Source organism: Thiobacillus denitrificans ATCC 25259 (assembly GCF_000012745.1).
GTDB classification, from domain to species: Bacteria; Pseudomonadota; Gammaproteobacteria; order Burkholderiales; family Thiobacillaceae; genus Thiobacillus; species Thiobacillus denitrificans_B.
Map to the genome: position 1 here is coordinate 2,757,194 of NC_007404.1, position 56,543 is coordinate 2,813,736.

Here is a 56,543-nt window from a genome sequence, read left to right on the forward strand (position 1 = left end):
CGACTTGCCCAAGAGCTTCGGTCTGACCGAAGGCGAACTCCAGCGGCAGGACAAACCGGTGATTCCCCTGCGCGTCATCCGCGAAGCCCTGGTCAATGCCCTTATGCACCGCAGCTACCGCAGCCACAGCCCGGTGCAGATCATCCGCTACGCCAACCGGCTGGAAATCCGCAACCCCGGCTTCTCCCTCAAATCGCCCGAGCATCTGGGCGAGCCGGGCTCCCAGCCGCGCAATCCCAAGATTGCCGCCGTGCTGCACGAGACCCGCTTCGCCGAAACCAAGGGCAGCGGCATCCGGGTGATGCGCGAGAGCATGGAACAAGCGGGCCTTACTCCGCCGCTGTTCGAGTCCGACCGGGGGGCTGACCAGTTTGTCGCCCGTTACTTCTTCCATCACTTCCTCGGCGAGGATGACATCGCCTGGCTCGCCCAATTCCGCGACCTGCATCTCTCCGACGAGGAGGCCAAGGCGCTGATCGTCGTCCGCGAGGCGGGTGCCATCGACAACGCCACCTACCGGGAACTGAACAAGGTGGATGCCCTTGCGGCCAGCGGGGCCTTGCGCAGGCTGCGCGACGCCGGCCTGCTGGCCCAAAAGGGTCGAGGTTCCGCCACTTATTACGTGCCGACCGACCGCCTTGGGGCCGACGGAGATGGCTTACCGACCAAGTCGGATGCGTTGTCTACCAACCCCGAGGGCTTACCTACCAACCCGGAAGCACTATCTGACAACCCCGAGGACTTGCCGACCAACCCCACCCCCGAGGAGGAAACCGCACGCCGGGCGCTCTTGGCCGAGTTGCCGGGCGACTTGGCGGCGCGCGTCGGCGCCCTGGGGCGCCGCAGCACCCCCGAGGAAGCTCAGGTCGTAGTCGTCGAGGTCAGCCGCCTGCGAGCGTGGCGGGCGGAAGAACTGGCCTTGCTACTGCATCGGAATTCTCGTCATGTGCGCAATACCTATCTGCGGCCCTTGATGCGGGACGGGCGATTGGTGATGACCAATCCGGATGAGCCCAACGATCCGCAGCAGGCATATCGGGCAGCGGAGGTTCCCAGTGAATAGTCAATCGCTGAGTGCTCCCATAAGCTGGCGCCGGATGAAGCTGAAGTACCTGGTTGCATTGAAAAGTGGAGAGGCCATTCCGGGAGAGTCAATCAAAGAGACTGGCGACTACCCAGTCTATGGAGGCAACGGTTTCCGTGGCTACACCAACAGTTTTACGCACGAAGGCGAGCGCATCCTGATCGGTCGGCAAGGCGCTCTCTGTGGCAACATCAATTATGCGGAGGGAAAATTTTGGGCTACGGAGCACGCCATTGTTGCTACTCCGAAAACTAACTTCGAGACGGCCTGGCTCGGTGAAACCCTGCGGGTCATGAACCTCAATCAGTACTCGCAGTCGGCTGCGCAACCGGGTATAGCTGTAGAAGTCGTTGAGAACCTTGTGATTGCTGTTCCCCCAGAGGGGGAACAGCGCCGCATAGCAGATTCCTTGCACCAACTTTCAGCGCCGATTGACAAGCTGATCTTAGAAAAACAGAAACTGCTTACCCTACTTACTGAAAAACGCCGTACCGTCATCGCCGACTTTCTGATCAAGGGACTCAACAAGGACACACCACGCCGTGACTCTGACATTCCATGGCTCGGCGAGATTCCGGCCCATTGGAAAGTCGAACGTGCCAAGTGGCTTTTCACCGAGCGTGATGACCGCTCCGATTCTGGCGACGAGGAGTTGCTGACGGTGTCACACCTGACCGGCGTCACCAGTCGCGCCGAGAAGGACGTGAACATGTTCATGGCCGAGAGCCTGGAAGGCTACAAGCGTTGCGAGGCGGGCGACTTGGTCATCAATACCTTGTGGGCATGGATGGGTGCGATGGGCATTGCACGCCAACCCGGCATCGTCAGCCCGGCCTACAACGTCTATCAGCCTGTGGCACAACTTGACCCGGAATACATTGATCTGCTGGTGCGCACTCCACGCTTTGTGGAGGAAATCACTCGCTATTCCAAAGGTGTTTGGTCATCGCGTCTGCGTCTATACCCTGAGGGACTCTACGAGGCATGGTTGCCTGTGCCTCCCCTTGATGAGCAGCGGGATATCGTAGCCCGTGTGCAAGCCGAGACCAGGAAATTGGATGCCCTTGCGGAAGCCACCGAACGAACGGTTACCGTGCTCCAAGAACGACGTTCGGCATTGATCTCGGCCGCAGTGACCGGGCAACTTGATCTAGGGGACGCCCATGCAAATTAACCGCCTTACGCTGACCAATTTTCGCGGGTTGACGAATTCCGTCTTGGACTTTGCGCCCGGGTTCAATCTGGTCGTCGGTGTAAACGGCGTCGGCAAGACGGCTGTCCTTGAGGCCCTGCGAATTCTCTTAGCGAAAGCCCTGCCGTCATTTGCGGAGGTCAGAGGATTTCCGGGAATTGGCCTTACAAAAGATGACATCACCATTGATCGGAAGCAGGCTGCGATCGAAGTCAGCTTCACCCATCAAGCGCATACATTCTCACTGCTATTGAGCGACCAGCTTGAAGTAGTACGTGATGCCGTGGATGAGCAAAAGGGACTGAAGGACATACGAGATATCGACGAGCTAGCAAGCCTCCGCCATGGTCAGCGCCCAGAGCGAGGTGATCCCAGGTTGGAGGGAACGCTACGGGGCCAAACGAGCGAACGCCCCCGAGCATCTGGCCAACTCAGCCCAACACCTGACAGGGCGCTTAAGAAATCGAAGCCTCAACCAATCGTGCTGTACTTTTCCGTGCGGCGCGCTGTTCCTAGTCCTGGTACTCCAAAGACAAAGGCCGGGACACCCTACCAAGGCATATTTGAGATCGAACGTGGCCTTGAACTGGGGAAAATCATCGAGTGGTGGAATAGCAAGGCAACGGTGGCTCGCGAAGCGCCTGACTCCCGCTCAGCCAAGCAATTAACGACGACATGCAACGCTCTGGAGCGGCTGCTCCCGCATTTGAGCGATTGGAAAGTCGAAGATGGGAATTTCACGGTTTGTAAAGTGGCAGACGTAGGAGTGTTGAACGACGAAAGCGGAGAGTTTGAAGTCAAACAGGAGACCCGACGCTTACCCGTTCAGTTCTTGTCTGATGGCGAACGTAGCCTAATCGCTATCGGAATTGACATCGCCTACCGGCTTGCATCATTGAATGAAGATTCAGAGACCCCTCTGGACGATGGTGAAGGCATAGTGTTGATTGATGAACTCGACCTGCATTTACATCCGCAATGGCAAAGAACGGTTGTCGAGTTACTACGCACCGCATTTCCCAAGCTTCAATTTATCTGCACCACTCATTCGTTATTCCTGATCCAATCTCAGCGCATGGGCAATTTGATTCAGCTGGATCGCATCGGAGACGAAGAAGAATCCGCCGAGCAATACCACAATCAAAGTATCGAAGACATCGCGGAAGAAGTTCAAGGAATAGATTTGCCACAACGAAGCAAACGACACGTTGAGTTGATGCTTGCGGCATCTGAATACTACAGAGCTTTGAAAAAAGCTGAAGACGACCCGAACATTCCTATTGAGGAGCTAAAGGAAAAGTATGAAGCTTTAAGTCTTCGATATTCCGCCGATCCGTTGGTCGCTGCAGCATTGGATTTTCGATGGGAAACCTTCGTGTTTAAAAGAAACCATGCGACCCGTCGATAAGGGTAAGGATCTGGGGAGTTTCAAGCCTTACAACAAGGCCTGCGCTCCTTTGCAGGACAGGTTAGGAGAGTATTGTTCATATTGTGAGCGCTGGATTGCGGCCGCAATTGAAGTCGAGCACATACTCCCTAAGAAAGCCAATCCGTCTCAGAAGTATAGATGGAGCAATTTTTTGCTCGCCTGCAAGAATTGCAATACAGGCAAGGGATCTGATCAAATCATAGTGACCGACTACCTTTGGCCGGATTTAGACAACACCTTCTTGGCCTTCTGTTATGACGATGAAGGTCGCGCATACCCAAACCCTAGATTGCCGCCGGCGATCCTAGAAAAAGCAAAAGCAACCTGGACGCTGACGAACCTAAACTGGCACCCAGACACTACATTCACCGGAATGGTAGCGCCGTCAGAGAAGGATCATCGGCATTCGCACCGAAAGCAGGCATGGATATACGCAAGCGACAAGCGCAATCAGTTGCTTCAGTACGACACGCCGGACAGAAGAGTATCGGTAGCGAAAGATGCTCTTCAGCGAGGCATGTTTTCCGTATGGATGACGGTCTTTAACACCACATCTGAGTTGGATCGTGAAATACGAAGACTGCTAATAGAGAATTTTGTAGGAACAGCCACTAATTGTTTTGACCGGCTTGGCAATGCACATAGAAGCTCAACGGGTCAAATATGAATCCCAATGTCCAAGAATGCAGTTTCGAGGAAACAATCGAGGCACATCTATTCGCCAACGGCTACGCATCGCTTCCAGCATCGGACTACGATGCAGCGCTGGCCTTGTTTCCCACTTCTGTACTCACCTTCGTCCGCGCCACTCAACTCAAGGAATGGGCCAAGCTAGAAGCCCTGCACGGCGCCAACACCGAAGCCACCGTCCTCAAAGATCTGACCCACTGGCTCGACACGCACGGCACGCTTGCCGTGCTGCGCAATGGATTCAAGTGTTATGGCCGCACCCTGCGTGTTGCCTATTTCAAGCCGGCCCACGGCATGAATCCCGAGTTGGCGGCCCAGTACGCGGCCAACCGCGTTGGCGTCATCCGGCAGTTGCGCTACAGCCAGCGCAATACCAATGAGCTGGACCTGGTGCTGTCTATCAACGGAATTCCGGTGTTCACGGCCGAGCTGAAAAACCCGATGACCGGGCAGACGGTAACGAACGCTATTGCCCAGTATCAGCACGACCGCGACCACCGCGAGCCGCTGTTCGAATTCAAGCGCCGGGCGCTGGTTCACTTCGCCGTCGATACCGAGCAGGTGTTCATGACGACCCGACTGGCCGGCAGTGCCACGCATTTCCTGCCCTTCAATAAGGGGCTGGATGGCGGTGCCGGCAATCCGCCTGATCCGGCGGGCCGCGCTTATCGCACCGCTTATCTCTGGGAAGAGGTGTGGCAACGCGACAGCCTGCTGGACATTTTTGCGCGCTTCATACACTTGCAGGTGGAGGAGAAACGCACCGACGATGGGCGGAAGATCAAGAAGGAGACCATGATCTTTCCGCGCTACCACCAGTTGCGGGCGGTGCGCGAGCTAGAAGACGCGGCAAGGACGGAGGGCCCCGGCCATAACTATCTGGTGGAGCATTCGGCGGGCAGCGGCAAGAGCAACACTATCGGCTGGCTGGCGCACCGCTTGGCCTCGCTGCACAATGAGTCCGACCACAAGGTATTCGATTCGGTAATCGTCATCACCGACCGCCGCGTGCTGGATCGCCAGTTGCAGGACACGATCTACCAATTCGAGCACCGACAGGGCGTTGTGCAGAAGATCGACGAGGACTCGCGGCAACTCGCCGAGGCGCTGACCAACAGCGTGCCGATCATCATCTCCACTTTGCAGAAATTCCCTTTCGTTGCCCGGCAACTGGCCCGGATGGCCGAGGAGCGTAGGGAGGGGGCTGACGGAATACTGCCCACCCGTCGTTGCGCGGTGATCATCGATGAGGCCCACAGTTCGCAATCCGGCGAGACGGCTACGGACCTCAAGGAAGTGTTGGGTGGCCACGTATTGCGAGAAGAAGCGGCGCGCTATGCCGTCGATGAAGGTGTCGACAACCTGGACGAGCTTTACCGCAGCATGGCCAAGCGCGGGCGCCAGACGAATCTCAGCTTCTTCGCCTTTACGGCCACCCCCAAGCACAAGACCCTGGCCGTGTTCGGGCGGGATGAGGCAGGCAAGGCCGGCCAACCTTTCCACCGTTACACCATGAGTCAAGCCATTGAAGAGGGCTTCATCATGGACGTGCTGAAGAACTACACGACCTACGCCACCTACTACAAGCTGGTCAAAGCCAGCGAGGACGACCCCAACGTCGAGCGCAAGCAGGCCGCCAAGGCACTGGCTCGCTTCATGCGATTGCACCCCTACAACATTGCACAGAAGACTGAGGTGATGGTCGAGCATTTCAACGCGGTCACCCGTCACAAAGTTGGTGGCAAGGCAAAAGCAATGGTGGTGACCGGGTCCCGACTGGAAGCGGTTCGCTACAAGCTAGCCTTCGATGCGTATATCCGTGAGAAGGGTTATAGCTGGATCAAGACACTGGTCGCATTTTCCGGCGAGGTAGTGGATGACGAGCTGCCGGGCAAGACCTGGACCGAGGTCGGTATGAACGGAGGGATCAAAGAAGGGGTGCTGCCGGAGAAATTCGACTCGTCCGAGTACCAAGTGTTGCTAGTCGCCGAGAAGTACCAGACGGGCTACGACCAGCCGCTGCTGCACACAATGTACGTCGACAAACGTCTCGCCGGCATTCAGGCGGTGCAAACCCTGTCGCGCCTGAATCGCATGCACCCGCTCAAGGAAGACACTTTCGTTCTGGATTTCGTGAACGACCGACAGGAGATCAAGGAAGCCTTCAAGCAATACCACGAAGGCGCCGAGATGGGTGAGGAAGCCGATCCGAACCAGATGTACGCCATCAAGGCGGAACTGGATGCGTCGGGTATCTACCTGCTGGAAGAGATGCAGCGCTTCATCGGCATCTATTTCAAGCCGAAGCAGCGACAAAGCCCTGCCGATCATCAGGCAATGAACGCCGCGCTTGATCCGGCCGTGGATCGCTTCCGGGCAGTGCAGGAGGAAGATGAGGAACAGGCCGAGTTATGGCGCGGGAAGCTCAGTGCCTTCCGCAACCTCTACGCCTTCCTGTCGCAGGTCGCCCCCTACCAGGATTCCGATCTCGAGCGCCTGTATACCTTCCTGCGCTTTCTGTCGCCCAAATTACCCAAGCGCACCACAGGCCAACGCTACAGCTTCGATGACGAGGTGCGACTGGAGTATTACCGCCTGCAGAAGATCAGTGAGGGATCGATCAGTCTGCGTGATGGCAAGGCAGAACTGCTGGACGGTCCCGGCGAAGTCGGTTCCGGAGCGCGCCACGACGAAGATGTGCCGCTCTCAAGTCTGATCGATGTGATCAACGAACGGTTTGGCACGGACTTCACCGATGCCGACCAATTGTTCTTTGACCAGATTATCGAGGCGGCCATGGAGGACGGTTCGCTGCTCGAGGCCGCTGCCGTCAACCCAGAGGAGAAGTTTGCCCTGCTATTTGCTGGCCTATTGGAAACGCTGTTCATCGAGCGCATGGAGCAGAACGAGGATATCTTTGCGCGCTTCATGAACGAGCGGGACTTTCAGAGCCTTGTCTCAAAATGGATTTCTGGGAAAGTCTATGCCCGACTCCGATCCTAAACCGATGGACTCTATTGGCGAGCCGTACTTTAGCCCCGCGGGTGACTACTTCCACTGCCCCGCCGGCGCACCGTGCTGAAGGGAGCGCTAGAGAAAAGGTAACGCAGACCAGAGGCTGGCCCGACCTACTTATCCAGCGGCACAGTCAGCAGGGGACAGACACCGCCCAATTCCCACCCAATATCCCACCCAAAACGACCACACGCTCGATTTTCCCGAAAACGCCCCCCTTCCGAAGCCCTGTTTTCGCTAGATCGATTACATCCTCTGCAAACCATATGCGCTACTCAGCCAGTAACGCATGGTTTCAACAACTCCTTGGTCAAGTCGAAGGGGTTACGCAGGAGGGGGTTTCCGCGTGGACTCTACGGCGGCGGCTCGGCGCGCGAGGGCCTCGGTTCACGAAGGCCGCGCGCTCGCCGTCAAGGAAGCAAGTGCGGCGCGGCCGCCAGGCGGCGGCTCACGACCGCTTGATCAGCGTGCCGACGCCTTCGGGCGTCAACACCTCGAGCAGCAGCGCGTGCTCGACGCGGCCGTCGATGATGTGGGCGGTCTTGACGCCGCTGTTGACCGCGTCGACCGCGTAGCCGACCTTGGGAATCATGCCGCCGCTGATCGTGTCGTCGGCGATCAGATCGCTGATCTCGCGCGGCGTGAGCCCGGTCAGCAGCTTCTTGTCTTTGTCGAGAACGCCCGGGGTGTTGGTCATGAAGATGACCTTCTCGGCCTGCAATACGCCGGCGATCTTGCCGGCCGCGACGTCGGCGTTGATGTTGTAGGCGTTGCCCTCGGCATCGGTGCCGAGCGGCGCCACCACCGGGATGAAGTCGCGCGCGTCGAGCACCTGGATGATCTCCGGATCGATGCCGGTGATCTCGCCGACCTGGCCGATGTCGAGCATCTCGTCGGCCTTCTCCTTGCTCTTCACGAGCATCTTCTTGGCGTGGATGAAGTTGCCGTCCTTGCCGGTGAGGCCCACGGCGCGGCCGCCGTGCTTGTTGATCAAGGTGACGATGTCCTGGTTGACCAGCCCGCCGAGCACCATCTCGACCACGTCGAGCGTCTCCTCGTCGGTCACCCGCATGCCCTGAATGAATTCGCTCTGCTTGCCGATGCGCTGCAGCAACCCCGCGATCTGCGGGCCACCGCCGTGCACGACGACCGGGTTCATGCCGACGAGTTTGAGCAGCACCACGTCCTTGGCGAACGCTTCCATCAAGTGACGTTCGGTCATGGCGTTGCCGCCGTACTTGATGACGATGGTCTTGTCGTAGAAGCGCTGGATGTAGGGGAGCGCCTCGGACAGGATGTAGGCCTTCTCGGCGGCGGTGTGGACGGTCATGACGGCTCCGGGTTCAGACTGGAGCGGATTTTACGCCAAGCGCAAAGGCGGCGCGAAGGGCCGATCGCGCGTCGTCGCGCCCCGCGGACGCCTGCGATGCCGGCCGCCGAAGCGGCCCCCGGGGCCGCCGGAACACCGGGCAGCCGGCGCCCCCAAGGCTCGACGCGACAGCGAGGCGTTCGGTCTACCGTGGATACGCGCGTCTGGTCGATTCAGTGGCCGTGCATCGTCCCCTTGCCGGGAGCGCGCGCCTCGGCCTTGACCTCGACCGTCTGTTGCACGCCCCCGGATTCGATCACGAGCGTGAGCGGGATCACGTCCCCGGCGGCGATCGGCTTGGGCAGGTTCATCAGCATGATGTGCAAACCGCCGGGCTCGAGCGAAACGGTCTTGCCGGCAGGCAGGTCGACCGCCTGGAGCTGGCGCATCCGCATGACACCAGCGTCCATCTTCATCTCGTGCACCTCGACGCGCGGCACCACGGGACTCGTCGCACTGAGCAGGCGCGCCGGCGCGTCGGTGCGGATCTGCATATACGCCGCGCTGACCTTCTGGCCGGGCATGGTTGCACGCGCCCAGGCGTCGGTGACGCTGACGTTGGCGGCCCAGGCGGGCAGGCTGGCGGCACTGGCCAGGAATGCGGTGGCAACAAGAGCTTTCATCGGTTTCTCCTCAAGGTAGAGCCATCAAAATTGATAATTCAGCGCAGTGTAGACCGAGCGGCCCATGCCGGGAACGGGGGTTCCCCACTGCGGCACCGTCTGGACAGCATTCGCGGTCATTGTCGTACCCTGCCCCAGATAGGCGCCGCCGAGGGGATGGTAGTAGAGCCGGTCGAACACGTTCTCCACGCCGAAATCGAGGCGCACCTGCTTCCACGAATGGCTGCCGCGCAGATTCAGGAGCGCGTAGCCGGGCGTTTCAATCTCATTGCGCATCGCGGACACGTCCTCCTTCCGGCTCACCATCACCACTTCGACGGTGTTGTCCCAGCCGCGCAGCTTCTGCGTCAGGGCGAGCTTGCCGTTGAGCGGCATGATGTTGTACAGATTGTCGCCGGTGTCGCGGTTCTCACCCCGGGTGTAGTTGACCAGCCCCTTGAGGCCGAACTCGCCCCAGCCGGTCTTCGCCAGCGGCATCCTTCCCGACAGGTCGATGCCGTAGAGCTGCGCTGACTGGTTGACGAACTTGAGCACCGTGTACTGGTCGGTCACGAGCGTCGTGCTCGGTGCGTTCGCCGTCGCGTTCCACTGGACCGCGTCGATGTAGTCGGTGACGTAGGTGTAGTAGGGGGTCGCCTTGAACTCCCAGTTGCGATCGGCCGCGTGCCAGTCGAAGGTGGCGGACACCGTGTTGGCCTGCTCGGGTTCGAGGTCGAGGTTGCCGATGTAGCCGTTGCCGTCGCCGAACCAGTTGACCATCAGCGCCGCCATCTGCCACGTCGACCAGGTGTAGCGCTCGTGCAGATTGGGCGAGCGCGTCTTGTGCGCAAAGCCGAACTCGATGTCACGCGTGGCGCTGGGTGTGTAGCGCGCAAGCAGGGTCATGTCCCAGTTGTTGTCGGTCTTGCCGTGGTCGGCATTGTTGAAGTTGGCGGCGTCGCGGGTCTGGTTGCCGCCGCTTGCTGCGGCGACGGTCGGGTAGATGTCCGTGTTGTAGCCGTGCACGTCGCCGGTGTCCATGCTCACCCGCTCGAAGCGCACGCCGGCGAGCGTCATCCACTGTGAATCGAACTGCTTTTCCCATTCGGCGAAGACAGCCGCGCGATCGCGCTCGCCCTCGTTGACGTTCCAGAAGGTGTAGGGCGCCATGCTCGCGCCGGAGGCCGGCCACCAGTCGTCGAGGCGGTAGCGCTGGAACTCGGTGCCGACACGCAGCAGATCCTGCTGCGTCAGGGCAATGTCGGCCTTGACGACAGCACCGGTATTCGTACTCGCCGTGTACATCGGCATGCCTGCGGCACACGCAGAGACGGGCAACGTCACTGTGCAAGGCGTGCCGTCGTAGGTCGCGCCGGGCGGGTTTTGATACCAATACTTCTTGTCGGCGCCGAAGTCCATGAAGTGATCGACGTCCTCGTGGTAGACCCGCGCCTCCAGCTTGCCCCAGGCGAGGTCACCGAGGTAGCGCAGGTTCACGCGCTTCTGGTCGTTGCCGAGCATGTCCATGCGCTGGTTCGGCCAAAGCTGTTCGGGCAAGTCCTGCAGGCCGAATTTAGCCTCGAACAGATGCGCGCCACCACGGAACGCCAGCCCCAGCGTGTGGTTACGCGTGTCGTAGGCGGTCGAGCCTACCTCGTCAGCCGGCAGGGTGTGGCCCGGGTAGCCGGTGAAGCCCGGAGGCGTTCCCGCGACGAAGAGTCTGTCCTTGAAGTCGCCGCCGGCGACGTAGTTGTCCGACTGCGCGATGGCGCCGGTGTAGGAGATGTTGAAGCTCTCGGTCGCGTACGTCGCCGCGGCGTTTGCACCGCGGGCGTTGCCGTTGCTGCGGTAGAACGCGCCGACCTCGCCCTTGACAAGGCTGCCCTCGTCCGGCTTGGCGAACTGGGGATCGGTCGTCTTGGCGACGATCGAGCCGCCGATACTGTCGCCGCCCACGCTTACCGGGGCGATCCCGGCGTAAACCTCGAGCGACTCGACCTGCGAAGGATCGAGGTACGAGAGCGCGGGGTTCATGTGGTTGGGGCAGGCCGAGATCAGGTCCATGCCGTCGACCTTGATGCGCAATCGGTCGTCCGCCAGTCCCTGGATCGCGGGCAGGCTTGAGACCCCGCCGCCACCGTACAAGTTGACGCCCGGCACGTCCTTGAGCAGGCTCGCCGTATCGCTGGTCGTCGCCCGCAGCGTGGACAGGTTCTCGACCCGGGTGGCGAGCGGCGCAGCATCTTCCTTGCCGACGACCTCGATGGCGGGCAGCTCCGTTTCGTTCGCGCTGACGGCCAGCGGTGAAAAGCCCGTCATGATCAGCAAGGGCAGGAGGCGCGGGGCGAATACGGGGGAATGCATGGCTCGATATCGTTGTCGTTAAAGAGGACCTGATTGTCCCTTTCGACACCGCGCCGGGGAATGCGGCAAATCGTCGCAGCCGTGCGCCGCTCGATCCGCAAAGCCATGGCAAAAAAAATCCCGCCCAAGGGCGGGAGAGATCGGTCGATGTGCAGTCAGAACTGCCCGATCACTCTAGGGCAGGCGCGGACGCCGCGCAATTGGACAAATTGTCGCAGCGGAGCACGCCGTCGAAGACGCATACAATTCGGCCATGACGTCTGCGGACGATTCGACCCTGCTCTCCACGCTGCCGGCGCGTGCCCTGCTCGGGCGCCTGCTCGTCATGCGGGTCGCGCTGCTCGCGGGCGCCGGGGCAGGAATCGGCTGGCTGCACTGGGGCCTCGGCATCCGCATGCCGCTTGCACCCATGGCCGCGGTGCTCGTGCTGATGGCGCTGTTCGCGCTGACCACAGCGTGGCGGCTGCGCCAGGACGTGCCCGCCACGCAGATCGAATTTCTTGCGCATCTGCTCGTCGACCTGACCGCGTTCGCCGTGCTCGTGTACTTCAGCGGCGGCGCGACCAACCCCTTCGTATCGCTGATGCTGGTTCCGGTCGTGATCGCTGCGATCAGCCTGCGCGCGCCCTGGGTGTGGCTGCTTGCAGCGGTTGCAGGCGGCTATTACGCGCTGCTGCTGTTCGCTTACCAGCCGCTCGCCGTGTCCGACCCGGTGGCCGCGTACGGCATGCACCTCGGCGGCATGTGGTTCAACTTCCTCATCAGCGCGGGGCTGATAGCGAGCTTCGTCACGCGCATGCACGGCGCCTTGCGCAGGCGCGACCAGGAACTCGCATCGCTGCGCGAGAAGCAACTGCGCGACGAACGCATCGTCGCACTCGGCACGCAGGCGGCACTCGCCGCGCACGAACTCGCCACCCCGCTCGCGACGATCCAGACGACAGCGCACGAGCTCGCTTCGGAGTTCGCGAACGATCCCGAGATCGGCGCCGACTGCCGATTGCTCGAACGCCAGGCGCGCGCGTGCAAGGACATTCTGACCCGGCTCGCGGCGCGCGCGAATGACGGCACTACGCCCCCGGCGCAGCCGCTGGCCGAATGGCTGGCCGGGCTCGTCGAACGTTGGCAGATGCTGCGCCCCGACGCCGAGGTGGCGACGACTTTGCCCACGTCCGCGGCGGCTTTCGTGCCGCCCGACGGACTCGAGCAGGCCGTCATGAACGTGCTGAACAACGCCGCGGACGCCGCGCCGGCAGCGGTCGAGTTCCGCGCTTCCGTCGACGCCGACGCGCTCGTCATCGAAGTCGGCGACCGCGGTCCCGGCTTCACGCCCGAACAGAAGGCCCAAGCCGGCCGCGTGCTGTTCAGCGGCAAGGCGGGACGCGGCTGGGGCGTCGGCCTCGCACTGACCCATGCCACGCTCGAACGGCTCGGCGGCAGCCTCACGCTGACCGAACGCAAGGGCGGCGGCTCGCGCGTGAGTATCCGTCTACCCTGGAGACCGCTCCCATGAACTCTGTGATGCGCTTGTTGATCGTCGAGGACGATGTCGATTTCGCGACGGCCCTCGCACGGGCGATGAAGAAACGCGGCTTCGAGGTCGCGCTCGCCCACGACGCCGTCGAGGCCGCCCGCATCGCCGCGCAATTCGTGCCGAGCCACGCCGTGGTCGACCTCAAGTTGCCGGGCAAGTCGGGACTCGATGTCGTCGCTACGCTGGCCGCGCGCGTGCCGGCGCCGGCGATCGTCGTGCTGACAGGCTACGCGAGCATCGCGACCGCGGTCGCCGCCGTGCGCCTCGGCGCGCGTCACTACCTCGCCAAGCCTGCTGACGCCGACGAGATCGTCGCCGCGCTGCTGCGCGACGAGCCCGACACGACGGTCGATGTCAGCCCGCAGCCGCTGTCCGTCGCACGGCTCGAATGGGAACATATCCAGAAGGTGCTGAACGAGCACGACGGCAACATCTCGGCGACCGCGCGCGCGCTGAAAATGCACCGCCGGACGCTGCAGCGAAAGCTCGAAAAGAACCCGCCCCGAACGGGCTGAGGACCCGGCGCACGTCGCGTCATCCTGCTGACAGATTCCGGGAATACGGTGGCAGCGTCGGCCCCGCCGACCCCTTCCCGCCCATCTTCACAGGAGCCCGCATGTTCACCCCTCTCGCTTCCCGCCAAACCACGGCTGCCGTCGCCTTGCTGGTCGCCATCTCGCCGGTCTGGGCCGACGACCGGCATGACCACGACGATCGCCGCGGCGCCGTTGGCAACGCGCACAGCGTCCAGCTCGGCCCGCGTCCCTTCTTCCTCGTCGACGACATGCAGGGCGGTGCGCTCAAGCGCACGCTGCAGAAATGCGGCGACGGCCCCTTCCGCAAAAGCGACTTCTCGATCGGGCACCGCGGCGCGCCTCTGCAGTTTCCCGAGCACACGCGGGAATCCTACGAAGCCGCCGCGCGCATGGGCGCCGGCATCGTCGAATGCGACGTGACCTTCACTCGCGACAAGCAGCTGGTATGCCGCCACGCACAGAACGATCTGCACACCACCACCGACATCCTCGCGACGCCCTTGGCCGCCAAGTGCACCAAGCCCTTCACGCCGGCCGTCTTCGACGCCGACGGCGCACTGTTGACGCCGGCATCGGCCGAGTGCCGCACCAGCGACATCACGCTGACCGAATTCAAGACGCTCCGCGGCAAGATGGACGCGGCGAACCCGCGCGCGACCACCGTTGCCGAGTATCTGAACGGCACCGCCGCGTTCCGCACCGACCTCTACGCCGGCCCGACGAGCGGTACGCTCATGACCCACGCCGAAAGCATCGCGCTGTTCAAGAAACTGGGCGTGAAAATGACCCCCGAGCTGAAGAGCGCGAGCGTGCCCATGCCCTACGACAGCGACGGCGACGGCGTCGGCGACTACACGCAGGAGACCTATGCGCAGCAGATGATCGACGAGTACAAGGCCGCCGGCGTGCGCCCGCAGCACGTTTGGGCACAGTCCTTCGACATCCGCGACATCCGCTACTGGATCGCGCACGAGCCCGAATTCGGCAAGCAGGCGGTCTATCTGGACGACGCAGAGACCGTCGCCGAGTTGCCGGGCGCGGCCGAACTGCACGGCTACAAGGACGAAGGCATCAACATCGTCGCGCCGCCGCTGTTCGCGCTGCTTGACGTCGACGGCGGCGGCAGGATCGTCCCCTCGGCTTACGCGCAGAACGCCCGCGCCGCCGGGCTCGATATAATCACCTGGACGCTCGAGCGCTCGGGCATCCTGGCCGACGGCGACAACGGCTTCTACTACCAAACCATCGACCCGGCGATCGCACGCGAAGGCGACGTGATGACCGTGCTCGACGTACTCGCGAAGGAGGTGGGCGTCCTCGGCGTCTTCAGCGACTGGCCGGCCACGACGACCTACTACGCCAGCTGCATGAACCTCGAATAGCCGCGACGCCCATCCACAAAAAACCGGCCGCGATTGGCCGGTTTTTTGTCTGTGCCTGTCAGGATCAGTGCGTCACGCCCCAGTCTACGAGTCCGCTGTAGGCGGTCGCGAGCACGACGCCGCCGAACACGATGCGGTACCAGGCGAACACCGTGTAGTCGTGGCGGCTCACGAACTTGATCAGCGTGCGCACGGCGAACAGCGCGCTGGCGAACGACGCGACGCCGCCGATCGCGAACAGCGGAATGTCGCCGGCGTCGAAGAGCTGCCAGTTCTTGTAGAGGTCGTAGGCCGTCGCCGCGAACATCGTCGGGATCGCGAGCAGGAAGGAGAACTCGGCGGCGGCCTTGCGCGAGAGGCCGAGAAAAAGTCCGCCGATGATGGTCGCGCCCGAGCGCGAGGTGCCGGGAACCATCGCGAGCGCCTGCGCAAAACCGACCGCGAGCGCGCGCCGCCAACCCAGATCGTCGACCGTCGGCGTGCTGACCACATGCTTGCGGCGCTCCGCCCACAGGATCAGCACGCCACCGATCACGAGCGCCGACGCCACGACGATCGGATTGAACAGATAGCCCTTGATCTCCTTGTAGAAGAGAAACCCCAGCACTGCTGCCGGCAGGAAACCCGCCATCAGGTTGACGACGAGCCGGCGCGACGCCGGCTCGGTGTGCACGGTGCTCACAACGTGACGCAGCCGCACGCGATACTCCCAGACGACCGCGAGGATCGCCGCCAGCTGAATGGCGATCATGAAGACCTTGGCCTTCTCGCCGTTGAAGCCGAGCAGTTGCCCGGCGAGGATCAGGTGCCCGGTGCTCGAGATCGGCAGGAATTCGGTGAAACCCTCGACGAAACCGAGGATGAGCGCGTGCAGGATCTGGGTCAGGTCGGCCATGGCGAGGAGGTGGACACGAAAAAAGGCGCGCCGAAGCGGCGCGCGCCTCGATTATACGCGGCGGTCGATCCGCGTTCGGCCGCGGCCGATCACGCCGCGGCGACGCGTGTCTGGCCGCCGCTCGTAACCCGGTTGCGCCCCTGCTGCTTGGAAGCGAACAGGCACGCGTCCGCGGCCGCGATCAGCGAATCGAGCGTCGCATGGTCCGCGCGCTCGGCCACGCCGATGCTCGCGGTGACGGCCATCGTGCCGACACGGCCCGTCACGCTCAGCGCGGCGATCGACACGCGCAGCCGTTCCGCCAGCAGGGCCGCGTCGCGCAGGCCCGTTTCGGGCAAGAACACGATGAACTCCTCGCCGCCCCAGCGCGCGAGCACGTCGCCCTGGCGGACGGACTGTTTCAACGCGCCGGCGACCGTCTTCAGCACCGCGTCGCCCTCAGCGTGACCGTAGCGGTCGTTGATCTGCTTGAAGTGATCGATGTCGAGCAAGAGGACGGAGGTGGCATGCGCGTGGCGCAGCGCATTGCTCCACGCCGCCGCGGTCATGCCGTAGAAGGCACGACGGTTGTTAAGCCCCGTCAGCGGATCGAGCTGCGCGAGCTGTTCGGCACGCAGCTGCTGCTCCTGCCCGACACGGAACTGGTAGGCGAGCGCAAGGGCCAGCAGCGTGGCATCGAACAGCATGCCGACCTCCACGGCGCGGAAGGTCCACGCGTTGTGCGGGACGAAGCCCCAGGTCGACAGCGTGGTCAGTGCCGCACCTACCATCGCCGCGAGCGCGGCGATCAGGAAATAACGCGCGGGTTTTTGCCCGGCGCGCACGGCAATCAAGCCAAGCGCGAGCATGAGGCCGGTGAACAGGAAGACGAAGCTGAACGACACCCACAGCGCGGCGACCTGGCGGCCCGCCGCGACCGCCGCGACGAGCGCCGTGCCGAAAGCGGCGCTGTACACGAACACGGCGCGGCGAACCCGCGGAAAGAACACGCCGAGATCCAGAAAGCGAACGGCGAACAGCAGACCGGCGGCGCCGTAGAGATACATCAGCACCGGGTTGGACCACTGCTGCCAGACGGTCGACTCGGGCCAGAGCCAGGCGTAGCCGTGGCCGGTATAGGCGATATTCATCAGCATGAACATCGCCAGGTAGAACGCGTACGAAATGTAGCGGGCGCCACCCAGGCTGGCGTAGAGGATGGCGTTGTAGACCAGCAGCGCGAACAGGAAGCCGTATACCGCACCGTAGCTGAGTTCCTGCCGCGTCTGCCGCGCCGCGGCGGCTTCGCTGCTTTGCAGATACAGCGGAATCACCATCGGGTCCGGTGTCTCGATGCGGATCAGCACGTCGCTCGCGCCGGGTGCGAAGACCGTATCGAACACGAAGTAGCGGCCGACGACTTCACGCGCGGCGTAAGGCAGACGGTCGCCGGCGAGGCGGTGCGCGACGAGCCGGCCCTGCTGCACGACGAAGACCTCGATACGATCGAGCCAGGCGGTCTCGATCGAGAGCCGGCGCTGGGCGACGGCCTTGGAAGGATTATCGACCGTGAAATGGATCCATGCCGGCGCCGCGCCGATACCGAAATTCAGCACCGGGCTGCTGCCCGGCGCGAAGCGCCCGGCGCGCGCCGCCGCCAGTGCGGCGCGCCACTCGAGCCGCCCCTGCTGCTCCTGCAGAAACGTGGTGGCGCGGCCGACCGCGGCGGGATGTTCGACCGCGGTCGACAGCGGCGCGCCCGCCGCGTGCGCGGCCCACACGCAGGCCAGCGCACCGAGGACGCGAAGCACCAGGTTCAGCAAGGCGCCAGCCCGTGGGTCGAGGGCGCTGAATCAGACCTTGCGGTAGACCTCGGCGCCCTGCTTCACGAACTCGACTGCCTTGACCTCCATTCCCCTGGCGAGCGCGTCGGCTTCGTTCAGGCCTTCCTTCGCCGCGAATTCGCGCACGTCCTGGGTGATCTTCATCGAGCAGAAGTGCGGGCCGCACATCGAGCAGAAGTGCGCGACCTTGGCCGACTCCTTGGGCAGCGTCTCGTCGTGGAAGGACTTCGCCTTGTCGGGGTCGAGGCCGAGATTGAACTGGTCGTCCCACCTGAATTCGAAGCGCGCCTTGGACAGCGCGTTGTCGCGGATCTGCGCGCCGGGGTGGCCCTTGGCGAGATCCGCCGCGTGCGCGGCGAGCTTGTAGGTGATGATGCCTTCCTTGACGTCGTCCTTGTCGGGCAGGCCCAGATGCTCCTTCGGCGTGACGTAGCACAGCATCGCGGTGCCGTACCAGCCGATCATCGCGGCGCCGATGCCGGAGGTGATGTGATCGTAGCCGGGGGCGATGTCGGTGGTCAGTGGCCCCAGCGTATAGAACGGCGCCTCGGAACACGACTCGAGCTGGATGTCCATGTTCTCCTTGATGAGCTGCATCGGCACGTGGCCGGGGCCCTCGATCATGACCTGCACGTCGTGCTTCCACGCGACCTGGGTCAGCTCGCCGAGCGTGCGCAGTTCGGAGAGTTGCGCTTCGTCGTTGGCGTCGTAGATCGAACCGGGGCGCAGGCCATCGCCGAGGCTGAAGGCGACGTCGTAGGCCTTCATGATTTCGCAGATTTCCTCGAAGTGGGTGTAGAGGAAGCTTTCCTTGTGGTGCGCCAGGCACCACTTCGCCATGATCGAGCCGCCGCGGGAAACAATCCCGGTCATGCGGTTGGCGGTCATCGGCACATAGCGCAGCAGGACGCCGGCGTGGATCGTGAAGTAATCGACGCCCTGCTCGGCCTGCTCGACGAGCGTGTCGCGGAACATCTCCCAGGTCAGCTCTTCGGCCTTGCCGTCGACCTTCTCGAGCGCCTGGTAGATCGGAACTGTTCCAATGGGTACGGGCGAATTGCGGATGATCCATTCGCGCGTCTCGTGGATGTTCTTGCCGGTGGAAAGATCCATCACGGTGTCGCCGCCCCAGCGGATCGCCCAGGTCATTTTCTCGACCTCTTCCTGGATGCTGGAGCCGAGCGCGGAGTTGCCGATGTTGGCGTTGATCTTCACCAGGAAGTTGCGGCCGATGATCATCGGCTCGGATTCCGGATGGTTGATGTTGTTGGGGATGATCGCGCGGCCGCGCGCGACTTCGTCGCGCACGAATTCGGGCGTGATCTCGCCCTGCAGATTGGCGCCGAAATTCTGGCCCGGATGCTGCCGGCTCATCAGCGCGGCGAGCTTCGCGCCCTGCGGGCCTGAGGCACGCAACGATTCGAGATAGGCGGCGCGGTTGTTGTTCTCGCGGATCGCGATGAACTCCATTTCAGGCGTGATGATGCCTTGGCGCGCGTAGTGCATCTGCGTCACGTTCATGCCCGCCTTGGCGCGGCGCGGATGGCGATGCAGGCCGGGGAAGCGCATCGTCGCGAGCTCGGGATTGGCGGCCTGCTGGCGGCCGTATTCGGAACTGAGATCGCGCAGCACCTCGGTGTCGCCGCGGGCTTCGATCCATTTCGTGCGCAGGGCCGGCAAGCCCTCTCGGATATCGATCTTCGCCGCAGGGTCGGTATAGGGCCCCGAGCAGTCGTAGACGAAGATCGGCGGGTTCGGCTCCGAGCGCTCGGCGCCCGTGCCGGCCTCGCCGCTGAACATGAGCGGCGTGTCGGCCTGGCGGATTTCGCGCATCGGCACGCGGATGTCGGGCGTACTGCCCTCGACATAGATCTTGCGCGAGTTGGGCAGCGGCTGCACCGCCGCTTCGTCGACGTGGGCGGTGGCGGCGAGAAACTTGGCAGCTTGATTGGGTATGGCGGCGTTCATGTGCGCTCCGAAAACCAGGAGGCGCGGGACAGCCTCGCTGGAAGAATTCATGGAGGCCGGTGGGGCCTCGCTGGAAAAAACGTAGCGAGGCGCATCCACCTCCCTACGGCGGTCTCAACCGCATCAGGTTCGAAGGGTATGTCTCACTCCCGCGGAAACCGGCGGGAGACCCCTGGCGAGCGGGTCAAGGTAGCGGAAATGTGGAATAATTGCAAGGCAAGTCCCCGTCTAACTTATTGATATTCAAGGCCACGCATGGACATCGAGCAAGCGCGCTACAACATGGTGGAACAACAGATCCGTCCCTGGGACGTGCTCAATCAGGACGTGCTCGACCTCCTGCTCAAGGTGCGCCGCGAAGATTTCGTGCCCGAGGCACACCGCCTGCTCGCCTTCATCGATATGGAAATCCCGCTCGGCCATGGTCAGACCATGTGGACCCCGAAGCTCGAGGCGCGCGTCCTGCAGGAAGTCGCGATCCAGCCGACCGACCGCGTGCTCGAGATCGGCACCGGCAGCGGCTACCTGACGGCGCTGCTCGCGAGCCTGGCCGAAGAAGTCGTGTCGGTCGACATCCTTGCCGAGTTCACCGCGCAGGCGACGCAGAAACTGCACGCCCACGGCTTCGCCAACGTCGTTCTGCACACGGCGGACGCCGCCCGCGACTGGGATGACGGCGCGGGTTTCGACGTGATCGTGCTGACCGGCTCGACGCCGTTGCTCTCCGACGCGTGGCGCCGCCGCCTCAGGCCGGGCGGGCGGCTCTTCGCCATCGTCGGTGAGCCGCCGGTGATGCAGGCCCGGCTCATCACCAGCACCGGGCCCGGTGCGACGCGCAGCGTCACGCTGTTCGAGACCTGCGTCGCACCGCTGCTCAACGCGCCGCAACCGGCGGCATTCGTGTTTTGAATTCGCGCCATGCGCCAGCTTCGCCCGAGTGAACTCGCCGCCTATCTTGAAGCCGGACACGCGCCGACCCTGCTCGACGTGCGCGAGCGCTGGGAATGGAATCTGTGCCGCCTGCCCGACGCGATCCTGATTCCGATGGGTGAACTCGCCGCCCGCGTCGCCGAACTCGACCGGGACGCCGAGACCGTCGTGATCTGTCATCATGGCGTACGCAGCTTTCACGCCGCCCGCTTTCTCGAAGCGGCCGGCTTCAGCAACGTCGTCAACCTGTCCGGTGGCGTCGCAGCCTGGGCGGACGAGGTCGACCCGGCCATGGCGCGTTACTGAGTCTTCCCCGGAACCGAGTCCACATGCCACTCAAGCCCCTGTTTCTTGCCCTGAGCCTCACGCTGGCGACCAGCGCCGGCGCCGCGAACCTGACCGAGGTCTACCGCAGCGCACAGGCCTACGACGCGACCTTCGCGTCGGCGCGGGCCGCCTATCGGGCCGGGCAGGAGGCGGTCGCGCAGGGCCGCGCGGGACTGCTTCCCAACGTCGCGCTCGACGGCAACCTGCGCTACAACAGCCTTGATTCGAGCCTGCCCGGCGGCGACGCCGACTACGACTCCAATGGTGCCTCGGTCAACGCCGCCCAGCCGCTTTTCCGCAAGCAGAATTGGGTGCAGTACGCGCAGGCGAAAGAGCAGGTGAAGATCGCCGCGAGGCAGTTCGAGGTCGCCGAGCAGGATCTGATCCTGCGTGTCGCGCAGGCCTACTTCGACGTGCTGCTGTCGCAGGACACGATCGCGTTCATCAACGCGCAGAAGGCCGCGATCACCGAACAGCTCGCGGCGGCCAAGCGCAACTTCGAGGTCGGCACCGCGACCATCACCGACACCCACGAAGCGCAGGCGCGCTACGACCTTGCACTCGCCCAGGAGATCGCCGAACAGAACACGCTCGATATCCGCCTGCGCGCGCTCGAAAAAATCATCGGCGCCCCGCCCGGCGCACTCGACCGCCTGGCCGAACCGGTGCGCCTTGCTCCGCTCGCGGGCACTATCGAGGAATGGGCCGATCGCGCCGCCGAAGGCAACCTGCAGGCGGAGATCCAGCGCATCGCGAAGACCATCGCCGACCAGGAAGTCGAGCGCAATCGCGCCGCGCGCTATCCCACGGTCGACGCGGTCGCCGGCTACAGCGTCAACAACAACCAGGCTTTCGGCAACCTGCAGGTCGATACGCGCGCCGCGAGCGTCGGACTCGAACTCAACATGCCGATCTACCAGGGCGGGCTGATCAGTTCGCGCGTGCGCGAGGCGGTCGCCAATCAGGAAAAGGCACGTCACGATCTCGAGGCCGCGATTCGTGACGCGAGCCTGCAGGCGCGCGAGGCCTATCTCAACGTCAGCAGCGGCGTCGCCCGTGTGCGCGCGCTCGAGCAAGCCTTGACCTCGACGCAGGCCCAGCTCGACTCGACCAAACTCGGCCTCGATGTCGGCGTGCGCACGAACCTCGACGTGCTCAACGCCGAACAGCAGGTGCTCTCGGCGCGGCGCGACCTCGCCGCCGCGCGCTACGAATACCTGCTTTCGGGTCTCGCACTGAAGGCCGCGGTCGGCACGCTCGGCCCCGCCGAACTCCTAGAGATCGATCAGCACCTCCATCCGGTCGCCGCGCGCTGAGGCGCCTTCAGACCGGCACCAGGCCGGTGACGCGCGCGGCGGCGCCGCGATGCTGCGCGGCGAACGCCCGCCCCGCCTCGCCCATGCGTTCGCGCGTCGCGCCGTCGCGCAGCAGGCGCAGCGATTCGCGCATCCACTCAGCCGCGTCGCCGACGCGAAGCGCCGCGCCGGCGGCGATCGCGAGCCGGGCCGCCTCGTCGAAGTTGAACGTGTACGGACCGACCAGGATCGGACGCCCGACGCTCGCCGCCTCGATCAGGTTCTGCCCGCCGAGCGGGACGAGGCTGCCGCCGACGAAGGCGACGTCGCACGCTGCGTAATACGCGAACAGTTCGCCGAGGCTGTCACCGAGCACGACGCGGGTCGCCGCGGCGAGCGGGTCGCGATCGAGTTCGCTGCGTCGCTGGTAGCGCAAGCCCGCCGCCGCGATCAGACCGGCGACTTCCTCGAAGCGTTGCGGGTGGCGCGGCACGAGCACAAGCAGGACGTCCGCATCGGCCGCCGCGAAGGCGTGCAGCAGCGCTGCCTCCTCGCCCTCGCGCGTGCTCGCGGCGAGCAGCACCGGCCGCCCGTGCCACGCCGCCTTCCACGCGGCACCGCGTTCGAGCAGCGCGGGCGGTGGCGCGATGTCGAACTTGAGATTGCCGGTGACGCGCGCGGCGCTCGCGCCGAGTCTGAGCAGGCGCGCGGCGTCGGCCTCGGTCTGCGCGGCGACGATCGCCAGGCGTTGCAGGCTCGCGCGGGTCAGCGCCGGCAACTTCGCGTAGCCCTTGGCCGAGCGCTCGGACAAGCGCCCGTTCGCGAGCATCAGCGGCACGTTTGCGGCCGCGGCCGCGCGCACGAGATTCGGCCACAGTTCCGTTTCCATCAGAATGCCGACGCGCGGCCGTGCCCGGCGCAGGAAGCGCCGCACCGGCCACGCGTAGTCGTAAGGCAGATAAGCGATGTGTGCGAACTCCCCGTACAAGGCCTCGGCGGTCGCCCGCCCGGTCGGCGTCATGCAGGTCAGCAGCACAGGCCAGTCGGGATGGGCTTCACGCAGCGCGGCGATCAGCGGCTGCGCCGCACGCATCTCGCCGACCGATACCGCGTGGACCCAGAGGGATTGTGCCGCCGGCACAGGGCCGCCGCCCAAGCGTTCGCGCCAGTTCCGCCAGTAGCCGCGCTCACGGCGTCCGCGCCAGAGCAGACGCAAGGGAATCAGCGGGGCGGCGACCAGCAGCGCGAGTCGGTAGAGCGTCCAGTCGAGAATAAGGCGCGGCTTGAGCATCGCGGGGATTGTAATGGGCGGGCGCCGCGCCGCCCAAGCCACGTCCTGACGGGGTGCTAGAATCGACGCCGCTTCGGGAGGCGGGACCGGCTCGCACCGGCCGAGCCATCATGACGCTTCCCCTGCGCCCTCTGGAAAGACGGAGACGTCAATGAAAGTTCTTGTCGCAGGTTCCGGCGGCTTCAGTACCGGCCGCTCACTTCGCTCACTCAGCTTGCGCAAAGCGCAGGTCAGCCTTCTCTGAAACCGGCGGACTCAACATGAAAATATTGGTTACTGGAGCCGCCGGTTTTATCGGCATGCACGTCGCGCAAATCCTCTTGCAGCGCGGCGACGAAGTCGTCGGCATCGACAGCCTCAACGACTACTACGACCCCGCCTTGAAGCTCGCGCGGCTCGAACAGTTGAAGCCGCACCCGAACTTCCGCTTCGTCAGGGACGACATCTCCGACCGCATGGTGATGGAGGACCTGTTCGAGAAAGGCCACTTCGACGCCGTCATCAACCTCGCCGCGCAGGCCGGCGTGCGCTACTCGCTGAAGAATCCGCACGCCTACGTGCAATCGAACCTGGTGGGCTTCGCCAACCTGCTCGAAGGCTGCCGCCACCATGGCGTCAAGCACTTCGTCTACGCGAGTTCATCGAGCGTCTACGGCGCCAATACAAAAATTCCGTTCTCGACCCACGACCCGGTCAACCATCCGGTCAGCCTCTACGCTGCGAGCAAGAAAGCCAACGAGCTGATGGCGCACACCTACTCGCATCTCTACGGCCTGCCGACCACGGGGCTGCGCTACTTCACGGTCTACGGCCCCTGGGGCCGGCCCGACATGTCACCGTGGCTCTTCACCTCGGCGATTCTCGAAGGCCGCAGCATCGACGTCTTCAACCACGGCGACATGATGCGCGACTTCACCTACATCGACGACATCGCCGACGGCACGGTCAAGGTCCTCGACCGCATCCCGCAGCCCGACCCGAACTTCGATCACGCCAACCCCGACCCCGCGTCGAGCCACGCGCCCTACCGCGTCTACAACATCGGCAACCACACTCCGGTGCAGTTGATGGATTTCATCGGCACGATCGAGAAGGCGCTCGGGCAGGAAGCGCGGAAGAATTTCCTGCCGATGCAGGACGGTGACGTGAAGATGACCTACGCCGACGTCGACGATCTGATTCGCGATACCGGATTCAAGCCGGCGACGACGCTGGAGTACGGGATCGGCAAGTGGGTCGAGTGGTACCGGGGGTATAAGAACAGGTCGTGAGGAGACTCTGGCGAGCTGCCGGGTACCGACCTGTCGGAATTTTTTCGGCGCAACGCCGCGAAGAAGCGGGCTCGACAGGAAACGCTTCGCTCACGCTCCGCGCTCGCGACTGAGCTCGAGAGGGCCGCACGCCGGAGCCGGCTGCAGCACTTTTGTACGATTTTCGACCCATGTCGCAATCGAGCGACTTGCCAATTTCTTCTTATCCTATTGTTTCGTAGGACAATTCCTCCAGCGGCGTTTCTCGCCTGTCGCACATGCGGGACAAGTCATCCCGACTTCTATGCGCCCTTCCCGCCCGCCATCGGTCCAGGCATTTGTTTTATCGGCGTTCTTTTTCTCTGGCTCAGCTCTTGCTAAGTGAGGCGTTTGCGCCGCATGGCGCGCTGTTGCCGTAGCAGGCGTTTCTGTTAGCAGCTCACGGAGGAGAAGACCCGATGCTCAAAAACTTCATGCAACCAGGGACCGGGACCGGTTCGAATTCATCCGGTTCGAATTCATCCTCGAACTCGTCCGGCGTTGACGCCACGCGGATGGTTCACTCGGGCTACCCGTCCAAACCCACCGACTCGATCCGCACGTCCGACGCGCCGAAGCAGGACACGACCAACACGCGGAAGGCAGGATCGAACGACGAAGGCAGCAAGCTGATCGTGGGGCCCAACATCACGCTCAAGGGCTCCGAAATCACCGATTGCGACATTCTCTTGGTCGAAGGACGGGTGGAGGCTTCCATGAACAGCCGTGACATTCGCATCGCGGAAAGCGGGGTTTTCTCGGGCAAGGCGGAAATCGACGTCGCCGAGGTTCGCGGCCAGTTCGAGGGGGAGCTGACGGCGCGCAAGCGCCTCGTCGTCTACGCCACGGGGCGCGTCAGCGGCGTGATCCGCTACGGCGCGATGATGGTCGAGGAAGGCGGCGTCATTTCCGGCAACGTCGCGATGCTCGAAGACCCGAGCGACCTGGCCCCGGCCGCCGAGGCGACGGAAGCGGTCGCGGAAGCAGCACCGGAGCCCGCTCCGGAAGCGGCCGCCGAGAAGAAAACCGATCTCGAGGAAATCCTGTTCCACTCCACGGTGGCGCGCGCCGGACTGGGCAAGCGACGCGCCTGACTACGTCCCGCGCGAGGCTCCGCGGCGTCCTCTACGGTCGCTGGGACCCCGTGTCACCTTGGCAGTGCCACCCTCCCCGTTGCCCGTGGCGACTGCGGCGCCGCCGCGTCAGAGCTTGGCGCTGCGCCCGCCATCGACGGCCAGAATCTGGCCAGTGACGTAGTGCGTGTCCATCGCGAAGAAGCGCACCGCGAGCGCGATGTCGTGCGGGTCGCCGGCGCGCTTGAGCATGGTGTGCGAGACGATGCGCTGGCGCGAGACCTCGTCGAAGTTCGAATCGCCTTCGGGCCACATGATCGGTCCCGGCGCGATGCCGTTGACGCGCACTTCGGGCGCGAGTTCGCGCGCGAGTGACTTGGTCAGCCCGACGAGCCCCGCCTTGGCGACCGAATAGACGACGTAGTTTTTCATCGGCCGCTCGGCGTGGATGTCGGTGATGTTGATGATGCAGCCGCGCCGTTTGCGCAGTTCGGGTGCCGCCGCCTGTGAGAGGAACATCGGCGCCTTGAGGTTGCTGCCCATGAGATCCACCCAGTCGTCCTCGACGATGCTGCCGACCGGCGTCGGATAGAAGCTCGACGCGTTGTTGAGCAGCACGTCGAGGCCGCCGAAGGTCGCGACGGTCTGCTTGACCAGTGCGGGCAGCCCGTGCGTGTCGTGCAGGTCGGCCTGGATCAGCGCGACCGAATCGGCCCGCCGGGCGTTGAGCTCGTCCTGCAGGGCGCGGGCGTCATGCGCGGAACTACGGTAGTGGATCATGAGGTTCGCGCCGGCCTCATGCAGGAGTCGCGCCGACGCCGCGCCGACACGCCTGGCCCCACCGGTGATCAATACCACTTTGCCTTGCATCGGGATTCGCCCTTATAGTCCCTCGATTCCGCATTATCCATGAACTCGATGCTGCCCGTCCCCAGTCCCGACGCGCTTGCGCACAGCCGGCGCGTCGTCACCCATGTGCACGCGTTGCTCGACGCGGCCGGCGGCTGGATACCGTTTTCACGCTTCATGCAAGCCGTCCTGTACGCGCCCGGCCTCGGCTACTACGCGGCCGGCGCGGCGAAGTTCGGCGCCGCCGGCGATTTCGTCACCGCGCCGGAGATGACCCCGCTTTTCGGGCGCACGCTCGCGCACGCGATCGCACCCGTGCTGCGCGAAACCGGCGGCGACGTACTCGAACTCGGCGGCGGCAGCGGCCGGCTGGCGGCCGACCTGCTCGCCGAACTCGATACGCTCGGCGCCCTGCCCCCGCGTTACCGCATCCTCGAAGTGAGCGCCGACTTGCGCGCGCGCCAGCAGCAAACGGTCGCGACCGACCTGCCGCGGCTCGCCAGCCGCGTCGAATGGCTCGACGCCGTGCCCGAGCGCTTCAGCGGCGTGATCCTCGGCAACGAGGTGCTCGACGCGCTGCCGGCCGAGCTCGTGCACTGGACGGCAGACGGACCACGCCTGCGCGGCGTTGTGCGCAAAGGCGACGGCTTCGCCTGGGAGGACGGGCCGATCGCCGACGACGCGCTGCGCGAACGCGCGACAGCCCTGGCGCTCGCGCCGGGCTACGTCTCCGAAATCAATCCTGCCGCCGAAGCGCTCGTCGCCTCACTCGCGCAGTGCCTCGTGCGCGGGCTGATCCTGATGATCGATTACGGTTTCGGCGCGCGCGAGTACTACCACCCGCAACGCAGCATGGGCACGCTGCGCGTCCATTACCGCCACCACGCTTTGGACGACCCGTTCTATCTCCCCGGCCTGTGCGACCTGACCGCGCACGTCGACTTCAGCGCGATCGCGCGCGCGGGCGTGGCGGCGGGACTGGAACTCGCCGGCTACACGAGCCAGGCGAGCTTCCTGCTGAGCGGCGGGCTCGCCGAACTGTTGATGCAGACGCCGCCCGAGGATGCGGCGACCTATCTGCCGCAGGCCAACGCCGTGCAGCGTCTGGTATCGCCGGCCGAGATGGGCGAACTCTTCAAGGTGATCGGGTTTACGCGCGGCGCGGTCGGAGAACTGGCCGGCTTCGCGCAAGGCGATCGCCGGCACACGCTCTAAACGCCGGGCCGCGCGACGCTGACTGGCGGCGGACTACACCAGCGGCAGTTGCACTTCCTCTTCCTCGGGCGACAGGCGCGTGACGCGAACCGCGTGCAGGCGGCGGCTGTCGGCGCGCAGGATGCTGAACTGGAAGCCGTCGAACCTGACCGTCTCGCCGCGCTTGGGCAGATGGCCGAAGCGCGAGACGACGAGCCCACCGACCGTGTCGAACTCCTCGTCGGAGAAATGGGCGCCGAGGATCTCGTTGAAGTCCTCGATTTCGGTGCCGGCCTTGACGCGGAACACCCCCTCGTTCTCGCGGATGATGTTGTCCTCGGTCTCGTCGAAGTCGTATTCGTCCTCGATGTCGCCGACGATCTGTTCGAGTACGTCCTCGATCGTCACGAGGCCCGCGACGCCGCCGTATTCGTCGACGACGATGGCGATGTGGTTGCGGTTGGAGCGGAATTCCTTCAGAAGCACGTTGAGCCGCTTCGACTCGGGGATGAATACGGCCGGACGCAACATGCCGCGGATGTCGCTATCGGACTCGGCGTAGTGGCGCAGGAGGTCTTTCGCCAGCAGGATGCCGATGACGTCGTCGCGGTCCTTGTCGATGACCGGGAAACGCGAGTGTGCGGTTTCGATGACGTGCGGGATGAAGGTCTCGGGCGCATCGTTGATGTCGACGATGTCCATCTGCGCGCGCGGGATCATGATCTCGCCGACGCGCATCTCGGATACCTGCAGCACGCCCTCGATCATCGCCAGGGCGTCGGCATCCATCAGGTTGTTTTCGTAGGCGCCGTGGAGCAGTTCGATCAACTGTTCACGGTCTTCGGGTTCGCGCATCAGCCAGTGCGAGAGGCGCTCGAGCAAGCTCGGTCTATGGCTACTTTCAGGCTCCATCGGGGTCAGGAATGATAGGGATGGGGTATGTGGAAGCGTTTCAGTATAGCGGCTTCGCGTGTTTCCATTCGTTCGGCGTCGGCCGCGTCGACGTGGTCGTAGCCCTGCAGGTGGAGCACGCCGTGCACCGTCATGTGCGCGTAATGATGCCCGAGCGGCTTGCCCTGCTCGCGTGCCTCGCGCTCGACGACCGGCGCGCAGATCACGACGTCGCCGCCGAGCAGGGCGGGCGCGATCTCGCCGTATTCGAAGGTCAGCACGTTCGGCACATAGTCCTTGTCGCGGTAGGCGCGGTTGAGCGCCTGCGCCTCGTCGGCGTCGACGATACGCACGGTGATCTCGGCGTCGTGCTCGAGCGCCGCGGCGACCCAGCGCCGGATCTGGGCCCGGCTCGGCAGATCGTCGGCCCCACTCGCGAACTGCACCGCAAGGCGCAGCTCAGGCGCCACGGCCGTCCACTTCTGCGCGGCGCGCAGCGTAGGCGTCGACGATGCGGCCGACCAGCGGATGGCGCACCACGTCCTCGGACTGGAAATGCGTGAAGGCGATACCGCGCACGTCGGCCAGCACGTCGTTCGCGTCCATGAGGCCGGATTTGACGTGCTTCGGCAGATCGATCTGGGTCGGATCGCCGGTCACGACCGCGCGCGCGCCAAAGCCGATCCGCGTCAGGAACATCTGCATCTGCTCCGGCGTCGTGTTCTGCGCTTCGTCGAGAATGATGAAGGCGTGATTGAGCGTTCGCCCGCGCATGAAGGCGAGCGGCGCGACCTCGATCGCATGGCGCTCGATCAGGCGCGTCACCTTGTCGAAGCCCATAAGGTCGTAGAGCGCGTCGTAGAGCGGGCGCAGGTAGGGATCGACCTTCTGCGTCAGGTCGCCGGGCAGAAAGCCGAGCCGCTCCCCGGCTTCGACCGCGGGACGCGTCAGCACCAGGCGCTTGACCTGTTCGCGCTCGAGCGCATCCACCGCACAGGCGACCGCGAGATAGGTCTTGCCCGTGCCGGCGGGGCCGATGCCGAAGGTGATGTCGTGGCTGCGGATGTTTTCGATGTAGCCGCCCTGGCGCGGCGTGCGCGCGCGCAGGTCGGCGCGCCGCGTGCGCAGCGCAGGGCCCTCGTCGTCGGGGCGACCGCGGGTGAGCTCGACGAGACCGAGCTGGATGTCGTCAAGCGAGAGTTCGTCGTGTGCGCGGTTGTAAAAATGCTCGATCGCCTGCGCACCCTTCTCGGCCTGGGCGGCGTCGCCGCTGACCCGGAAGCTGGAGCCGCGACGGCCGATCGTGACATCGAACGCGGCTTCGATCTGGCGCAGATTCTCGTCCAGCGGGCCGCACAGGTTCGCCAGTCGCCGGTTGTCTTCCGGCGCCAGGCGCAGTTCAACGATGTCGGTTTTCAAGTATGGAGGGTCTCCAGCGTGACGGCTTCGCCGCGCAGGCTATGCGGCAATGCCTGGGTGATCGTGACGTCGACGAACTGGCCGAGCAGGCGCGACGGCCCCGCGAAATTGACGATGCGATTGTTGCCGGTGCGGCCGGCGAGCTCGTTCGCATTCTTGCGGGCTTGGCCCTCGACCAGGACGCGCTGCACGCTGCCTACCATCGACCGGTTCACACCCTGCGCTTGGGCCTCGATCCGAGCCTGCAGTCGCATCAGGCGCTGCGTTTTCAATTCCGCGCTCACATCGTCAGCATAGTCCGCCGCCGGCGTACCGGGGCGCTTGCTGTAAATGAACGAAAAGCTGGCGTCGAAGTTCAATTCCTCGACGAGTTTCATCGTCGCCTCGAAGTCGGCCCCGGTCTCGCCCGGAAAGCCGACGATGAAGTCGGACGACAGGCAGAGGTCGGAGCGCTGTTCGCGCAATTTCCTGACGATGGACTTGAACTCGAGCACGGTGTGGCCGCGCTTCATCGCCGCGAGAATGCGGTCGGAGCCCGATTGCACCGGCAGGTGGAGATGCGAGACGAGCTTGGGCAGCTTGCCGTAGCATTCGATCAGGCGCTGCGTCATCTCGCGCGGGTGGCTGGTCGTGTAGCGGATTCTTTCCACGCCGGGGATCTCGTGGACCATTTCGAGCAGGAAGGCGAAGTCGGCCGTCCCGCCTTCGTCGAGCGCGCCCTGGTAGGCGTTGACGTTCTGCCCCAGGAGCGTGATCTCCTTGACGCCGCGCGCCGCGAGATTCGCGACCTCGGCGATCACGTCGTCGAAGGGGCGCGACACCTCTTCACCGCGGGTATACGGCACGACACAGAAGGTGCAGTACTTCGAGCAGCCCTCCATGATCGAGACGAAGGCCGCACCGCCCTCGACCCGTGCCGGCGGCAGGTGGTCGAATTTCTCGATCTCGGGAAAGCTGATGTCGACCTGCGCGCGGCCGGTCTCGCGGCGCTGAGCGATCAGTTCGGGCAGGCGGTGCAGCGTCTGCGGGCCGAACACGACGTCGACGAAGGGCGCGCGCGCGACAATGGCCGCACCTTCCTGGCTCGCCACGCAGCCGCCGACGCCTATGATCAGGTTGGGGTTCGCCTGTTTCAGGTGACGCACCCGACCGAGGTCGTGGAAGACCTTTTCCTGCGCCTTCTCGCGCACCGAACAGGTATTGAACAGGATGACGTCGGCGTCTTCGGGCGTCGACGTCGGCGTCAGGCCCTCGGCGGCATTGAGCACGTCGGCCATCTTGTCCGAGTCGTACTCGTTCATCTGGCAGCCGAAGGTTTTGATGTAGATTTTTTTCATGCCGGGACAGTGAATAGACTGGGGGCAGGGATTTCGCCGCTGCATCGGTTAACGCGGCAACGAAATGGAATGTGGTGGTGATGAGTGGACTTGAACCACCGACCCCCGGATTATGAATCCGATGCTCTAACCGACTGAGCTACATCACCTCGGGACTGCTTCTTCGGCGACCGACCGCCGAAAAGGCGCGCATTTTAGCCGACCGGGGGGCGCACTGTCAAAGCTAAACCGCTGCCGGCGGGCACGCCTGCCCCACCACCTTATTCGCGAGACCGCTCGCCAGCGGGTTCGCAGTCAGGCCGCGTAGCCAAGCACTGCGAAGTAATGGCAGGCGGTGCCCGTCATGACGAACATATGCCAAATGAAATGGCCATATCTGAGCCGGGAATCGAGCGCGAAAAACACCACGCCCACCGAATAGGCCAGTCCGCCCGCGACCAGCCAGAGCAGGCCCGCAGTGGGCAGCCGCGCCATCAGCGGGTCGACCGCAATCACGACCAGCCAGCCCATTGACAGATAGATGGCCGTTGAGAGCATGGGATAGGCAACGCCATTGAACACTTTGAGCGCGATCCCGATAACGGCCAGCCCCCAGACGATCCCGAACAGCGTCCACCCCCATGGCCCGTGCAGCACCCCCAGTGTGAACGGCGTGTAGGTGCCGGCAATCAGCAGGAAGATCGCGGAATGGTCGATGACCCGAAACACCTGCTTGGCCTTGCGATGGGTGAGCGCGTGATACAGGGTGGAGGCCAGATATAGCAGAATCATGGCGGCCGCGAAAATGCTCGCGCCCACGACAAAGCCGGCGTCGCCCTGCCGCACCGCATGCACCAGCAGAAACGGGGTGCCGACCAGGACCGCGATCAGCGCCAGACCGTGGCTGACGCTGTTTGCGATTTCCTCCCCGATTGATTGATCGAGTGCTGGGCGGGCGGCCATGGCGTGCATTGCGGTTCCCTTCCGGTCGGGGCCGCGCCGTCGGCCGGCGCGCGCATCGAGTTTACTGCGGCCGGAGGCGGGCCAGTTCGTCGAGCAGGCTGATCACCAGTTCGCGCCCGAGCGGACCCATGCCGGCGACCAGTTGATCGGCGTCGCGCTCGCCGTTGACCAGCCGGCGCATGCGCCCGCCGAGGAGCGCCATGTCGCCGCCCGCCTTCATCATCTGCTCGGCCATGTTGGCGAGCACCGACATCGCCTGGGCGTCGCCGCGCGCCGAGGCGTCGATCAGCGCCGCGAGCCCGGGCGCGGCGGCGCTGCCGTCGGGCTGTGCATCCAGCGGCGGAAGCGTCGCGGGATTGTCGAGACCGCGCAGGATGGCGTCGAGCAGAATCGTGTCCTCCTCGTCGAGCCCGAGCTTGATTGAGGGGTCGCGCCGGCCGTTGATCACGTGGCGCAATGCGGCGACCAGGCGCGCCCACCCCGCCTGCTCGGCGACGTCGAACTGTTTCATGAGCTCGGGCAGCTGGCTGCGATCGCGCAGCGCGTTGACGACGGTATGGATGAACGCGGCGTGGACGCGCAGGACTTGCTCGACGGCAGAGGGAAGCTGGGCCATGTTGGGTGAGGCGTTAGGGGTGAGGGGATTGTCCGGTCAGGGGGCAGGCTTGGCAACCACGGGGTGGGTCGGCACGTTTTCGATGTGCCAGTGAGTGCTCGCCCACGTGAGCAGTTCCGCCGGGGCGGCGCCCGCGAGTTCGCCCGGCGGCGGATGGCCGAGGGTGACGAGGGCCTGCGCCAGCGTGGCGTCCCGCCCGCGCTCCGGCAGAGCGGGGGCACGGGTCTGCTTCGAGAGCTTCTGCCCGGCGACGTTAGTGATGAGCGGAACGTGCGCATAAGTCGGCGTCGGCACGCCGAGCAGGCCTTGCAGATAGATCTGGCGCGGGGTGTTCCACAAAAGATCGGCGCCGCGCACGACGTGGGTGATGCCCTGGAAGGCGTCGTCGACCACCACCGCCAGCTGATAGGCGAACAGGCCGTCGGCGCGCTTGACGATGAAATCGCCGACCTCGCGGGCGAGATTCTGCTGCAGGTCGCCGTGGATGCGGTCGTGTAAGCGGATGCTCGCATCCGGCGCCCTTACCCGCCACGCACGCGCAACCGTGTCTGCGGGCAGGCCGTTGCGGCAGGTGCCGGGGTAGAGCATCTCGCCCTCGCGGTTGCGCGGCGCCTGCACGAGCTGGGCGCGCGTGCAGGCGCAGGGATAGGCCGCACCTTGCGCTTTCAGCATGTCGAGCGCCGCGGCGTAGGCGTGGTCGCGCTGCGATTGCACCAGCACGTCGCCATCCCAGACGAGACCGTAGGCTTCCAGCTGGCGCAGGATGATCCCGGCCGCGCCGGGTTCGCAGCGCGGGCGGTCGAGGTCTTCCATGCGCACAAGCCAGCGCCCGCCGGCCGCGCGGGCGTCGAGAAAGCTGGCGACGGCGGCGACCAGCGAGCCGAGATGCAGGGGACCGGTGGGCGACGGCGCAAAACGCCCGACGCAGGCTGCGGGATTCACCCCGCGATTATGCCGCGCGCCAGCGCCAACGAGACCCCCGCCAGCAGCAGGGCCGCGGATTCGCTCCATTCGATCCCCGCGCCCAGGATATCGCCGGTTTGTCCGCCGAGTTTGAGCCACATCCAGACGCCCCACAGCACGGCGGGAATCAAGGCGACGAAGGCGATCGGCGTGATGGCGCTGACGGCGGCCAGCGCCAGCCCGCCCGCGCCCCAGCCCGCGCGGTTGCCCTGCCAGGCGAAGCGTTCGCCCAAACCGGGTTTCAGCGGCGGCAGCAGCAGGGTCCAGCCCGCGGCCGCCCAGCGCGTCCAGGCCGGGATCAGCACGAGCGCCGGCCACGGCAGGTCGAGCGTCAGCAGCCAATGCAGCAGCACCAGCTTGGCGGCCAACTGCAGCACCAGCACGATGACGCCGAAGCTGCCGACATGCGGATCGGCCAGCACCGTCAGGAAGCGCGCGGGATCGCGGTGCGCCGCACCGAGCGCGTCCGCGGTGTCGGCCAGGCCGTCGAGATGCAGGCCGCCGGTGATCCAGGCCCACATCACGACGCCGGCCAGCGCGCCCAGCCACGGATCGAGCACTGTCCCCAGCGCGGCGGCCAGCGCCACCGCCGCACCCACGACCAGTCCCGCTGCCGGAAACCACACCACCGCGCGCACGAGCTCGGCGCACTGAAAGTCGCGCAGGACCGGCAGTGGGAGCCGCGTCAAGAACCCGAGGGCGAGGATCAGTCCGCGCATCGCAAGGCCGTCAACAGCGGCGGCGCCCCGGCCAGCCACGATACGACGAAACTGGAGCCAGGGGTCAGTGCCACGCGCGCGCGGTAGGGAACGCTCAGCCCCAGCACCTGCACCAGCACCGCGCGCATCGCACCGGCATGGGTCACGACGAGCGTCGGCACGCGGGCGGTCTCGCCGAGCCGGGCCAGCGCTGCCTCCACACGCGCGTCGAGGGCGTCCAGCGATTCGCCGCCGGGCGGCGCATGGCGGCGCGGATCGCACAGGAAGGCCGCATGCGCGGCGGCGTCGCGCGCGGCGGCTTCGTCCGGACGCAGGCCTTCCCAGGTGCCGAAATCGAGTTCCTGCCAGTCCGCATCGACGCGGCAATCGATCCCGCGCGCCGCGGCCATCTCGGACGCAAAATCGAGGCAGCGCCGCGCGGGACTGCTCACGACCGCGCCCCAAGGCGGCAGGACGGCCAGCGCGGCGTGCATCTGCTCGCGGCCGCGCGGGGTGAGCGGCGCATCGCTGCGTCCGCGGTACACGTGCGCCGGCCCCGCCACCTCGCCGTGGCGCAGAAAACCGAGCAGCACCGGCTCGGCGGCGGGCTTAAGCATTATTGGCCACCCCGGCTTCGGCAAACGTCGCCATGCCGGCATGCAGCGCGCACGCCAGCCGCAGCAGCGGAATGGCGGCCGCCGCCCCGCTGGCTTCGCCCAGCCGCATGTCGAGCGCAAGCAGCGGCTGCGCGTCGAGCGCGCGCAGCAGGGCGGCGTGGCCGGACTCGGCGGAGGCGTGGGCGAACAGCATCCAGTCGCGCGCGCCGGGATTCAGGCGCACCGCCAGCAGCGCCGCCGCGCCGCAGATGAAGCCGTCGACCAGTACCGGCATCCCGGCTTGCGCCGCCGCCAGATAGGCGCCCGCCAGCGCGCCGATCTCGAAGCCGCCGACCGCGCACAGCGCGTGCAGCGAATCGGTCGGCGCCGACGCCAGGCCATGCAGCGCCAGCGCGCGGTCGATGAGGGCCGCCTTGCGCGCCACCCCGGCATGGTCGACGCCGGTGCCCGCGCCGGCCAGCGCCGCGCCGGGCAGCCCCAGCAGCGCGCAGGCCAGCGCGGCGGCGGCCGTGGTGTTGGCGATGCCCATTTCACCGCCGATGAAGAGGTCCGCGCCCGCGGTCCGGGCGCGCGCGCAGGCGGTCGCCCCGGCATCGAGTGCGGCCTGCGCCTGCGCCGCGCTCATTGCGGGCTGCCGGCAGAAATTGGCGGTGCTGCGCCTCACCTGCGCCTGCACCACCCCCGCCACCGGCGAGGGGGCGAGCGTGCCGACGTCGATCACTTCCAGCGTCGCGCCGGTTTCGCGCGCGAGCACGCTGATGGCCGCGCCGCCGCCGACGAAATTGGCGAGCATCTGCTGGGTGACCGCCTGCGGAAACGCCGATACGCCTTCGTCCGCGACGCCGTGATCGGCCGCGAAAATGCTGATCCACGGGTGGTGGATGCGCGGCAGCAGCGTGCCCTGCATCGCGGCCAATTGAATCGCGATCTCTTCCAGCCGTCCCAGACTGCCGGCCGGCTTGGTGAGCTGGGCCTGGCGCGCCAGCGCGGCGGCGCGCGCGGCTTCGTCCAGCGGCTTGACGGCGGCGTGGGGGTTCATGGCGGCGTTCCTTTCAGGGTGAGCGGCAGTCCGGCGGCGACGAAGATCACCTCGTCGGCCAGCCGGGCGAGGTCCTGGTTCAGCCAGCCGGCTTCATCGACGAAACGGCGCGTGAGTTCGCCCAGCGGGACGATGCCGAGCCCGGTTTCGTTGCTGACCAGGATCAGGTCGTCGTCGCGGCGCGCGGCCAACGCAGCGAGCAGCGCGGCGCGCGCGTCGTCGAACGCGGCGGGGTCCGGCCGGCACAGGCAGTTGGTCAGCCACAGCGTGAGGCAATCGACGACGATGCAGCCCGCCCCCGCCGCGCGAATCGCGCCGGCGAGGTCGAGCGGCGCCTCGATCGTGGCCCAATGCGGCGGGCGCTCGGCCTGGTGGCGCGCGATGCGGGCAGCCATTTCGGCGTCGTGCGCCTGGGCGGTGGCGATGAAGGAAACGGGCTGGCCGGCCGCTTCGGCGCGCTGCAGGGCGAGGCGGCTTTTGCCGCTGCGCGCGCCGCCGAGGATCAGCGTCAGCATGGCGTGAGCCCCAGCAAGTCGCGCAAAGCCTTGGTATCGAGATGGGCCTCCACCGCGTCGGCCAGGCGGTCGATGGCGGCATCGCGCAGCGCGGCGATGTCGGGGCTGGCGGCGGCGCGCAGGCCCGCCCACGCCAAGAGCGCATCGGCGGCGGCGGGCGTGTCGAACAGGCCATGCAGATAGGTTCCGCGCAGCTGGCCGTCGTCCGACATGACGCCGTCGGGGCGGCCGTCGAGCCGGCACATCGGCTGCGCGAGCGCCGCGCCGCGGCTCACCCCGGCATGGATTTCGTAGCCCGCCACCGGTGTCGTGCCGTCGGCCAGCGTGCCCGCGACATTGCGCAGTTGCTTGCCGTCGGCAAGCGTGGTGTCGAAGTCGAGCCAGCCGAAGCCGGCGCAGCTGCCTGCTTCGCCTTCGATGCCCGCCGGATCGTGCAGCGCGCGCCCCAGCATCTGGAAGCCGCCGCAAATGCCGAGCAGTTTGCCGCCGTAGCGCAGGTGCCGCGCCAGTGCGGCGTCCCAGCCGTGGGCGGCCAGCGCGGCGCGGTCGGCGCGCACGGTTTTCGAGCCCGGCAGGATGACCAGATCGGCGGGCGGCAGCGGCCGGTCCAGCGCGACGAAGCGCAGGTCCACCTGCGGATGGGCGCGCAGCGGGTCGAAGTCGGTGTGATTGGAAATGTGCGGCAGCACCGGCACCGCCACGCGCAGCGCATCGGCCGAGGCCGGCGCAGCCGCTGCGGCGGGCAGCGCGTCCTCGGCTTCGAGGTACAGGCCGTGCAGATAGGGCAGCACGCCGAGCACCGGCTTGCCGGTTTTCGCTTCGAGCCAGTCGAGCCCGGATTGCAGCAGCGCCAGGTCGCCGCGAAAGCGGTTGATGACGAAGCCCTTGACGCGCGCCTGCTCGGTCTCGGACAGCAGGGCCAGGGTGCCGACCAGGTGCGCGAACACGCCGCCGCGGTCGATGTCGGCGACCAGGATCACCGGGCAGTCGGCGGCCTCGGCAAACCCCATGTTGGCGATGTCGTTGGCGCGCAGGTTGATTTCCGCCGGGCTGCCCGCGCCTTCGACGACGACGGCCTGGTATTGCGCGGCAAGCCGGTTATACGAGTCGAACACTGCCGCGCGCGCGGTCGCTTTGTAGGCGTGGTAATCGAGCGCGCGCATGTTGCCGATGGCATGCCCCTGGATGATGACCTGCGCGCCGGTGTCGGAATTGGGCTTCAGCAGCACCGGGTTCATGTCGGTATGCGCTGGCAGCCCGCATGCCTGCGCCTGCGCCGCCTGCGCCCGCCCGATCTCGCCGCCGTCGGCGGTCACCGCGCTGTTCAGCGCCATGTTCTGCGGCTTGAACGGCGCCACGCTCACGCCCTGCCGCACTAGCCAGCGGCACAGCGCCGTCACCAGCGCGCTCTTGCCGGCGTCGGAGGTGCAGCCTTGCACCATGAGCGTGGCGCAGCCCTGCGCCATCAGCGTGTTGATGCCCTTCAGGGTACTCATGTCGTCAATGCCACGGCGAGCCGCGCCCAGTCGGTTTCGTGGTGCGGCAGCCCGAAGCGCAGGCTGGGCGGATCGGCGAACAGGCGGGTCAGGATGCCCTGCCGCGCCAGCCTTTCGTGCCAGGCGGCGGCGTCTGCGGTACGCACCCACTGGAACAGCGCGGTGCCGCCCGCGGGCGCCAGCCCGTGGCGGCGCAGCAGGTCGGCCAGCCGCGCACCCGCCGCCAGCAGGGCCGGACGCGCGGCCTGCTGCCAGGCGGTGTCGGCCAGCGCGGCGCGCGCCACCCAGCGCGACGGCGCGCTCACCGCCCACGGCCCCAGCCGGGCCTCCAGCACGTCGAGCAGGGCAGGCTCGGCCAACACGAAACCGACGCGCGCGCCCGCCAGGCCGAAAAACTTGCCCAGCCCGCGCAGCACGATCAGTCCTTCGCGTGGACAGTCGGCGGACAGACTCGCCTCGGGCGTGGCGTCGATGAAGGCCTCGTCCACCAGCAGCCAGCCGCCGCGCGCCGCCAGTTCGGCGTGCCAGGCGAGCAGATCGGCGCGGTGATAGGTCTGTCCGCCTGGATTGTTGGGATGCACCAGCACCAGCACGTCGAGCGTCGCCACCCCCTGCTCCGGCTGCCAGGCCGTCACCGCGTGTCCGGCGGCGCGCCAGGCGTGGGCGTGCTCGGCATAGGCCGGATGCGGCACGCCCACCCGGCTGACCGCACGCAACCGCGGCAGCGTCTGGATCGCCGCCTGCGAACCGGCTACCGGCAATACGCACGCGCTGCCGTAATACGCGGCGGCGGCCGATACCAGACCGTCCTCGGCTTCCGGCAACCGCTGCCAGACGGCGGGCGGAACGGGCGGCACCGGCCAGCCGACCGGGTTGATTCCGGTAGACAAATCCAGCCAGTCGGCCGGCTCGATGCCGTAGCACGCGGCCGCGGCGAGCAATCTGCCGCCGTGTTCAAGCATGACCGACGCCCCACCCAAGCAGCGCGGCCGCGGCGAGCGCCGCCAGCCACAGCAGCACACCGTGACGCACCAGTTTGAGGGCGCGCGCGATGTCGCCGCCCGCTGGCGCCGCGCCCTGCCCCAGCGCGGGGCGGAATTCGCTCTGCCCGTGATAGACCGCCGCGCCGCCCAGGCGCACCTCCAATGCGCCCGCGCCCGCGGCCATTACCGGGCCGGCGTTGGGGCTGTCCCACGCCGGCGCCTGGGTGCGCCAGCACGCAAGCGCGAGGCGGGTACGGCCCAGCAGCGCATAGCTCAACGCGGTCAGCCGCGCCGGCAGAAAATTGAGGACGTCGTCGAGCCGCGCCGCCGCCCAGCCGAAGCTGAGATAGCGCGGCGTCTTGTAGCCCCACATGGCGTCCAGCGTATTGACCAGCCGATAACCCAGCGCGCCTGCGGCGCCGGCAACGAGGAACCAGAACAGCGCGCCGAACACAGCGTCGTTGCCGTTTTCCAGCACCGACTCGACGGTCGCGCGCGATACCTCTTCGGCATCGAGCGCAGTAGTGTCGCGGCTCACCATCATCGAGACGCCCGCGCGCGCGGCGTCGAGGTCGTCGCGCGCCAGCGCAGTCGCCACCGGTTCGGCATGCTGATGCAGGCTTTTCAGGCCAATCGCGGCGTACAGCACGAGCGCGCTGAACAGCGCGCCTACGACCGGCTGCTGTTGCAGCCACCCGGCGAGCGCGACACCCGGCACCAGCAGCAGCGCCAGCGCCGCCACGCCGTGCAGTCGATGCCCGCGCCCATCGGGGTTATACCGGGCTTCCAGCCAAGCCGCCAGCCGCCCGAATCCCGCCAGCGGGTGGAGCCGGCGCGGCTCGCCGAGAAGCCGGTCGAGCAGCAGCGCTGCTGCGACCAGAAGCGCGCTCAGCTCGATCCCCACTGGTTCTCGAACAGGCAGTCGGCGACGGCACGGCGGCGGTCCCAGCCTTCGCTTTCCAGCATCGGCGCGTCGTAAAACGCATCGACCTGCCCGAGGCAGAGGATCGCCACCGGCTGCCCGCCGGGCGGGATGTCCAGCAGCTGCGCGACCGCCTGCGGATCGAACAGCGACACCCAGCCCAGCCCCAGCCCCTCGGCGCGCGCTGCCAGCCACAGGTTCTGGATCGCGCAGGCGACCGAGGCGAGGTCCACCTCGGGCAGGGTGCGGCGGCCCAGGATATAGGGTTCGCGCGCGTCCATCAGCGCCGCCACCCACAGTTCGCCGCAGTCCAGGATGCCTTCGACCTTGAGCCGCATGAAGGCATCGCCGCGCTCGCCCAGCGCCTCGGCGGTGCGGATGCGTTCGGCCTCGACCAGGGCGTGCAGGCGCTGGCGCAAATCGGCCTGGGTGATGCGGATGAAGCGCCACGGCTGCATCAGACCGACGCTGGGCGCCTGATGCGCCGCCGCCAGCAGCCGCTGCCGCACCTCGGGGGCGACCGGGCCGGGGCGGAAGTGGCGCATGTCGCGCCGCTCGCGGATGACGCGATAGACCGCGTCGCGCTCGGCCGGGCTGTAGGCGTGGGCGCTCATCGGGCGCGGCGGCTCACAGGTCGATGCCGCGCTGCGCCTTGACGCCGGTGCGGTAGGCGTGCTTTTCGTCGGCGATGACCGACACGGTGTCGGCCAGTTCGATCAGCGCCTCGCTGGCGCCGCGCCCGGTGACGATGACATGCTGCATCGGCGGGCGGTTCGCCAGCGCGTCGAGCACCTCGTCGGCGTCGAGGTAGCCGTAGCTCAGCAGATAGGTCAGCTCGTCCAGGATCACCAGCTGGTACGACGCATCGCCCAGCATCCGCCTGGCCACGTCCCAGCCGCGCTGCGCGGTGGCGATGTCCTGCTCGCGGTTTTGCGTGTCCCAGGTGAAGCCGTCGCCGAGCACATGCCACTCCACCCCGTGCTGCTTGCCGAAGAAGGCTTCTTCGCCGGTGTCGGTGCGGCTCTTGATGAACTGGCAGACGCCGGCTTTCATGCCGTAGCCGAGCGAACGCGCCAACGTGCCGAAGGCCGAGGTGGACTTGCCCTTGCCGTTTCCGGTAACGACGATGAGCAGGCCGCGTTCGATCGTGGCGGCGGCGATCGTGGCGTCGATGACAGCCTTTTTGCGCGCCATGCGCGCCGCGTGGCGTGCGTTTTTCGCCGGCTCAGCGCTCACGACGCGTTCCCATCAGCGTGCGCGGATCGCCGTCGCGCCGGAAGACCGCCGCCAGCGCCACATGCACGGTCGCCGCCAGACCCACGTACAGCGCGAACGTACCCAGCATGGGCGGGAAATATTTCTCGAGACGCAGGACGAGGCCGGCCAGCGTCGGGTCGGCGAAGCGTCCCGAGTAGAAATAAAATCCGCCGGTGGTGAGCAACTGAGCCACCGCCACGACCGCCAGCGCGACGCCGGCCAGCCTGAACAGGCCAAGCAGGGACAGGCTGTGCCCGCGGGCATAGAAGCGCCCACCGGCAAACAGCGCCAGATAGGCCGGGATCAGCAGCCAGTAGGCCGGCGACACGCAGAAATCCGACACCCCGCCCCAGGTGATGGCGACGTAGTCGATGACCACGCTGGCGGCGATCAGCGCGGGCACCACCCACAGCGCCCGCACGTACACGCCGAGCAGGAAAAAGATCGCCCACGAGGCGTCGGGCAGCGAATGGATGCTGGCCCAGTGATGGCTGCGGGTGAGGAGCATCATCAGGACCAGCACGAAGCCGATCGCGATTTGTTGACGGCGGGTGAGATTCAACATGGGGCTCCTTCATCAGCGCTGGGGTCATTGTATCTGGGCGGGGCGGAATCGCCCGCCCCTTAGGTTTACTTGCCCGGCTGGTAACGCAAGCTCACGAACACGCTACGCCCCGGCGTCTCGTAGAAGCGCGTATTGGTTCGCGCCAGCGCGTAGTCCTTGTCGAGCAGGTTGTCGATGCGGACCCCGAGCCGGGTGTCCTTGTTCAGCGTGTATTCGTAGGCGACGTTGACCAGGCCGTAGCCGGCCAGTTGTTTCGCTCCGTTCACGTCCAGACGCCGTGAATAGGCGCTGCCTTCGATGCGCAGGCCATGGCGGCCAAACGTACGCGCGGCGCTGAGCGTGAGACTGTTTTCCGGACGCCGGTCGAGCTGGCGGCCGGTATCGAGGTTGACCGCCAGCACGCGTGCCAGATCAGCGCGCCAGGCCCACTCCAGCCAGCGCGCATGCCCACCGAGTTCCAGGCCGCGCATCCGCGCCGAACTGACGTTTTCCGGCTGCCAGTCGTAGGTCGTCAGGATTTCCCCGCCCGGCCCCGTGCCGCCGGGAACGACAGTCGGCTTCCACTCGATCAGGTCATCCACCCGCGTTTCATACAGGTGCACTTCTGCACCCCAGCCAGCCTGCAGGTAACTCAGGCCCAGTTCGGTGGTGCGCGAGGTTTCCGGCCTAAGGTCCGGGTTGCCGCCCGAATTGTAGGTGTCGCTGTAAGTGACGCCGTCAACGGTGTAAGTGTAGGGGCCGTTGCTGCTGGCGGGCCAGTACAGGTCGTTGACGGTGGGCGCCTTGAAGGCGGTGCCATGCCCGGCCGTGATACGCAGACCCGGCGCCAGTTCGCGGCCCCAGCGCAGGTTCCAGGTGTCCTGGCTGCCGAAAGCCTCGTGCTTGTCGCGGCGCGCACCCGCCTGCGCTTCGCCGCCCAGGGCGGCAAAACGGTATTGCGCGAACAGCCCGGTGTTTTCGAGGCGCTCGTCGATCTGGCCGCTATTGTCCTTGCTGGCGTGATCCTTCCAGTAGTCGAGACCCAGGCTGAGCTGTCCCGGCTCGAACGAGAGATCGTGTTGCCAGGACAGGCTGTTGCGGCGGGTCTCGATGCGAGCAGGCACGTAGGGGCTGTATGACGTGTAGCTGTCCAGCGCGTTGCCGAGGGTCAGGCTCTGCCGCCATTGCGCGCCGGCCTGGTGGTCGAACTTGAGGCTGGCGGTGCGGTTCTTGTAATCGTTGTCGCCGGTGGCGATATCAAGCTCGTTGCGCCCCCAGGACTGGGCAAGCCTGGCGACAAGCGCCAGATCGGGCGTCAGGCGGCCGTCGACGCCCATCGACAGATGATTGCGATTGAAGCCATAAGCCGTGCTGCTGTCGGAAAAGGTGGGCAGGCCGTCCGTGCTTTCGCGCCCGGCTTCCACGCTGTAGCGCCAGGCATCGCCGCCGCCGAGGCTGAAACCGAGGGCGCGGGTGCCGCGACTGCCCGCCGTCAGCTTGACGCCGGGACCGGCGGCGCGACGGGTGAAAATCTGGATCACCCCACCAACGGCGTCGGAACCGTACAGACTGGAGAAAGGGCCGCGCACGATTTCGATGCGTTCGATCTGTTCCGGCGCAAGGGCATTCCAGTCGTACGTGCCGGTGGTCGCGGAAGCGGCACGCACCCCGTCCACCAGCACGAGAACATGCTTGGCGGCGGTGCCGCGCACATAGACGGCGGTATTCTTGCCCTCCCCCCCGGTGCGGGCAACATTGATGCCTGCCTGCTGACCGAGCAACGTCATCAGATCGCTGGCCTGGCTGCGTTCGATGTCGCTGCGCGTAATCACCGTGGTTGCGGCCAGCGTTTCATCCGTTGTACACGCCGTGCGCGTCGGCGTAACGACAATGGTTTCGCCGACGAATTCAGGCAGGGCTTCGGCATACGCGAACGATGAAAAAACGACGCCCAGGGCGAGCGCAAGGGGGGATTGACGCATGATGGAGTTCCGAATTGGGCGCCCGCTTCCCCGCAGGCGCGTTGCACGATCCGCTGCCGTATTCACGACAGGGCCCAGGCCGGTATCCGGGCTCGCGCTTGTAAGACCATCGCCTTCCCGGGCGAACCCAGTGGCGGTGTGATGGACCGTTTAGCGCTTACCGTTGCGGGGGCAGCACAGGCATGATGGCTTGCAGCCACGCACCTGTTTCCCGTTTATCCTCGGCGGCGGAAAGCCGCGTCGGCACCTGAAGCCGCGCATTATAACCATGCAGGCGCCGCCTGCGCGCGCCTTTGTGCCGACTGATTGACCGTCCGCACATCGCCCCCTGCGGAAGGGTCGCTGCGCGGCAGCGGGCACCCGCCAGCATACCCCTTGCGGGTGCTATAGTCGCGCCATGCACGCCGAACTCGATACGCTCGAAGCGAAAATCCGCCAGGTAGCCGAACTGTGCCAGACGCTGCGCAACGAAAACATTGCACTGCGCCAGCAGCTGCTGGCCGCGCAGCAGGACAACAAGCAGCTGGCGACCCGGCTGGATACCGCCAAGGCGCGGCTGCAGGCCCTGCTCGAAACCCTGCCGGAGGATGTCTGATGGCCGGTCCGCGCTCGATCGAAATCCACATCCTGGGCCGCGCCTACAAGGTCGCGTGCTCGCGCGAGGAGGAATCGGCGCTGATCGCCGCCGCCGACTATCTCGACGAGAAGATGCGCGACATCCGCGACAAGAGCACGGTGATCGGCGCCGAGCGCATCGCGATCATGGCCGGGCTCAACCTCGCCCACGAGATGCTGACCCAAGGAGGCGCCGGCGTCGCCGACGACGCACGCGATCGGGTCGCGCACTGCAACGCGCTGCTCGATTCCGTACTGGAAGATCAGGACAAACTCTTCTAAACTGTTCTGACTCCCTGCAGTGTTCGAGGCTGGCTGCAATTTCTCTGAACCAATGCACTCGTGCACGGCTGCCGTCTATTCCGATGCGGGTGTGCGCGTGACACGTCTCATGTGCCCGAAGCATCTTTGATGGCGGCCATCTTGAACCCAGGTTCAAGAGTCCGCGGCCAGTCACGGCACAGGCGGGGAGCCTTATTCCCAGATGGACAAATACGCGCTTAGGCGTCAGTTGAAGGCGGCGCGCAACGCGCTTCGCCCGACGGCGCGGCGCCATGCGGCGCGCGGCGCGCTGCGTCTGGCCCTGCGCCACGGCCTGTTGCTGCGGGCACAACGAATCGGCTTCTACCTGCCGCAGGGCGGCGAATTCGACGCCCATCCCCTGCTCGATCATGCCCTCGCCATGCGCCGCGCGTGCTATCTGCCCGTGGTGCCGCGGCGCGGCCGCGTCATGCGCTTCGGACGCTTGCATCGCGCGACGCGGATGAGTCCGAACCGCTACGGCATTCCCGAGCCGCTCGACCCGCGCCCGCTGCGCGCGCGCGAGCTCGATCTGCTGCTGATGCCGCTCGTCGGCTTCGACACCGACGGCTATCGGCTCGGCATGGGCGGCGGCTACTACGACGCCACCCTCGCCTTCATGCAACACCGGCGCCACTGGCGCAAGCCGCGTCTGGTCGGCGTCGCCTACGAATGCCAGCGCGTCGACACGCTGCCGCACGACCCCTGGGACATGCCGCTCGACGCCGTGCTGACCGAGCGCCGGCTGTACCGTTTCGATTCGAGCCGGCCGCTGCGGACCTAGCCTTCAGCGCGGCGCGATCTCGCGGTCGAGCTCGCCGCTTTTGAGCCGCGCCTGGTAGTCGGACAGCATCGCGCGCACCTTGCCGCTCAGCAGATAGAGCCCGAGCAGGTTGGGAAACGCCATCGCGAGCACCAGAAGATCGGTGAAGTCGACCATGTTTCCGGCACTCGCGATCGAGGCGACGACGATGAAGGCGAGAAACAGGACGCGGTAGACGATCGACGTGCGCTCACCGAAGAGATACGCCCAGCAGCGTTCGCCGTAGTAGGACCAGGAGATCATCGTGCTGTAGGCAAACAGCACGACCGAGACCGTGAGGATGATCGGGAACCAGGCGGACACCGTGCCGAACGCGACCGAGGTCAGCGCCGCGCCCTTGCTCGCCTCGCGCAGTTCGAGTGTCGACGGATCGTTATAGACGCCGGTGATGACGATCACGAGCGCGGTCATCGTGCAGATGATGATCGTGTCGATGAAGGGCTCGTAGAGCGCGACCATGCCCTGGCGGATCGGATACTTGACCGACGCGGTCGAGTGCACGATCGCGGCCGAGCCGAGGCCGGCTTCGCTCGAGAACACCGCGCGCTTGAAGCCCTGCACGAGCACGCCCACCATGCCGCCGGCGACCGCGATCGGTGCGAACGCCTCGGTGACGATCTTCGACAGCGCTTCCGGGATCTGCGCCGCATTGGTGATCAGGATCCACAGGCAGGCGGCGAGATAGATCAGGATCATCGCCGGCACGACGGCTTCGGCCGTGTGCGCGATTCGACGCAGGCCGCCGATGATGACGACGCCCACGGCGAACGCGACGATGAGGCCGTAGGCGATCGGCGCGTCGTTGAAGAACGGCAGTTGCTCCTGCACCGCACCGAGCGACTGGCTGACCTGAAAGGCACTGCCCGCACCGAAGGAGCCGAGCACGGTGAAGACGGCGAACACTGCGGCCAGCAACTTGCCGGTCCGCGGCAGATTGAACTCGGCGAAGCCCTTCGACAGATATTCCATCGGCCCGCCCATGATGCGGCCGTCGGGGCGCACTTCGCGGTAGCGCTGCGCGAGCGTCGCCTCGGTGAATTTGGTCGTCATGCCGAGAAAGCCGGCGACGATCATCCAGAAGGTCGCGCCCGGTCCGCCGATCGAGATCGCGATCGCGACCCCGGCGATGTTGCCGAGGCCGACCGTCGCCGATAGCGCGGTCGTCAGCGCCTGAAACGAACTGACCTCGCCGCGGTCGTCGGCGGTGTGGTACTTGCCGGTCAGAATCCGGAAGCCGTGACGCATCATCCGCAGGTTCACGAAGCTGAAGCGCAAGGTCAGGAACACCGCGCCGACAATGAGCCAGGCCACGATGAAAGGCACGGCGGCCTCGCCCGGGAAGACGTCGTAGAAGATCACACTCGCGAGGTAGCCGTTGAGCGTACCGAAGAAGGCGTCGACACGGGCCGGTTCGGCTGCGTGCGCGATCTGCGGAAACAGCACGGCCGTTGCGATGAAGAAATAATGGAACACCGGCAGACTCCCCTCGAATTCTTGTTGGCCGCAACGATAGCAAACTTGGCGCGGGAACGTGCCGCAAAAACGACAAAGCCGGCGCGAGGCCGGCTTTGCTGGAGAGCGCTTCAGGTCACTTCAGGCTGAGAACCCAGGCGACGATCTTGTGCGCGTCTTCGTCCTTGACCTGCGGGTTCGGCGGCATCGGGATCTGCCCCCAGACGCCCTTGCCACCGGCCTTGACCTTGGCAACGAGCTTGTCTTCGGCGCCCTTGTCACCCGCGTATTTCTTCGCGACTTCCTTGAACGCCGGGCCGACGATTTTCTTGTCGACGCCGTGGCAGGACATACAGGCGTTCTTCTGGGCCAGTGCCATTTCATCGGCAGCCGTGGCTCCGGCGGACATCGCCAGCAGGGCGGCAGTCGCGGCAGTCATCATCAACTTGTTCATCATTACAGTCTCCGTAGAGGTCGGGTTGGATCGCAAGGGTACGCCTTGATTCGCGCTTACATCTTTCAGTAAAAACCAGCGTCGCGCAAGACAGGAACTTGGTTATTTGCTACCAAATTCCATAGAAGATAATTATCCCCTTATATCTTAATTGATCAAGAGGCGGCCCCCCTAGAGCGGCGCCATGCCCGACGCTCGCCACCTTCTCGATCCCGCGCTCAGGCAAGCACCGCCGCAAGCTCGGTGATCGGCGGCTGGCAGGCGGTGCCACTGCAGATCCACGCCGTCGGCTGCGGCGCTTCGGGCTTGGCGAGCGCGCCCGGAGCGCCCTCGCCGTTGGGCAGGGCCAGCAGCATGTCGCGCGCACCGAGTCGCGGCGCGAGGTTCGCGGCCCATTCCTGCACGGGCGTGTCGGGGCCACGCAGCACGATCACACGCGGCGGCCGGAGCGCCTCGTCGAGCACGGCGAGCAGCGTCGGATGGGCGATCGGCTGCTGCACGACCTGCGGCAGAAACAGACGCAGACAGCGTGCGCTGGCGTCGAGATAACGCGTCTCGCCGAGCAGATGGCCGAGACGCTGCAGCGCGAACGCGGCGACGCCGTTGCCGGAAGGCGTCGCGTTGTCGTACCCGGGCTTGGGCCGTGTCAGCAGGGCCTCGTGGTCGTGGCTCGTGAAGAAGAAGCCGCCCGCCTCGCGGTCTTCGAAGTGCGCGAGCAGCGCGTCGGCGAGTTCCTGCGCCCACGCCATGTCCGCCTCGCGGTAAGCCGCCTGCATCGTTTCGAGCAAGGCGTCGACGAGGAAGGCGTAGTCGTCGAGATAGGCGTTGAGGCGCGCTTCGCCCCGCTTGAAGGTCGCGCGCAGGCGGCCGTCGCGCCACAGGTTGCGGCGCAGGAAGTCGATCGCGGCGTGCGCTTCCGCGACCCACTCGGGGCGCGCCATGACACGCCCGGCGTGGGCAAGGCCGCCGATCATCAGCGCGTTCCAGCTCGTGAGCTGCTTGTCGTCGCGGCCGGGACGGATGCGCGACTCGCGTGCCGCGAACAGCTTGCGCCGCGCCGCGGCGACGCGCGCCTCTGCGTCCGTGGGAAAAAGGCCGAGCGCGGCGGCGATCTCCTCGAGCGGACGCGCGCGGAGCGGATTCCAGGAGGTGTTCTCGAAATTCGGCGGCGCGTCGAAGCCATAGAACGGCGCCGCGACCGCGTACTCGTCGGGCGTCAGCAGACTTTTCACTTCTTCGCGCGACCAGACGTAGAACTTGCCTTCATGGCCTTCGCTGTCGGCGTCGAGCGCGGAGTAGAAGCCGCCTTCAGGTGCGCGCATCTCGCGCAGCAGCCAGGCGACGATGCCCTCCGCGGTTTCGCGGAACAGCGTCTCGCCCCTCAGCGCCCACGCGTCGGCGTAGAGATGCAGCAACGGGCCGTTGTCGTAGAGCATCTTCTCGAAGTGGGGGATCGCCCATTCTTCATCGACCGAATAGCGGCAGAAGCCGCCGCCGAGCTGGTCGACGACGCCGCCGGAGGCCATCTTGCGTAGCGTGAATAGCGCCATCTCGCGGGCCTTCGCATCGCCGCCCTGCGCACGGCGCAGCAGGAAGAACAGCTCGCCCGGGCGCGGAAATTTCGGCGCGCGCGAGAAGCCGCCCCACACCGGATCGAAAGCCTGCGCGAGATCGCGCACACCTTGCTCGAGCGGCGCGGCGGTGAGCGGTGTCGACGCCGACGCCGCGGGTTGCGACTGCGACTGCGCCAAGGCCGCCCGCACCGCATCGTTCTGCGCGAGCACTTCGCCGCGGCGTGCGTGCCAGGCGTGGGCGACGTTCTCCATCAGTTCGGGAAAGCCAGGCAGCTGATAGCGCGCGGTCTTGGGGAAGTAGGTGCCGGCGAAGAACGGTGTCTGGTCCGGCGTCAGAAACACGGTCAGCGGCCAGCCGCCGCCCCGCTGGGCGAGCAGCTGGTGGGCGGTCTGATAGATCTGGTCGAGGTCGGGGCGCTCCTCGCGATCGACCTTGATGTTGACGAAGAGGCGGTTCATGACCGCCCCGACCTCGGCGTCCTCGAAGCAGTCGTGGGCCATGACGTGGCACCAGTGACACGCGGAATAGCCGATCGACAGCAGGATGGGCTTGTCCTCGCGTCGCGCCTTCTCGAGCGCCTCGTCGCCCCAGGGGTACCAGTCGACCGGGTTGTCGGCGTGTTGCAGCAGATAGGGGCTCTGTTCGCTGGCGAGTCGATTGGGCATAGGGTTTGCTGGCTCCGCTAGAGAGGAAAGCGCCGCCGAACTGGCCTCGCGACGGGCAAGAGGCGGGTTGGACCGGCACAGCCGGGCCGCGTTCACGCCGCGCGGCCGGCCCTTAATAGTTGATTAAATCGGTCAACAATTGTACGCTCGCAGCGAGATTTCGAAACAAAGGAGCCGTCATGTTGCAGGAATTGTTTGTTGCCGCGAGTTCGGGCGATGTCGCCCGGATCGAGGCCCTTCTCGCCGCCGGCGCCGATCACGCGGCGGCCGACGAGGCCGGTGAAACGGCGCTCATGCACGCCGCTCACAACGGCCATGTCGCCGCGGTCGCGGCGCTGATCGCGGCAGGCGCCGACGTCAACGCGAAGTCGCCGCAGGGCTGGACCGCGCTCGCCAAGGCGGCCTACAACGGCGACACCGAACGCGGCTACGTCGAAGTGCTCGAGGTCCTGCACGAGGCCGGTGCCTCGCTCGACGAGCGGATCTTCTTCGGCATCACGCCGCTCATGCTGGCCGCGGGCGGCGGCGACGCGGCGGTCGTCGAATGGCTGATCAACGCCGGCGCCGACGTGCTCGCGACCAACGAAGGCGGCCGCACCGCGCGCCTGATGGCCAACGACAAGTTCTACGTCGACGTGATCAATCTGCTGACCGAGGCCGAGCGCCAACTCGGCGTGTCGGAGGACGGCTCGTGCTCGTCGACCAAGAGTGTGGTCAAGCCGCAGGTCGTCAACCTCATGAAGCCGACCACGCACTGAGCGGGTAGAGGCGAGGTTTCCGCCGCAATGCCGCGCTCAGCGCCCGAGCCAGTCGGCCAGGCCGGGCCAGTCCTCCAGGTCGCGCTCGGCGACGTGAGGCGGCAGGTCGAAGAGGCTCTTGCCCTCGAACGCCGCGTTGACATACTGCTGCGTATTGCGCAGGCACGCGAGCACGGGCAGACCCTGCTGCGCCATGAACTGCTCGAGCGTGACGCCGGCGCGCGTGCGCGGATCGAGCCGCATGCCGACGACGCCCGCGTAGGCGCTCCCGCGGCGTGCGGTCTTTTCCGCGTTCAACGCCGCAAGAAAATCCTGACTCGCACGAATATCGAAAAGCGAAGGCGCGATCGGCACCGCGACCTTGTGCGCGAGCTTCAAGGCGCGCTCGAGCGTCCTTCCGTGCAGGGCCGCGGGCGTGTCGACCACGAGCCAGTCGCTGCCGCCCTTCTGGCCCTCGCGTAGCAGTGCGATCTCGGGCAAGGCCGCGCTGCGCGCCGCAAGCCAGTGCGTCGCCGACTTCTGCCGGTCCATGTCGAGCAGCGCCACGCGCTCGCCCTGCGCCGCCAGATAGCCCGCGAGGTTGATCGACAGCGTCGTCTTGCCGCTGCCGCCCTTGGGGTTGGCCACCACGATCACGCGCATTCTCGTCCCCTCATCACAGCGCCGTCGGCGCGAGCCTGCGCCGGCTGCGCGCCTCGGCGGATGTCGGCCTAGAGCGCCTCGACGCTGTAGGTCACCGCGAGCGTGTGACTCGCGCCGGGCGCGACCGTGACAACATTGTCCATCGCATTGCCCGACTCGACGCAGACCATCTCGCGCCAGCCCGTGCCGGATTTGCCTTGCCCGAGGTCGCCCATCTGTTCGGCCTTGGCGGTCCAGGGCGACCACACGACGGTCGAGTGCGAGCCGCTCTTGGCGATACGGATGCGCCGCGCGAGACCCGGATCGACGATGACGCATTCGGCCGGCGTATCGACGTAGACGCGGTCGACTTCACCGGCAAAGGTCACGGCGCCGCGCTGTGTCTTGCGCGCGAAGTTCTCGACCTTGTCGTGATAGTCGCCGCCCTCGAGCCCCTCGACACTGACCGCGCCGATGTCGCTGATCTGGAAATAGGTGTGCAGGGCCTCGCCGACCTCGATCGGCGCATCGCCCGCGTTGGTCGTCGTCAGGCGCATTTCGAGGCGCTCGCCGACGACGATCGTCAGCGTGAGCCGCGTGGGGTGCGGCCATTGCGCGCGCGTCTGCGCGTTGTCGAGCAGTTCGAGCGTGATCTCGGTGCGCGCGTCGTTGCGCTTGCGGCTGCCGACGACCTGCCACTCGACCGTGCGCGCGAAACCGTGGGCGGGAAACGACGCCTCGCTCGGATGCGCGCCGAACCACGGCCAGCACACCGGTGCACCGCCGCGTATCGACTTGCCGGGCGCGAACTTCGCCGCGTCCGACACCCAGATCACCGGTGTGTGCTGCGACTTCGGACGGAAGCTCACGACGTGGGCACCCTGCAGGCAGATCGTCGCGCGTCCGCCGGCGTTGTCTATGTCGGCGTAGACGAGGCCGCCGGCGCCGGTGCGGAAACTCAACTGGCCCGGGATCGCGAAGCGCGCGCGCGGATCGGCGTGTTCCTGCGCCTCGGTCGGATGCTCGACCTGGGAGACGTCGCGCACCGCGCCGAACGCGGCCGAGGTCGTCATCGCGGCATACGCACGCAGGGCCGCGGAGACCTGGCGCGTGCGGTTGACCGGCTTCCAGGCCTGGGCGCCCCTGGCGTCCATTTCGGCCCGGCGCCGTGCGAGCTCGGCGTCGCTGACCGCGAGACGAATGCTGCGATTGGGGATGTCGATCTCGATCGTGTCGCCTTCCTCGACCAGCCCGATGGTGCCGCCTTCCGCCGCCTCGGGCGAGGCGTGGCCGATCGACAGGCCCGAGGTGCCGCCCGAGAAGCGGCCGTCGGTGATCAGTGCGCACGCCTTGCCGAGGTCTTTCGACTTGAGGTAGCTGGTCGGGTAGAGCATTTCCTGCATGCCGGGCCCGCCGCGCGGGCCTTCGTAGCGGATCACGACGACGTCGCCAGCAACGATGCGGTCGCCGAGGATCGCCTCGACCGCCGCGTCCTGCGATTCGAACACGCGCGCGGGACCCGAGAACTTCCAGATGCTCTCGTCGACACCCGCGGTCTTGACGATGCAGCCGTCGAGCGCGATGTTGCCGTAGAGCACAGCCAGCCCGCCGTCCTTCGAATACGCGTGCTCGACGTCGTGGATGCAGCCGTTGACGCGATCGTCGTCGAGCGTGGCGAAACGGCGCGCCTGCGAGAACGCGGTCTGCGTCGGCACGCCGCCGGGCGCCGCGCGGAAGTAGTCCTTGACGTCGGGGTCGCTCGTGCGTCGAATGTCGTAGACGTCGATCTGCTCGCCGAGCGTCTTCATGAGCACGGTCGGCACGTCGCGGTGGACGAGGCCGGCGCGCTCGAGTTCGCCGAGGATCGCCATGACGCCGCCGGCGCGATGCACGTCTTCCATGTGGTAGGTCTGGATCGACGGCGCCACTTTGGACAGGTGGGGCACGCGCCGGCTCATGCGGTCGATGTCGGCCATCGTGAAGTCGACGCCGGCCTCGTGCGCCGCGGCGAGCAGGTGCAGCACGGTGTTGGTCGAGCCGCCCATCGCGATATCGAGCGCGATCGCATTCTCGAAGGCGTCGAAGCTCGCGATCGAACGCGGCAATACGCGCGTGTCGCCGTCGTCGTAATAGCGGCGCGCGTTCTTCACGATCAGGCGCGCGGCGGCGAGGAACAGGCTCTTGCGGTCGGCGTGCGTTGCGAGCAGCGAGCCATTGCCGGGCAGCGAGAGCCCGAGCGCCTCGGTCAGGCAGTTCATTGAGTTGGCGGTGAACATGCCCGAGCACGAACCACAGGTCGGGCACGCCGAGCGCTCGAGCTCGTCAACCTTGGCGTCGCTGAATTTCGCGTCGGCCGCCGAGACCATCGCGTCGACGAGGTCGAGCTTGATGGTCTTCGCTTCCCACACGACCTTGCCGGCTTCCATCGGCCCGCCCGAAACGAACACGGTCGGGATGTTGAGGCGCAGCGCCGCGTTCAGCATGCCGGGCGTGATCTTGTCGCAGTTCGAGATGCAGACGAGGGCGTCGGCGCAGTGCGCGTTGACCATGTATTCGACCGAATCGGCGATGAGGTCGCGCGAAGGCAGCGAATAGAGCATGCCGCCGTGACCCATCGCGATGCCGTCGTCGACCGCGATGGTGTTGAACTCCTTCGCCACGCCGCCCATCGCCTCGACCTCGCGGGCGACGAGCTGGCCCATGTCCTTGAGGTGGACGTGGCCGGGGACGAATTGCGTGAACGAGTTGGCGATCGCGATGATCGGCTTGTTGAAATCGCCATCCTTCATGCCGGTCGCGCGCCAGAGCGCGCGGGCGCCGGCCATGTTGCGGCCGCGGGTGGTGGTCCAGGAACGGTAGTCGGGCATGGTGGTCACTCAGGCAATCTATAATCAGCCAGCAATTTTACCCGCCCAGGCCCTGCATCACATGCTCGTTCACCCGCAATTCGACCCCGTCGCCCTGCAGCTCGGGCCCGTCGCCATCCACTGGTACGGCCTCATGTATCTGCTCGCCTTCGTCCAGGTCATCCTGCTCGGGCGCTGGGCGATTCGCCACCGCGCGTGGACCGGCTGGGACGCGAAGATGCTCGACGACGTGCTGTTCTACGGCGTGCTCGGCGTCGTGCTCGGCGGCCGCCTCGGCTATGTGCTTTTCTACAAGCCCGCCGACTACCTCGCCGCCCCGCTCGACCTCTTCAAGGTGTGGGAAGGCGGCATGAGCTTCCATGGCGGCTTCCTCGGCGTCATCGTCGCGATGGCGCTGTTCGCCCGGCGCCACAAGCTCCGCTGGCTCGCCGTCACCGACTTCATCGCGCCGCTCGTGCCGCTGGGGCTGGCCGCCGGGCGGCTCGGCAACTTCATCAACGGCGAACTCTGGGGGCGCCCGGCCGACCCGAACCTGCCATGGGCGATGGTCTTTCCCCAGGCCGGGGACGACATCGCGCGCCACCCCTCGCAGCTCTACCAGTTCGCCGGCGAAGGCCTGCTGCTGTTCGCGCTGCTGTGGCTCTATTCAGCCAAACCGCGCCCGGTCGGCGCGGTCTCGGGCGTCTTCCTGATCGGCTACGGCAGCCTGCGCTTCCTCGCCGAATTCGCGCGCGAGCCCGACGCCTATCTCGGCCTGCTCGGGCTCGGCCTGTCGATGGGCCAGTGGCTGTCGCTGCCGATGGTCGTCGCCGGCGTTCTGATGCTGCGCTGGGCGCAGCGCCGCGCACCATGAACACCTTGCTGCAGCGCGTTGATCTCATGCGCCTCTGGCGCGCGGCCGGCTGGTTCGGCGTCGCCCTCGCACTCGCCCTCTCCCTGCTGCCACCAGCGCTCGACACCGCTGGCGGCCCGAGCGACAAGCTCGTCCACTTCCTCGGCTACGCCCTGCTCACCCTGTGGTGGGCGCAACTCACGCGCCGGCGCCGGACGCTCGCGCTCGCCATCGTGCTCTTCAGCGGTGCGATCGAACTGCTCCAGGGTCTCACGCCCCAGCGTCAACCCGAATTGCTCGACCTCGCCGCCAACAGCGGCGGCGTCATGCTCGGCTGGCTCGCCGCGCGCCTCCTCGATCGCTCGCCGGCGTGCGGCTGCCTGCCGCGTTATCTCGCGGCGCTTCCCGCAACGCGCCGCTGAGGCTATAATCCCGCCGCACTGGGGCGGTAGCTCAGCTGGGAGAGCGTCGCGTTCGCAATGCGAAGGTCGGGAGTTCGATCCTCCTCCGCTCCACCAAGACAACACCCAAGCCAATCCGGCAAGAAGAGGATTGCGCTTGCAAGCCGAACCCGCCGGAAGGCAGGGTTCGGCTTTTTTAATCTCGGCAATTGCGCGCCTGCCAGGCCAGCAGCGCACCCAACCGATTCAGCGTCAACAGCCGAACGGGTGTGTAGCGCCAACGACGGCAACCGCCCATCAACCCTCGGGGCTGGCTCTTTACAGGCTCTAGACAAACCTCGGGACGTCGACGCCGTGCCGCTTTTGGCGGAAGCAGCGTGCTCCCACCGCTGCGCGCCCCCGGCAACACAAGCGAGCACCTCGATCTAGCTTGGCGCACGCAGGGCCATGAGCTGCACGACGAGTTCCGCGGTCGTCGAGGATACCCGCTCGCTCAACTCGGCCACCCGGGAGGCATCTCCGCGCATCTTTGCGGGGTCCCGGTTCGCGAACAGCGCCCGCTGATACGGTTCCCACTCGCGCCGAATTTGCGCCACGCCTGCCTTCATCCTCGCCGAGGCCAGCGGCGAATTTTCGATCTGGTTCAGTTCGGCGGTGAAACGCGCACGGCTGAGGTGCAATTCCAACTCGGCCGAGGCGTCGTACAGCCCCCAGGTACGATAGAAATAGAATTTGGCCATGCGCTGCAACAGCATGTGCTGGCGCCCGGCCATTCCGATCAAATGGTCGAATGGCGCACCGGTGACATGCTCGTAGGCCAATGTCGCG

General features: G+C 66.1%; 52 protein-coding genes, 2 tRNA genes, 1 other RNA gene and 2 riboswitches (2 of these 57 running past the window's edge). Of the genes, 22 read left to right on the forward strand and 33 right to left on the reverse strand.

What is annotated here, in order from left to right; translation table 11 throughout:
• The 5 genes in view from TBD_RS13445 to TBD_RS13455 are tightly spaced (each overlapping or abutting the next) and all read left to right on the forward strand, a layout consistent with a single transcriptional unit that may run on beyond the window.
• A protein-coding gene (locus tag TBD_RS13445; protein WP_011313193.1) for an ATP-binding protein crosses the window boundary here: on the forward strand, window positions 1–1,063 show its 3' portion. 842 nt of this gene lie to the left of the window's left edge; only the last 1,063 of its 1,905 coding nucleotides appear in the window; the start codon falls outside the window, past its left edge; its stop codon occupies window positions 1,061–1,063.
• Entirely contained in the window at window positions 1,008–2,258 is a 1,251-nt protein-coding gene (locus tag TBD_RS13450) for a restriction endonuclease subunit S (RefSeq protein ID WP_274378361.1), read from the forward strand. Before TBD_RS13445 ends, TBD_RS13450 begins: the two co-directional genes overlap by 56 nt.
• Window positions 2,248–3,684, forward strand: a complete 1,437-nt coding sequence (locus TBD_RS14660) for an AAA family ATPase (RefSeq protein ID WP_011313195.1) — start codon at window positions 2,248–2,250, stop codon at window positions 3,682–3,684. The genes TBD_RS13450 and TBD_RS14660 overlap by 11 nt, the downstream gene beginning before the upstream one ends.
• A complete protein-coding gene (locus tag TBD_RS14665) occupies window positions 3,668–4,372 on the forward strand; it encodes an HNH endonuclease (RefSeq protein ID WP_011313196.1) in 705 nt (234 codons plus the stop codon). The genes TBD_RS14660 and TBD_RS14665 overlap by 17 nt, the downstream gene beginning before the upstream one ends.
• Complete coding sequence (locus TBD_RS13455; RefSeq protein WP_011313197.1) at window positions 4,369–7,398, forward strand: type I restriction endonuclease subunit R; 3,030 nt, start codon at window positions 4,369–4,371, stop codon at window positions 7,396–7,398. The genes TBD_RS14665 and TBD_RS13455 overlap by 4 nt, the downstream gene beginning before the upstream one ends.
• Window positions 7,399–7,858: 460 nt before the next feature.
• Here TBD_RS13455 and argB read toward each other — a convergent pair whose 3' ends face one another.
• From argB to TBD_RS13470, 3 genes are all read right to left on the reverse strand, one after another.
• Window positions 7,859–8,740, reverse strand: a complete 882-nt coding sequence (gene argB, locus TBD_RS13460; protein WP_011313198.1) for an acetylglutamate kinase — start codon at window positions 8,738–8,740, stop codon at window positions 7,859–7,861.
• 212 nt (window positions 8,741–8,952) lie between these two features.
• Complete coding sequence (locus TBD_RS13465; RefSeq protein ID WP_011313199.1) at window positions 8,953–9,402, reverse strand: copper chaperone PCu(A)C; 450 nt, start codon at window positions 9,400–9,402, stop codon at window positions 8,953–8,955.
• 24 nt (window positions 9,403–9,426) lie between these two features.
• Window positions 9,427–11,745: a TonB-dependent receptor plug domain-containing protein gene (locus TBD_RS13470; RefSeq protein WP_011313200.1), complete on the reverse strand. Its 2,319-nt coding sequence runs from the start codon at window positions 11,743–11,745 to the stop codon at window positions 9,427–9,429.
• Between the two features lie 253 nt (window positions 11,746–11,998).
• Here TBD_RS13470 and TBD_RS13475 point away from each other — a divergent pair, with 253 nt between their 5' ends.
• The 3 genes from TBD_RS13475 to TBD_RS13485 all read left to right on the forward strand — a co-directional run bounded on the left by TBD_RS13475 (window position 11,999) and on the right by TBD_RS13485 (window position 15,197).
• Window positions 11,999–13,258, forward strand: a complete 1,260-nt coding sequence (locus TBD_RS13475) for an ATP-binding protein (protein WP_011313201.1) — start codon at window positions 11,999–12,001, stop codon at window positions 13,256–13,258.
• The gene (locus TBD_RS13480; protein ID WP_011313202.1) at window positions 13,255–13,794 is read left to right on the forward strand and encodes a response regulator transcription factor; all 540 of its coding nucleotides are present in this window, start codon (window positions 13,255–13,257) and stop codon (window positions 13,792–13,794) included. The genes TBD_RS13475 and TBD_RS13480 overlap by 4 nt, the downstream gene beginning before the upstream one ends.
• Window positions 13,795–13,895: 101 nt before the next feature.
• Complete coding sequence (locus TBD_RS13485) at window positions 13,896–15,197, forward strand: glycerophosphodiester phosphodiesterase family protein (RefSeq protein WP_011313203.1); 1,302 nt, start codon at window positions 13,896–13,898, stop codon at window positions 15,195–15,197.
• A gap of 64 nt (window positions 15,198–15,261) precedes the next feature.
• Here TBD_RS13485 and TBD_RS13490 read toward each other — a convergent pair whose 3' ends face one another.
• The 3 genes from TBD_RS13490 to thiC form a co-directional block, all read right to left on the reverse strand.
• Complete coding sequence (locus TBD_RS13490; protein ID WP_011313204.1) at window positions 15,262–16,092, reverse strand: undecaprenyl-diphosphate phosphatase; 831 nt, start codon at window positions 16,090–16,092, stop codon at window positions 15,262–15,264.
• 89 nt (window positions 16,093–16,181) lie between these two features.
• The gene (locus TBD_RS13495; protein WP_011313205.1) at window positions 16,182–17,894 is read right to left on the reverse strand and encodes a diguanylate cyclase; all 1,713 of its coding nucleotides are present in this window, start codon (window positions 17,892–17,894) and stop codon (window positions 16,182–16,184) included.
• Window positions 17,895–17,924: 30 nt separating this feature from the next.
• Window positions 17,925–19,883, reverse strand: a complete 1,959-nt coding sequence (thiC, locus tag TBD_RS13500; protein WP_011313206.1) for a phosphomethylpyrimidine synthase ThiC — start codon at window positions 19,881–19,883, stop codon at window positions 17,925–17,927.
• Window positions 19,884–19,966: 83 nt separating this feature from the next.
• Window positions 19,967–20,067: riboswitch (TPP riboswitch) on the reverse strand.
• A 71-nt stretch (window positions 20,068–20,138) separates the two neighbouring features.
• Here thiC and TBD_RS13505 point away from each other — a divergent pair.
• From TBD_RS13505 to TBD_RS13515, 3 genes are read left to right on the forward strand one after another with little or no spacing between them, the layout of a single operon-like run.
• Window positions 20,139–20,792, forward strand: a complete 654-nt coding sequence (locus TBD_RS13505; protein WP_011313207.1) for a protein-L-isoaspartate O-methyltransferase family protein — start codon at window positions 20,139–20,141, stop codon at window positions 20,790–20,792.
• Between the two features lie 9 nt (window positions 20,793–20,801).
• Entirely contained in the window at window positions 20,802–21,119 is a 318-nt protein-coding gene (locus TBD_RS13510) for a rhodanese-like domain-containing protein (protein WP_011313208.1), read from the forward strand.
• A 23-nt stretch (window positions 21,120–21,142) separates the two neighbouring features.
• The gene (locus TBD_RS13515; protein WP_011313209.1) at window positions 21,143–22,456 is read left to right on the forward strand and encodes a TolC family outer membrane protein; all 1,314 of its coding nucleotides are present in this window, start codon (window positions 21,143–21,145) and stop codon (window positions 22,454–22,456) included.
• 7 nt (window positions 22,457–22,463) lie between these two features.
• Here TBD_RS13515 and waaA read toward each other — a convergent pair whose 3' ends face one another.
• Window positions 22,464–23,726 (reverse strand): lipid IV(A) 3-deoxy-D-manno-octulosonic acid transferase, encoded by a 1,263-nt coding sequence (gene waaA / locus TBD_RS13520; RefSeq protein ID WP_011313210.1) that lies wholly within the window; start codon window positions 23,724–23,726, stop codon window positions 22,464–22,466.
• A gap of 260 nt (window positions 23,727–23,986) precedes the next feature.
• On the opposite strand from waaA, the gene TBD_RS13525 reads away from it, so the two are divergent.
• Together TBD_RS13525 and TBD_RS13530 are read left to right on the forward strand one after the other, a co-directional pair.
• Window positions 23,987–24,997, forward strand: coding sequence for an NAD-dependent epimerase (locus tag TBD_RS13525; RefSeq protein WP_011313211.1), 1,011 nt, complete (start codon window positions 23,987–23,989; stop codon window positions 24,995–24,997).
• Between the two features lie 437 nt (window positions 24,998–25,434).
• A complete protein-coding gene (locus TBD_RS13530; protein ID WP_011313212.1) occupies window positions 25,435–26,109 on the forward strand; it encodes a bactofilin family protein in 675 nt (224 codons plus the stop codon).
• A gap of 108 nt (window positions 26,110–26,217) precedes the next feature.
• Here the strand turns inward: TBD_RS13530 and TBD_RS13535 are convergent, their stop codons facing one another.
• Window positions 26,218–26,958: a pteridine reductase gene (locus TBD_RS13535; RefSeq protein ID WP_011313213.1), complete on the reverse strand. Its 741-nt coding sequence runs from the start codon at window positions 26,956–26,958 to the stop codon at window positions 26,218–26,220.
• Between the two features lie 39 nt (window positions 26,959–26,997).
• On the opposite strand from TBD_RS13535, the gene TBD_RS13540 reads away from it, so the two are divergent.
• On the forward strand, window positions 26,998–28,152 hold the full coding sequence (locus tag TBD_RS13540) for a class I SAM-dependent methyltransferase (protein ID WP_011313214.1): 1,155 nt from the start codon (window positions 26,998–27,000) through the stop codon (window positions 28,150–28,152).
• A gap of 33 nt (window positions 28,153–28,185) precedes the next feature.
• On the opposite strand, the gene TBD_RS13545 is transcribed toward TBD_RS13540, so the two are convergent.
• The 19 genes from TBD_RS13545 to TBD_RS13635 all read right to left on the reverse strand — a co-directional run bounded on the left by TBD_RS13545 (window position 28,186) and on the right by TBD_RS13635 (window position 44,352).
• Window positions 28,186–29,043: an HlyC/CorC family transporter gene (locus tag TBD_RS13545; RefSeq protein WP_011313215.1), complete on the reverse strand. Its 858-nt coding sequence runs from the start codon at window positions 29,041–29,043 to the stop codon at window positions 28,186–28,188.
• 5 nt (window positions 29,044–29,048) lie between these two features.
• Entirely contained in the window at window positions 29,049–29,492 is a 444-nt protein-coding gene (gene ybeY, locus TBD_RS13550) for an rRNA maturation RNase YbeY (RefSeq protein WP_011313216.1), read from the reverse strand.
• Entirely contained in the window at window positions 29,482–30,441 is a 960-nt protein-coding gene (locus tag TBD_RS13555; RefSeq protein WP_011313217.1) for a PhoH family protein, read from the reverse strand. Before TBD_RS13555 ends, ybeY begins: the two co-directional genes overlap by 11 nt.
• On the reverse strand, window positions 30,438–31,778 hold the full coding sequence (gene miaB / locus TBD_RS13560) for a tRNA (N6-isopentenyl adenosine(37)-C2)-methylthiotransferase MiaB (RefSeq protein ID WP_041432797.1): 1,341 nt from the start codon (window positions 31,776–31,778) through the stop codon (window positions 30,438–30,440). The genes TBD_RS13555 and miaB overlap by 4 nt, the downstream gene beginning before the upstream one ends.
• Window positions 31,779–31,850: 72 nt before the next feature.
• Window positions 31,851–31,927: transfer RNA gene (locus TBD_RS13565), tRNA-Met, on the reverse strand.
• 145 nt (window positions 31,928–32,072) lie between these two features.
• Window positions 32,073–32,729, reverse strand: a complete 657-nt coding sequence (trhA, locus tag TBD_RS13570) for a PAQR family membrane homeostasis protein TrhA (protein ID WP_011313219.1) — start codon at window positions 32,727–32,729, stop codon at window positions 32,073–32,075.
• 52 nt (window positions 32,730–32,781) lie between these two features.
• Window positions 32,782–33,336, reverse strand: a complete 555-nt coding sequence (locus TBD_RS13575; RefSeq protein ID WP_011313220.1) for a hypothetical protein — start codon at window positions 33,334–33,336, stop codon at window positions 32,782–32,784.
• A 36-nt stretch (window positions 33,337–33,372) separates the two neighbouring features.
• Window positions 33,373–34,278: a tRNA glutamyl-Q(34) synthetase GluQRS gene (gene gluQRS, locus TBD_RS13580; protein WP_011313221.1), complete on the reverse strand. Its 906-nt coding sequence runs from the start codon at window positions 34,276–34,278 to the stop codon at window positions 33,373–33,375.
• Window positions 34,275–34,988 (reverse strand): adenosylcobinamide-GDP ribazoletransferase, encoded by a 714-nt coding sequence (locus TBD_RS13585; protein WP_238376461.1) that lies wholly within the window; start codon window positions 34,986–34,988, stop codon window positions 34,275–34,277. The genes gluQRS and TBD_RS13585 overlap by 4 nt, the downstream gene beginning before the upstream one ends.
• A 17-nt stretch (window positions 34,989–35,005) precedes the next feature.
• Window positions 35,006–35,614 (reverse strand): histidine phosphatase family protein, encoded by a 609-nt coding sequence (locus TBD_RS13590; protein ID WP_011313223.1) that lies wholly within the window; start codon window positions 35,612–35,614, stop codon window positions 35,006–35,008.
• The gene (gene cobT, locus TBD_RS13595; RefSeq protein ID WP_011313224.1) at window positions 35,607–36,653 is read right to left on the reverse strand and encodes a nicotinate-nucleotide--dimethylbenzimidazole phosphoribosyltransferase; all 1,047 of its coding nucleotides are present in this window, start codon (window positions 36,651–36,653) and stop codon (window positions 35,607–35,609) included. Before cobT ends, TBD_RS13590 begins: the two co-directional genes overlap by 8 nt.
• Window positions 36,650–37,168, reverse strand: coding sequence for a bifunctional adenosylcobinamide kinase/adenosylcobinamide-phosphate guanylyltransferase (gene cobU, locus TBD_RS13600; protein WP_011313225.1), 519 nt, complete (start codon window positions 37,166–37,168; stop codon window positions 36,650–36,652). The genes cobT and cobU overlap by 4 nt, the downstream gene beginning before the upstream one ends.
• The gene (locus TBD_RS13605) at window positions 37,162–38,664 is read right to left on the reverse strand and encodes a cobyric acid synthase (protein ID WP_011313226.1); all 1,503 of its coding nucleotides are present in this window, start codon (window positions 38,662–38,664) and stop codon (window positions 37,162–37,164) included. Before TBD_RS13605 ends, cobU begins: the two co-directional genes overlap by 7 nt.
• Complete coding sequence (gene cobD, locus TBD_RS13610) at window positions 38,661–39,626, reverse strand: threonine-phosphate decarboxylase CobD (protein WP_011313227.1); 966 nt, start codon at window positions 39,624–39,626, stop codon at window positions 38,661–38,663. The genes TBD_RS13605 and cobD overlap by 4 nt, the downstream gene beginning before the upstream one ends.
• Window positions 39,619–40,551: an adenosylcobinamide-phosphate synthase CbiB gene (gene cbiB, locus TBD_RS13615; RefSeq protein ID WP_011313228.1), complete on the reverse strand. Its 933-nt coding sequence runs from the start codon at window positions 40,549–40,551 to the stop codon at window positions 39,619–39,621. The genes cobD and cbiB overlap by 8 nt, the downstream gene beginning before the upstream one ends.
• Window positions 40,536–41,183 (reverse strand): 5,6-dimethylbenzimidazole synthase, encoded by a 648-nt coding sequence (bluB, locus tag TBD_RS13620; protein WP_011313229.1) that lies wholly within the window; start codon window positions 41,181–41,183, stop codon window positions 40,536–40,538. The genes cbiB and bluB overlap by 16 nt, the downstream gene beginning before the upstream one ends.
• Window positions 41,184–41,196: 13 nt before the next feature.
• Window positions 41,197–41,805, reverse strand: a complete 609-nt coding sequence (cobO, locus tag TBD_RS13625) for a cob(I)yrinic acid a,c-diamide adenosyltransferase (RefSeq protein ID WP_011313230.1) — start codon at window positions 41,803–41,805, stop codon at window positions 41,197–41,199.
• Complete coding sequence (locus tag TBD_RS13630) at window positions 41,795–42,391, reverse strand: hypothetical protein (RefSeq protein WP_011313231.1); 597 nt, start codon at window positions 42,389–42,391, stop codon at window positions 41,795–41,797. Before TBD_RS13630 ends, cobO begins: the two co-directional genes overlap by 11 nt.
• Before the next feature lie 65 nt (window positions 42,392–42,456).
• Window positions 42,457–44,352, reverse strand: coding sequence for a TonB-dependent receptor domain-containing protein (locus TBD_RS13635; RefSeq protein ID WP_011313232.1), 1,896 nt, complete (start codon window positions 44,350–44,352; stop codon window positions 42,457–42,459).
• 60 nt (window positions 44,353–44,412) lie between these two features.
• Window positions 44,413–44,618: riboswitch (cobalamin riboswitch) on the reverse strand.
• A 131-nt stretch (window positions 44,619–44,749) separates the two neighbouring features.
• Here TBD_RS13635 and TBD_RS13640 point away from each other — a divergent pair.
• From TBD_RS13640 to TBD_RS13650, 4 genes are all read left to right on the forward strand, one after another.
• Window positions 44,750–44,947 (forward strand): hypothetical protein, encoded by a 198-nt coding sequence (locus TBD_RS13640; protein WP_011313234.1) that lies wholly within the window; start codon window positions 44,750–44,752, stop codon window positions 44,945–44,947.
• On the forward strand, window positions 44,947–45,249 hold the full coding sequence (locus TBD_RS13645) for a cell division protein ZapA (RefSeq protein WP_011313235.1): 303 nt from the start codon (window positions 44,947–44,949) through the stop codon (window positions 45,247–45,249). The genes TBD_RS13640 and TBD_RS13645 overlap by 1 nt, the downstream gene beginning before the upstream one ends.
• Window positions 45,250–45,257: 8 nt before the next feature.
• A non-coding RNA gene (gene ssrS / locus TBD_RS14670) (6S RNA) lies at window positions 45,258–45,442 on the forward strand.
• Window positions 45,443–45,451: 9 nt separating this feature from the next.
• Window positions 45,452–46,051, forward strand: a complete 600-nt coding sequence (locus TBD_RS13650; RefSeq protein ID WP_011313236.1) for a 5-formyltetrahydrofolate cyclo-ligase — start codon at window positions 45,452–45,454, stop codon at window positions 46,049–46,051.
• Window positions 46,052–46,054: 3 nt separating this feature from the next.
• Here TBD_RS13650 and TBD_RS13655 read toward each other — a convergent pair whose 3' ends face one another.
• From TBD_RS13655 to TBD_RS13665, 3 genes are all read right to left on the reverse strand, one after another.
• Window positions 46,055–47,563 (reverse strand): alanine/glycine:cation symporter family protein, encoded by a 1,509-nt coding sequence (locus TBD_RS13655; RefSeq protein WP_011313237.1) that lies wholly within the window; start codon window positions 47,561–47,563, stop codon window positions 46,055–46,057.
• A gap of 115 nt (window positions 47,564–47,678) precedes the next feature.
• Window positions 47,679–47,999, reverse strand: coding sequence for a c-type cytochrome (locus tag TBD_RS13660; protein ID WP_011313238.1), 321 nt, complete (start codon window positions 47,997–47,999; stop codon window positions 47,679–47,681).
• 215 nt (window positions 48,000–48,214) lie between these two features.
• Entirely contained in the window at window positions 48,215–50,236 is a 2,022-nt protein-coding gene (locus tag TBD_RS13665; protein WP_011313239.1) for a thioredoxin domain-containing protein, read from the reverse strand.
• A 179-nt stretch (window positions 50,237–50,415) separates the two neighbouring features.
• Between TBD_RS13665 and TBD_RS13670 the strand changes: the two genes are divergently transcribed.
• Window positions 50,416–50,994 carry an ankyrin repeat domain-containing protein gene (locus TBD_RS13670; protein WP_011313240.1) on the forward strand — a complete coding sequence of 193 codons (579 nt, stop codon included), beginning with the start codon at window positions 50,416–50,418 and terminating at the stop codon, window positions 50,992–50,994.
• Window positions 50,995–51,030: 36 nt separating this feature from the next.
• Here TBD_RS13670 and TBD_RS13675 read toward each other — a convergent pair whose 3' ends face one another.
• Complete coding sequence (locus TBD_RS13675; RefSeq protein WP_011313241.1) at window positions 51,031–51,636, reverse strand: ParA family protein; 606 nt, start codon at window positions 51,634–51,636, stop codon at window positions 51,031–51,033.
• 68 nt (window positions 51,637–51,704) lie between these two features.
• Window positions 51,705–54,482, reverse strand: a complete 2,778-nt coding sequence (gene ilvD, locus TBD_RS13680; protein WP_011313242.1) for a dihydroxy-acid dehydratase — start codon at window positions 54,480–54,482, stop codon at window positions 51,705–51,707.
• A gap of 61 nt (window positions 54,483–54,543) precedes the next feature.
• Between ilvD and lgt the strand changes: the two genes are divergently transcribed.
• The 3 genes from lgt to TBD_RS13695 all read left to right on the forward strand — a co-directional run bounded on the left by lgt (window position 54,544) and on the right by TBD_RS13695 (window position 55,832).
• Window positions 54,544–55,335 (forward strand): prolipoprotein diacylglyceryl transferase, encoded by a 792-nt coding sequence (lgt, locus tag TBD_RS13685; protein ID WP_041432799.1) that lies wholly within the window; start codon window positions 54,544–54,546, stop codon window positions 55,333–55,335.
• Window positions 55,332–55,736, forward strand: coding sequence for a VanZ family protein (locus tag TBD_RS13690; protein WP_148203064.1), 405 nt, complete (start codon window positions 55,332–55,334; stop codon window positions 55,734–55,736). Before lgt ends, TBD_RS13690 begins: the two co-directional genes overlap by 4 nt.
• A gap of 20 nt (window positions 55,737–55,756) precedes the next feature.
• Window positions 55,757–55,832, forward strand: a tRNA-Ala gene (locus tag TBD_RS13695).
• Window positions 55,833–56,140: 308 nt separating this feature from the next.
• On the opposite strand, the gene TBD_RS14375 is transcribed toward TBD_RS13695, so the two are convergent.
• On the reverse strand, window positions 56,141–56,543 hold the final stretch of the coding sequence (locus TBD_RS14375; protein ID WP_011313244.1) for a type IV pili methyl-accepting chemotaxis transducer N-terminal domain-containing protein. Its footprint extends 509 nt past the window's final position; the window shows 403 of its 912 coding nt (coding positions 510–912); its start codon lies off the right edge, out of view — the gene reads right to left on this strand; the stop codon is at window positions 56,141–56,143.

Coding starts and splice junctions, on each gene's coding strand:
- thiC (WP_011313206.1), bottom strand. CDS start 19,883: ATGAACGCCGCCATACCCAATCAAGCTGCCAAGTTTCTCGCCGCCACC.
- TBD_RS13630 (WP_011313231.1), bottom strand. CDS start 42,391: ATGTTGAATCTCACCCGCCGTCAACAAATCGCGATCGGCTTCGTGCTG.
- TBD_RS13690 (WP_148203064.1), top strand. CDS start 55,332: ATGAACACCTTGCTGCAGCGCGTTGATCTCATGCGCCTCTGGCGCGCG.
- TBD_RS13640 (WP_011313234.1), top strand. CDS start 44,750: ATGCACGCCGAACTCGATACGCTCGAAGCGAAAATCCGCCAGGTAGCC.
- TBD_RS13635 (WP_011313232.1), bottom strand. CDS start 44,352: ATGCGTCAATCCCCCCTTGCGCTCGCCCTGGGCGTCGTTTTTTCATCG.
- cobU (WP_011313225.1), bottom strand. CDS start 37,168: ATGCTGACGCTGATCCTCGGCGGCGCGCGCAGCGGCAAAAGCCGCCTC.
- TBD_RS13455 (WP_011313197.1), top strand. CDS start 4,369: ATGAATCCCAATGTCCAAGAATGCAGTTTCGAGGAAACAATCGAGGCA.
- TBD_RS14660 (WP_011313195.1), top strand. CDS start 2,248: ATGCAAATTAACCGCCTTACGCTGACCAATTTTCGCGGGTTGACGAAT.
- TBD_RS13465 (WP_011313199.1), bottom strand. CDS start 9,402: ATGAAAGCTCTTGTTGCCACCGCATTCCTGGCCAGTGCCGCCAGCCTG.
- TBD_RS13535 (WP_011313213.1), bottom strand. CDS start 26,958: ATGCAAGGCAAAGTGGTATTGATCACCGGTGGGGCCAGGCGTGTCGGC.
- TBD_RS13505 (WP_011313207.1), top strand. CDS start 20,139: ATGGACATCGAGCAAGCGCGCTACAACATGGTGGAACAACAGATCCGT.
- waaA (WP_011313210.1), bottom strand. CDS start 23,726: ATGCTCAAGCCGCGCCTTATTCTCGACTGGACGCTCTACCGACTCGCG.
- trhA (WP_011313219.1), bottom strand. CDS start 32,729: ATGCACGCCATGGCCGCCCGCCCAGCACTCGATCAATCAATCGGGGAG.
- TBD_RS13530 (WP_011313212.1), top strand. CDS start 25,435: ATGCTCAAAAACTTCATGCAACCAGGGACCGGGACCGGTTCGAATTCA.
- TBD_RS13670 (WP_011313240.1), top strand. CDS start 50,416: ATGTTGCAGGAATTGTTTGTTGCCGCGAGTTCGGGCGATGTCGCCCGG.
- TBD_RS13645 (WP_011313235.1), top strand. CDS start 44,947: ATGGCCGGTCCGCGCTCGATCGAAATCCACATCCTGGGCCGCGCCTAC.
- TBD_RS13480 (WP_011313202.1), top strand. CDS start 13,255: ATGAACTCTGTGATGCGCTTGTTGATCGTCGAGGACGATGTCGATTTC.
- TBD_RS13470 (WP_011313200.1), bottom strand. CDS start 11,745: ATGCATTCCCCCGTATTCGCCCCGCGCCTCCTGCCCTTGCTGATCATG.
- TBD_RS13540 (WP_011313214.1), top strand. CDS start 26,998: ATGAACTCGATGCTGCCCGTCCCCAGTCCCGACGCGCTTGCGCACAGC.
- ilvD (WP_011313242.1), bottom strand. CDS start 54,482: ATGCCCGACTACCGTTCCTGGACCACCACCCGCGGCCGCAACATGGCC.
- TBD_RS13650 (WP_011313236.1), top strand. CDS start 45,452: ATGGACAAATACGCGCTTAGGCGTCAGTTGAAGGCGGCGCGCAACGCG.
- lgt (WP_041432799.1), top strand. CDS start 54,544: ATGCTCGTTCACCCGCAATTCGACCCCGTCGCCCTGCAGCTCGGGCCC.
- cobD (WP_011313227.1), bottom strand. CDS start 39,626: ATGCTTGAACACGGCGGCAGATTGCTCGCCGCGGCCGCGTGCTACGGC.
- TBD_RS13510 (WP_011313208.1), top strand. CDS start 20,802: ATGCGCCAGCTTCGCCCGAGTGAACTCGCCGCCTATCTTGAAGCCGGA.
- TBD_RS13515 (WP_011313209.1), top strand. CDS start 21,143: ATGCCACTCAAGCCCCTGTTTCTTGCCCTGAGCCTCACGCTGGCGACC.
- TBD_RS13475 (WP_011313201.1), top strand. CDS start 11,999: ATGACGTCTGCGGACGATTCGACCCTGCTCTCCACGCTGCCGGCGCGT.
- TBD_RS13450 (WP_274378361.1), top strand. CDS start 1,008: ATGAGCCCAACGATCCGCAGCAGGCATATCGGGCAGCGGAGGTTCCCA.
- TBD_RS13485 (WP_011313203.1), top strand. CDS start 13,896: ATGTTCACCCCTCTCGCTTCCCGCCAAACCACGGCTGCCGTCGCCTTG.
- TBD_RS13525 (WP_011313211.1), top strand. CDS start 23,987: ATGAAAATATTGGTTACTGGAGCCGCCGGTTTTATCGGCATGCACGTC.
- TBD_RS14665 (WP_011313196.1), top strand. CDS start 3,668: ATGCGACCCGTCGATAAGGGTAAGGATCTGGGGAGTTTCAAGCCTTAC.
- TBD_RS13490 (WP_011313204.1), bottom strand. CDS start 16,092: ATGGCCGACCTGACCCAGATCCTGCACGCGCTCATCCTCGGTTTCGTC.
- TBD_RS13590 (WP_011313223.1), bottom strand. CDS start 35,614: ATGCTTAAGCCCGCCGCCGAGCCGGTGCTGCTCGGTTTTCTGCGCCAC.
- TBD_RS13660 (WP_011313238.1), bottom strand. CDS start 47,999: ATGATGAACAAGTTGATGATGACTGCCGCGACTGCCGCCCTGCTGGCG.
- TBD_RS13665 (WP_011313239.1), bottom strand. CDS start 50,236: ATGCCCAATCGACTCGCCAGCGAACAGAGCCCCTATCTGCTGCAACAC.
- TBD_RS13675 (WP_011313241.1), bottom strand. CDS start 51,636: ATGCGCGTGATCGTGGTGGCCAACCCCAAGGGCGGCAGCGGCAAGACG.
- TBD_RS13575 (WP_011313220.1), bottom strand. CDS start 33,336: ATGGCCCAGCTTCCCTCTGCCGTCGAGCAAGTCCTGCGCGTCCACGCC.
- cobT (WP_011313224.1), bottom strand. CDS start 36,653: ATGAACCCCCACGCCGCCGTCAAGCCGCTGGACGAAGCCGCGCGCGCC.
- TBD_RS13545 (WP_011313215.1), bottom strand. CDS start 29,043: ATGGAGCCTGAAAGTAGCCATAGACCGAGCTTGCTCGAGCGCCTCTCG.
- bluB (WP_011313229.1), bottom strand. CDS start 41,183: ATGAGCGCCCACGCCTACAGCCCGGCCGAGCGCGACGCGGTCTATCGC.
- TBD_RS13605 (WP_011313226.1), bottom strand. CDS start 38,664: ATGAGTACCCTGAAGGGCATCAACACGCTGATGGCGCAGGGCTGCGCC.
- argB (WP_011313198.1), bottom strand. CDS start 8,740: ATGACCGTCCACACCGCCGCCGAGAAGGCCTACATCCTGTCCGAGGCG.
- miaB (WP_041432797.1), bottom strand. CDS start 31,778: ATGAAAAAAATCTACATCAAAACCTTCGGCTGCCAGATGAACGAGTAC.